Genomic DNA, 56,219 nt, shown 5'->3' on the forward strand with positions numbered 1-56,219 from the left:
ATTCGACGGGTAGGTTGGCCGCACAGCGCAACACCATCAGGGCGAGTGCGCTGTAGGTCGTGTACGGGATGACCAGAAGGTTGACGCGTGCGTCGCCCCCGATGAAGGTAATTACGTGCTGGCGTTTTCGTTCCCATCCCGACCAGTTCAAGTCGGGTGGTCGTTGCAGTGATGGCCAGTTGACGTTGATGGAGTCGATGTCTCCCAGCAAGGGAGTCAGAACGGCGACCAGCTCGGGCAGTTCGATGGTGATGCGGTCCGCGCGTGGCCACCACGCGCCGTCGATGACGCGGCCGAGTTCACGAGCCACCGACAGCCGGACCGGATTGGCTCGGCGTCGGCGTTCGAACAATTCGGTCATCCATGGACCTGGCGGTCACGGCCAGGCAGATTGGCAACAACCACGGGCGGTTCCCTTCACGTCGGCGTCGTTCGCCACGGCGAGCGCGGGGCGGACGGAGGAATCGCATTGCCCGTGGGTGGCACACGCACCGGTCGTGGCGGACCACCGCTGACAACGAAACGGCTCGCAATCCACGCTACGCCAACGGTGACCGCACGGAGCGCCCCGGGGTGGTCGGACGGCACGGTTCAGCTCTCCCGGTGGGCCCTGGTGGGGCGCATCCCAGCTGGGCGGACGTGCCTGGCCCCGTCGGTGCACTACAGTGGCGAGAGCCTGACCGTGGCGCTGTCCGGGTGAGCGGAAGGCCGACACGGTGAGGATGAGCGTAATGGCGATACAGGACTGGGGCGACGCACCAGAGATCCATCCTTCGAAGATCCAGGTCGGCGACATCATCGGCACGCTGCGTCCTACGCAACTGCGTTACACCGTGAAGATGATCAGCGGGCCGCAGACGGCTCCCCGGCGCTGGACCTTCTTCGGCCGCGACGACAACGGCACGCAGCACACGAGCACTTTCGGCGAGGACGAATTGGTTCGCAGGTACGCCAAGGCGTCGTGATCAGCGCCTACTGCGCGGCGATGGCGCGGCGCAGCTGGCGAACGTGCAGCCACTCGATCACCGGCATCCCCGCGGTGACGGCGCCGGCGACCCCGTACGCGACCCAGGACGCGCCGTCGTGGCCCACGGCCATCAAGTAGGTCGCTGTCGCCACGGCGACGAGCGCCGCGCCCATCGCGCCCATCAATAGCACGGTGCCGCGCAACCACGCGCGATCGACCGCCTCACCCGACCATTCGGATTCGTCCGCCTGAGCCGGTGCCTGGACCCTCGGTTGCCGCGCCCGTTCGGCCGCGGTGCGCGGCACCTGGGACATGAGCCGCACCGGTGGCCGGTTGGGCGCCGTCATCCCCCGGGCGGCCGGCTCGGTCTGGGCCATCCGGCGGGCCCGCAACAGCATCGGGATCGCCCCGGCGATGATCAGCGCGGACACGATGATCACGGCATACAACACCCAGGAGGTGGTATGCGTGCTGCTGGCCGCTTTGTGAAAACCCCGCCCCAAGTCCGCCAGCGCGACGGCCGCGGCCACGCTCACGCCCAGCAACACCAGCCAGATGGCGGCGCACGCGCCGATCAGTATGCGATCGATGACATCGGGCGAAATGGTGTCGTCGCCCGCCAGACGGCGGTACGCCGAATACCTGCTGACCATCAGCAGCTCGTCTGCGGCAAGTCGTTGGTATTCGACGAAAGGACCGTTCCGTCGCTTGTCGTGATCGAGCAGTTGAGCCGGCTGACCCGGAAAAGGCTGGACGCCTCGACGGAGCCCACATCGGACTGCGAGATCGGCGTGACGGTCATCGACCACGGGATGTACACGTTGTGTTGGGTGCGCCGACGCCCGGACGCGTCAACGTAGGTCACCGAGATGATGTCACCGGGGGCCTTGGTGCCGGTCACCGAATAGGTCACCTGTCGCGGCCCGGTCGGTGTCGTCGGTGGCGGCGGCGCTGCCGCCGTTGACGTGCCCGGGGGCGGCGCCGGAGCGGGTGCCGGCGGTGGCGGCGGCGGGGCAGGCGTCACCGTCACGGTCTGTGTCTCCGTTGCTGTCGGGGGCGGCGGTTCGGTCGTGGGTGGTGGCGGAGGAGGCGGCGGGGGCGGTTTGGTGGTCGTTATCTCGTCTTGCATCGGCGGCGTCGACGGGACGGTGGTGGTGTTGGGGTTGGCCAGCTTGCTGGTGTCGGTGCCCGCGAACAGCAGCGACACCGACACCACCAGCGCGATCGCGGCAACGATGGCGGCGACCCCGACGATCCACGGCCAGCGCGGAGCACCGTGTTCGTCCTCGGCGTCGGCCGACTCGTCGAAGGTGTCGTAGTCGTAGAGCCTGAGATCGGCCGGCAAGTAGGGGCCGCTCATGAAATGTTCCGACTCCGGCGCCGAATAGGCCCGCGAGTAGGCGTCGGTCTGGCCCGTCTGGTCAGCCGCCGGTTCGGCGCCGTCGTCGAAGGGTTCGAGCTCGTCGTCGGGTCCGGGTTCGCCCCCGGGTTCGGGGGCGTCCGCGGTCGCGCTATCGGAATCCGGTTGGTGGGGAGCCTCGTTCACGGAATCGGGTTCCTCAGGTTCCCATTCCGGGGGTTTCGGCCCGCTCATCTCTGCCTGCCCTGTCCGACTGCCTCACCAGCGCGCGGGGCCCCGGGGCCATATCGTTGCGCGCGCGCTTGAGAAATTGTCATTTGCCTGGGCAAAACATTACCGAACCGACAGGGGCAAAGAAGTGTTGGCGAACCGGCCGCAGATCACGTGATCTGATTGTGACCTTTAGGGGCGAATCAGTGCTTCTCGGGACCGACGTAGTACTCGAAGATCAGTCCCGCAACCGACGCAAGGACGAACGTCACGCCCGCGGCGATCAGCCAGTTCAGCCACAGCGCGATACCGACCGCGGTCACCGAGGCCGACAGCGCGACCAGGATCGGCCACCAGCTGTGCGGGCTGAAGAAGCCCAATTCGCCTGCTCCGTCGCTGATCTCGGCGCCCTCGTAGTCCTCGGGCCGAGTATCGATGCGGCGCGCCACGAACCGGAAGAAGGTGGCCACGATCAACGCCAGTCCGCCGGTCAGTGCCAGCGCGGTCGTGCCCGCCCATTCCTCACCGCCGGTGGCGAAAAGTGCTGTCAGCACCGCATAAAGCACCGAAACCACAATGAAAAACCCGGCGACGACTTCGAAAAGCCTGGCTTCAATATGCATTTGGTGTCCTAACCTACTGACTGCCGGCCAACTGGCCGCGGCGGGTGTCGAACGGATGGGTGGTCACCGCGAGCGGCGCCTGACCGATCGCCTGCAATGCCTGCGCGTTGCTCTTTCCATCGATCCGCTGCTGCAGGTAAGCCTTGAAGTCGTTGGGCGGCACCACCCGAACCTCGAAGTTCATCATCGAGTGATAGGTGCCGCAGAACTCGGCGCAGTGCCCGACGAAAGCCCCGGGCTTGCTGATGTCGTCGACCTGGAAGACGTTCACCGAGTTGTTCGCCTCAGGGTTGGGCATCACATCGCGCTTGAACAGGAATTCCGGCACCCAGAACGTGTGCACCACGTCCGCGGACGCCAACCGGAACTGGATGCGCTTGCCGGTGGGCAACACCAGCACCGGGATTTCGTCGCTGCTTCCCAGGATTTCGACCTTGTCGAAGTTCAGGTACGTCCGGTCCGAGGTGTTGAGCCCGCGGACCGGGCCGACGAGTTCCTCGCCGTGGGCGTCCTTGCCTTCGGGCCTGGAGACCATCGCGTTCTTGCGCGCCTGGTCGGCACCGTCGTAGGTCAGCGTGCCGTCCTTGAAATCGACGCGCTGGTAGCCGAACTTCCAGTTCCACTGGAACGCCGTGACGTCGACCACCACCTCGGGGTCCTTGTCGACGTGCAGCATCTTCTCCTGCACCACCACGGTGAAGTAGAACAACACCGAGATGATCAGGAACGGTGTCACCGTCAGCACCAGCTCCAGCGGCATGTTGTAGCCGAACTGGCGAGGCAGCTCGGTGTCGGTGGCCTTCTTCCGGTGAAAGGCGGACGCCCAGAAGATCAGGCCCCACACGATGACCCCGACCACCAGCGAGGCGATCGTCGCTCCGACCCACAGCTCGCGGTTGAGCTGCGCCTGCGGGGTGATGCCCTTGGGCCAGCCCAGGCCCAGCACGTCCGACCAGCCGCATCCGCTCAGGGTCAGCGCCAGCACGCCGAACGTCGCGGCCAGCGCCAGCGGCCGCCGACGACGAGACAGACCCTGCCGAACGCCTCCGGAACGGCTGCCAAAAAGGCCCTGAAACCTGCCCTGCGACAAACGTTGCGAACGGACCTGCTCGCGAGGTGTCACGTCGGCGCCTCCTGCTCGGATATCGAATACTACGCAGCGTAGACCACGCCGCTGACCCGAGCGACGAAACCCCGGCCCGTCACGGGTGTGCGGCACCGCAATCGGCGGCCGAGTGCGGCATACTGGGGCGCCGTGTGTGGTCTGCTGGCGTTTGTCGCTGCCCCGGACAGTGCCGACGCCGCCCGGGCCGACGATGCCATCGCGCGCGCGTCGCATCTGATGCGCCATCGCGGGCCCGACGAGCCGGGCACGTGGACCGACCCGGGCGCCGACGGATCTGTCGTATTCGGCTTCAACCGGCTGTCGATCATCGACATCGCGCATTCGCACCAGCCCCTGCGGTGGGGCCCGCCGGAGGCGCCCGACCGCTACGTGCTGGTGTTCAACGGGGAGATCTACAACTATCTCGAGCTGCGTGACGAGCTGGCCACCGCGCACGGCGCGGTCTTCGCCACCGACGGTGACGGCGAGGCCATCGTCGCCGGCTACCACTACTGGGGCGCCGACGTGCTCACCCGGCTGCGGGGCATGTTCGCCTTTGCCCTGTGGGACACCGCGACACTCGAATTGTTCTGCGCCCGAGACCCTTTCGGCATCAAGCCGCTGTTCATGGCCACCGGCACCGGCGGCACGGCGGTCGCCAGCGAGAAGAAATGCCTGCTGGACCTGTCCGAGTTGGTCGGATTCGACACCCGGATCGATCAGCGGGCCGTGCAGCACTACACCGTCCTGCAGTACGTGCCCGAGCCGGAGACGCTGCACCGGGGCGTGCGCCGGCTCGAATCGGGCTGCTACGCGCGCATCCGGCCCGGGCGGCGGCCGGAGGTCACCCGCTACTTCGTGCCACGTTTCGCCGCCACGCCGATCACCCGCGACAGCGAACAGGCCCGCTACGACGAGATCACCGCGGTGCTCGAGGACTCGGTGGCCAAGCACATGCGCGCCGACGTCACCGTCGGGGCGTTTCTGTCCGGGGGCATCGACTCCACCGCCATCGCGGCGCTGGCCATCCGGCACAACCCCAAGCTGATCACGTTCACCACCGGTTTCGAGCGGGAGGGGTTCTCCGAGATCGACGTCGCGGTGGCCTCCGCCGAGGCGATCGGCGCCCGCCACATCGCCAAGGTGGTCCACCCGGACGAGTTCGTCGCCGCCCTGCCCGAAATCGTCTGGTACCTCGACGAGCCGGTGGCCGACCCCGCGCTGGTGCCGCTGTTCTTCGTCGCCCGGGAGGCCCGCAAGCACGTCAAGGTGGTGCTCTCCGGGGAGGGCGCCGACGAGCTGTTCGGCGGCTACACGATCTACCGGGAACCGTTGTCGCTCAAGCCGTTCGACTACCTGCCGCGTCCGCTGCGGCGCTCGATGGGCAAGGTGTCCAAGCCGCTGCCTGAGGGGATGCGCGGCAAGAGCCTGCTGCACCGCGGCTCGCTGACGCTCGAGGAGCGCTACTACGGCAACGCCCGCAGCTTCTCCGACGCCCAGCTGCGCGACGTGCTGCCCGGCTTCCGCGAGCAATGGACCCACACCGACGTCACCGCCTCGGTGTACGCCGAGTCGGCCGGCTGGGACCCGGTGGCCCGCATGCAGCACATCGACTTGTTCACCTGGCTGCGCGGCGACATCCTGGTCAAGGCGGACAAGATGACGATGGCCAATTCGCTGGAGCTGCGGGTGCCGTTCCTGGATCCCGAGGTGTTCGCCGTCGCCTCGCGGCTGCCGGTCGAGGCCAAGATCACCCGCACCACCACCAAGTACGCGCTGCGACGGGCCCTGGAGCCGATCGTTCCGGCGCACGTGCTGCACCGGCCCAAGCTCGGGTTCCCGGTGCCGATCCGGCACTGGTTGCGCGCGGGCGCATTGCTGGACTGGGCCTACGGGTTGGTGGCGTCCTCACAAGGGGGGCAGGCCGGTCACCTCGTCGACCTGGCCGCCGTCCGGCGGATGCTCGACGAGCACCGCAACGGCGCCAGCGATCACAGCCGCCGGCTTTGGACGCTGCTGATCTTCATGCTCTGGCACGCGATCTTCGTCGAACACAGCGTGGTCCCGCAGATCAGCGAGCCGCACTACCCCGTGCAGCTCTAGTGCGAGCTCGCCGAGCGTAACGGCACTGCGAAATTTCGAGCCGGATATCGCAGTGTGGTTACGCTCGCGGGTTACCGGGCACTCAGGCCAGCACGCTGGCGATCTCGTTGGCCGCGTCGTCGCCGTAGGCGCCGGCCAGCCGGCTCACCGCGGTCTCGCGGTTCCAGTCCCACTCCTGGGTCCCGGTCGATTCCAGCACCAGCACGGCGACCAGCGAGCCCAGCTGCGCGGAGCGCTCCAGGCTCAGGCCGGCGCTGCGCCCGGTGAGGAAGCCGGCCCGGAACGCATCGCCGACGCCGGTGGGGTCGGTCTGGCTGGTCTCGGGCACGACGCCGACGTGCGTCGTCGTCCCGTCGGGCTCGACGATGTCCACGCCCTTGGGGCCCAGTGTGGTCACCCGCAGGCCGACCTTGCCCTGCACGTCGGCCTCCGACCAGCCGGTCTTGTTGAGCAGCAGCTCCCACTCGTAGTCGTTGGTGAACAGGTAGGCGGCACCGTCGACCAGCTTGTCGATCTCCCCGCCGGACAGGCGGGGCAGCTGCTGGGACGGGTCGGCGGCGAAGGGCAGACCGAGTTTGCGGCACTCCTCGGTGTGCACCACCATCGCGTCGGGGTCGTTGGCTCCGATGATCACCAGGTCCGGCTCACCGATGGACGACACCACGTCGGCGAGCTTGATGTTGCGGGCCTCGGACATGGCGCCCGGGTAGAACGACGCGATCTGGGCCATGTCGACGTCGGTGGTGCAGGTGAAACGCGCGGTGTGCGCCGTCTTGGAGATCAACACGTTGTCGCAGTTGACGCCGTGCGACTGCAGCCACTGTCGGTAGCCGTCGAAGTCATTGCCGGCCGCGCCCACCAGTGCCACGTCACCGCCGAGCACGCCGATGGCGTAGGCGATGTTTCCCGCCACGCCGCCGCGGTGAATCACCAGGTCGTCGACCAGAAAACTGAGCGATACCTTCTGCAAGTGCTCAGCCAGCAGGTGCTCGGAAAATTTGCCCGGGAACCGCATCAAGTTGTCGGTCGCAATCGAACCGGTCACCGCGATCGTCACGAATGTCTCCGCCCTTCTTTAGTAAGGTTAGCTAGCTTACGCACGCGTCCGAACCGTCGCTGTGTCCACGGTCGGCGCGAAGCGGTGCGCTAGCCTCCCTAGGGAACTCGCTCAAGTCGCCGGGACCACGATGCTCGGTCGGGGTATCCCGCACGCAGTCCCGTCTACCACCGTAGGAGAACCACGATGGCAGGTCCGCACTCGCCGAACCACACTGTCGGCGGCGGACCCAGCGGACCCGAGCCCCCAGCCGAATCTCAGCCACTCGATTTCCCCGACGGCCCCCGCGCAGGCGGCGCGGCTCCCGCCAATTATGCCGGGCAGCCACCCCTGCCGATGCCCTACCCGCAGCGACGATCCAAGCGGCGGCTGATCATCGGCATCCTGTTGGCCGTCGCCGTGGTGGCCGCGCTGACCGTGGCGATCGTCTACGGCGTTCGCACCAACGGGGCCAACACCGGGGCCACATTCTCCGAAGGGGCCGCGAAGACGGCCATCCAGGGGTACCTGGACGCACTTGACCATCGCGACATCCAGGAGATCGAACGCAACGCGCTGTGCGGCATGTACGACGCCGTCCGCGACAAACGGTCCGACCAGGCGCTGGCCAAGCTGAGCAGCGACGCGTTCCGCAAGCAGTTTTCCGAGGTCGAGGTGACCTCGATCGACAAGATCGTGTACCTGTCGCAGTACCAGGCCCAGGCGCTGTTCACCATGCGGGCATCGCCCGCGGCCGGGGGCCCGTTGCGCGGCGAACTGCAGGGCATCGCCCAGCTGCTGTTTCAGCGGGGCCAGATCATGGTCTGCTCGTACGTGCTCCGCACCGGGGGCTCGTACTGAGCGCGATCCGCTCGCGCGGTTACCCGGTCAGTTGAACGAGTCGCCGCAGGCGCACGAACCGCTGGCGTTGGGGTTGTCGATCGTGAAGCCCTGCTTCTCGATGGTGTCGACGAAATCGATGGACGCGCCTTCCACGTAGGGCGCGCTCATCCGGTCCACCGTCAACCTCACGCCGCCGAAGTCGGCGGTCAGGTCGCCGTCCAGCGCCCGGTCGTCGAAGAAGAGGTTGTAGCGCAGGCCCGCGCACCCGCCCGGCTGGACCGCGATACGCAACGCCAGGTCGTCCCGTCCCTCCTGGTCGAGCAGGGATTTTGCCTTGTTGGCGGCGGCCTCGGTCAGGATCACGCCGTGGGTCTTGACGTTCGACTCGTTTTGCACCGTCATTGCTTCTCCTACATGCCTCATTGTTGGGTGGGTCCGTTCAGGTTCGAGCCCGCTGTCATCGCGTTAGGCGGCCCGATCCGCCCGGAGGAAGCCCACTGCATCAACGGTACCTTGCGGGACCGCTATTCCCGAGTCGCGCCGCCACCACCGATGCCAGACCCATGAGCTGATTGGCCGCATCGGCCTGCGCCAGCCGCACCGATCCGGCGTGATCGGCGATGGACAGGGCGGACATGATGCCCGCCGAGCGCACCGTGGCGTTGTCCAGAACGACCTGGCCGGCCAGCACGATCACCGGCACTGACCGCGGCCGGGCCGCGTCCGCGAGAAAGCCCACCACCTTGCCGTGCAGCGACTGCTCGTCGAACCGGCCCTCTCCGGTGACGATCAGCTCCGCCACGTCCAGATCGTCGGCCAGGCGGGTGTGATGGGCGATGATGGCCGCGCCCGACTCGCACCGGCCGCCCAGAGCCAGCAGCCCTGCGCCGATGCCGCCGGCCGCAGCCGCGCCCGGTTCGGCGCTCACGTCGCGTCCCGCGACCGCTTCCAGGATCAGCGCCCACGCCTGGAGGCGCACTTCCAGCGCCGCGACGGTGACCGTGTCCGCCCCCTTCTGCGGCCCGAACACTCTGGCCGCGCCCCACGGTCCGAGCAGGGGGTATTCGGTGTCGGAGGCGGCGACGAGCTCCACGTTGGCCAGTTGGCGGCGGGCGGAATCCAGGCCGCCAAGCTCGGCGATCATGCCCTGCCCGCCGTCGGTGCACGCGCTGCCGCCCAGCCCGACCACGATCCGCGTGGCCCCCGCCCGCAGCGCCTCGGCGATCAGCTGCCCCACTCCCCTGCTGTGAGCCGCCATCGCGGTCTCCGGGGTGGGTGGACCGCCCAGCAGGGCCAGTCCGCACGCCTGCGCGCATTCCAGGTAGGCGGTCGTCGTGGCGGGGTCGAACACCCATTCGGCCTCGACCATGGTGGACAACGGCCCGGACACCCGGAGCCGCCGCATCTTGCCCCCCAGCCGGCTGGCGAGCACCTCGACGAAGCCGGGGCCGCCGTCGGACTGCGGAGCGACGATGAACCGATCGCCCGGGCGGCTGCGGGTCCACCCGGTCGCGATGGCCGCCGCTGCCTCCACGGCCGTCATGCTGTCGCCGTAGCAATCCGGAGCCACCAGCACGAGCATGGCGGGCAGCTGCAGACGGCCGGGAGCGAGGCCCAAGGCAGCAACGTCCGAGGCCATCGACCCGTCGTCCATCACCGGTAGCCGTTCATCACTGGTAAGAGTAGGGCCAAGTGAGGTGCTGACGCAGGTCTAATAGCAAGGCATTCCAAGCCAATTCCGGGACGAGCCATTCGCGAAGTAACCTGGCCTCTGTGAAGTTGATGGGCCGTAAGAAGGGCCAGGACGAGGACGTTGCCGAGGGCGCGGCCGCGCTCGATGCCGCCGACGCCCCCGAGACGACGTCTCGCGGGTCGCGTGGGACGAGCCCCAAGGGCCGGCCCACGCCCAAGCGCGACAAAGCGCGGGGCACCGCCCGCAAGGGGCCGGTCGCGCCCGCACCGATGACCGCGTCGGAGGCGCGGGCCCGCCGCAAATCGCTGGCAGGCCCCAAGCTCAGCCGCGAGGAGCGCAAGGCCGACCGGGCCGCCAGCCGCGCCAGGATGTCGAATCGCCGGGAGCACATGATGGCCGGCGACGAGGCATACCTGTTGCCGCGTGACCAGGGCCCGATCCGGCGCTACGTGCGCGACGTGGTGGATTCCCGGCGCAACCTGCTGGGCCTGTTCATGCCGGCGACGCTGTTCTTGATGTTCGCCATGTTCACCACCCCGCAGCTGCAGCTTTACGTCTCTCCGGCGATGCTGCTGCTGATGGGCGTGATGATGGTCGACGGGCTCCTGCTGGGCCGCAAGGTGAGCAAGCTGGTGGACGCGAAGTTCCCTGACAACACCGAAAGCCGGTGGAAGCTGGGCCTGTACGCCGCCAGCCGGGCGTCGCAGATGCGACGGTTGCGGACGCCGCGGCCCCAAGTCCAGCGCGGCAGCGATGTCAAGTAGACGCCGCCGGAAAGCCGCCTGAGCGCGGTGCGCACGCTGGTGCTCGGCGGGATCCGGTCGGGCAAATCCCGGTGGGCCGAGGACGCCATCGCCGGGGCGCTGCCGGCCGGCCAACCGGTTTGCTACCTGGCCCCCGGGCCGACCGGTGAGGACGACGCGGCCTGGGCGGACCGGGTCGCCGAGCACCGCGGCCGTCGACCCGGGCATTGGTCGACAGTCGAAACCGACGACATCCCAGGCCAATTGCGCGGGTCGCCGGACACCCCCACGCTCGTCGATGACCTGGGCGCCTGGCTGACCGGCACGCTCGATCACCACGGGTGGGCCGGCGGGTCGGTAACGACGCCGATCGATGAGTTGCTCGCCGCGGTCAGCGCCTTCAAATCCACGCTGGTGCTGGTCAGCCCGGAGGTCGGGTTGGCCGTCGTCCCGGCCACCGCGTCCGGGCGCCGGTTCGCCGACGAACTGGGCAGCCTCAATCAGCGCGTCGCCGAACTCTGCGACCGGGTGGTGCTGGTGGTGGCCGGGCAGGCGGTACCGATCAAGCCGTCGGTGGACTGATGGAATTCGCCCCGGTATCGCCGCCTGATGCGGGCGTCGCCGCGGCCGCCCGCGCCCGCCAGGACACGCTGACCAAGCCAAGGGGCGCGCTGGGCCGCCTCGAGGACCTGTCGGTGTGGATCGCGTCGTGTCAAGGGCATTGCCCGCCAAGGCAATTCGAGCGCGCCCGGGTGGTGGTGTTCGCCGGTGACCACGGTGTCGCCAAATCGGGGGTGTCGGCGTACCCACCGGAGGTGACCGCTCAGATGGTCGCCAACTTCGATGCCGGCGGGGCGGCGATCAACGTCCTGGCCGACATCGCCGGCGCGACGGTGCGTGTGGCGGACCTCGCGGTGGCGGGCGATGCGCTGACCGACCGGATCGGCGCCCACAAGGTGCGGCGCGGCAGCGGTGATATCACCGTCGAGGACGCGCTGACCGACGACGAGACCGTCGCCGCGATCGCCGCGGGCCGGGCCATCGCCGACGAGGAGGTCGACGCAGGCGCCGACCTGCTCATCGCCGGGGACATGGGGATCGGGAACACCACGCCGGCCGCGGTGCTGGTGGCGGCGCTGACGAACGCCGAACCCGTCGCGGTGGTGGGCTTCGGCACCGGCATCGACGACGCCGGATGGGCGCGCAAGACGGCCGCGGTGCGCGATGCCCTGTTCCGGACACGGCTCGTGCTGCCCGACCCGGTCGCGCTGCTGCGCCGCGGCGGCGGCGCCGACCTGGCCGCGATGGCGGGCTTCTGCGCGCAGGCCGCGGTGCGGCGCACCCCGTTGCTGCTCGACGGGATGGCGGTGACGGCCGCCGCGTTGGTTGCCGAGCGACTGGCTCCAGGCGCCCGGTTGTGGTGGCAGGCCGGTCATCGGTCCACAGAGCCCGGTCATGCCCTGGCGCTGGCCGAGCTTGGCCTGGAGCCGATTCTCGATCTGCGGATGCGGCTGGGTGAGGGAAGCGGCGCCGCGCTGGCGCTGCCGGTGCTGCGCGCCGCCGTGGCCACGCTGACGTCGATGGCCACGTTCACACAGGCCGGGGTGTCCGACCAGGCTGCTCCCCCGCTGTGATGCGTTCGCTGGCAACGGCTTTCGCGTTCGGTACGGTGCTGCCCGTCCCACGTTCGCAGGGCGCCCCGATGGGCCGCGGGGCCATGACGGCGCTGCCGGTGGTGGGCGCCGTCTTGGGCGTACTGGCGGCCGCGGTGACGTGGGGCGGGGTGTGGGCCTTCGGCCCGTCCAGTCCGCTATCCGGCCTGCTCACGGTCGCGGCGCTGCTGCTGGCCAGCCGCGGCCTGCACGTCGACGGTGTCGCCGATACGGCCGACGGGCTGGGCTGTTACGGGCCGCCGGAGCGCGCCCTGGCGGTGATGCGCGACGGGTCGACCGGGCCGTTCGGCGCGGCGGCCGTCGTCTTGGTGATCGCGCTGCAGGGGCTGGCCTTCGCGGCGCTCGGGGCGGCGGGCAGGCCGGGGCTCGTCGGCATCGCCGTGGCGATCTTCGCCGGCCGGGTCGCCGCGGTGCTGGCCTGTCGCCGGTCGGTGCCGGCGGCCGAGGGCAGCACCCTGGGCGCCCGGGTCGCCGGCAGCCAGCCGGTGATCGTGGTGGCGGCCTGGGTCGCGGTGCTGCTCGCCGTCTCGCTTGCGGGCGGACCGCGGCCGTGGCAGGGGCCGGTCGCGGTGCTGGCGGGTCTGTGCTGCGGCGCGGTGTTGGTGCGGCACTGCGTTCGCCGATTCGGCGGCATCACGGGTGACGTGCTGGGTGCCGCCATCGAGCTGACCACGACGGTGGGCGCCGTGGTGCTCGCCGGACTGGTGCGGTTCTAGCCGCGAGCGTGAAGCTGGCTTCACGCTCGGGTGCGAATGTGAAGCCAGCTTTACATTCGACCGCGCGCTTAGCCCAGCCGGGCCATCCAGCCGTGGGTGTCGGCGAAGGTCCCCCGCTGGATCCCGGTCAACGTGTCGCGCAGCGCCATTGTCACTTCACCGGGCTGCCCGTCGGCGACGGTGAAGTCGGTATCGCCGTACTTCACTTGCGAGACCGGGGTGATGACGGCGGCGGTGCCGCAGGCGAACACCTCGGTGATCTCGCCGGCGGCGGCCTTCTTCTGCCATTCGTCGATGTCGATCTTGCGTTCCTCGACGGAGAATCCGGCGTCAATTGCCAACTGCAGCAACGAATCCCGGGTGATCCCCGGCAGCAGCGAACCGGATAGCTCGGGGGTGACCAACCGCGCCGACCCGCCGCTGCCGAACACGAAGAAGATGTTCATGCCGCCCATCTCTTCGACGAAGCGCCGTTCGACGGCGTCCAGCCACACCACCTGGTCGCACTCGTGCGCGGCAGCCTCGGCCTGCGCCAGCAGGGAGGCGGCGTAGTTGCCACCGAACTTGGCCGCGCCGGTGCCACCCGGGCTCGCCCGCACGTATTCCGTCGACACCCACACGGTGACGGGGCTGATGCCGCCCTTGAAGTACGCCCCGGCCGGTGACGCGATCAGCAGGTAGCGGTACCGCTTGGACGGCCGCACGCCCAACCCGGGCTCAGTGGCGATGATGAACGGCCGCAGATACAGCGCCTCTTCGCCCCCGGCGGCGGGGACCCAGGGCTTGTCGACGGCGACCAGCTGGCACAGCGAGCCCATGAACAGTTCGTAGGGCAGTTCGGGCATGGCGAGCCGCCGCGCCGACGACCGCAGCCGCGCGGCGTTGGCCTCGGCGCGAAACGACACGACCGAGCCGTCCGCCCAGCGGTATGCCTTGAGCCCTTCGAAGATCTCCTGCGCGTAGTGCAGCACGATCGCCGACGGGTCCAGCTCGATCGGGCCGTACGGGATGACGCACGCGTTGTGCCAACCCCGTTCGTCGTCGTAGTCGATCGACACCATGTGGTCGGTGAAGTATTTGCCGAAACCGGGCTCGGCCAGGATGGATTCACGTTCGGCGTCGGAAGCGGGGTTGGCCGAGCGTGAAACCGTGAACTCAAGGGAGCCGCTGGTCATGGGGCCGATTGTATATCCGCCTGCGACCGGGCTTTTCACCTGAACCGGCGGCACTAACGGGTTTTCGGTTCGACGAAGGGCGGCCGCACGACTTCACACTCGGCGGCGCGCCCGCGGATGTCGACGGTGACGTGCTGGCCGTCCTCGACCCCGGCGTCGGCGTCGATCAGCGCCAGCCCGATGCCGACTTGCAGAGTCGGGGAGAAAGTTCCCGACGTGGTGACCCCGACCGGCGTCTCGCCGGCAAGCACCGTCAGACCGGGGCGCAGCACACCGCGGCCGACCATCCGCAGGCCGCGCAGCAGCCGCCGCGGTCCCGACGCCTTCTCCGCCAGCAGCGCGTCCCGGCCGAAGAACGCGTCCTTCTTCCAGCCGATCGCCCAGCCGCATCGGGCCTGCAGCGGCGAAATGTCCAGGGCCAGTTCATGCCCGTGCAGCGGGTAGCCCATCTCGGTGCGCAGCGTGTCGCGCGCGCCCAGGCCGGCGGGCTCGCCGCCCGCAGCGCCGACCGCCGCGGCCAGCGCGTCGAACACCACGCCCGAGGATTCCCACGGCGGCAGCAGTTCGTAGCCGTGTTCCCCGGTGTATCCGGTCCGGCACACCCGCACCGGCACCCCCGCATAGGTGGCGTCGGCGTAGCCCATGTAATCCATGTCGGTCGGCAGGCCCAGGCCGCCGAGCACGTCCGCCGAACGCGGGCCCTGCACCGCCAGCACCGCGTAGGAGCGATGCTCGTTGGTGATCGTCAGGCCGGCCCCCAAACCGGCCTCAGCGGCCGCCTGCAGCACCTCGACCACCGCGGCGGTGTTGGCCGCATTGGGCACCAGAAAGATCTCGTCGTCGTCGACGTAGTAGGCGATCAAGTCGTCGACGACGCCGCCGGATTCGGTGCAGCACAACGTGTATTGCGCCTTGCCCGGCCCGATGCGGCTCAAGTCGTTGGTCAGGGTCGAGTTGACGAATTCGGCCGCGCCCGGTCCGCGGATCAACGCCTTGCCGAGGTGGCTGACGTCGAACAGGCCGACCGCGTTGCGGGTGGCGTTGTGCTCGCTGACGGTGCCGGCGTACGACACCGGCATCAGCCAGCCGCCGAACTCAGCGAAACTGGCCCCCAACTCGCGGTGGCGGTCTTCCAACGGGCCATGCTGTAGGTCATCGGTCACGACGGTTCACCCTAATCGCGGGTGCTGGCACACTTGGGTGGGTGGTCGATTCCCCGGACTTCGAAGCGCTTGAGGCTGCCGGAATCGCTGATCCGCGCGCGCGAGCCGACCTGATCAAGTACCTGGACGACCTCGGCTTCACCGTCGACGAAATGGTGGAAGCCGAACAGCGCGGACGGCTGTTCGGGCTTGCCGGGGACGTCCTGCAATGGTCGGGGCGCCCGATCCACACGATGGCGACCGCGGCAGACCAACTCGGCTTGTCGCCCGAGGAAGTCACCCACGCGTGGGGCTTGCTCGGCCTGACGGTCGCCGGCCCCGACGTTCCGGCGCTGAGCCAGGCCGACGTCGATGCGCTGGCGACCTGGGTCGCCTTGAAGGCGGTGGTGGGTGAGGACGGCGCGTTCGGACTGCTGCGGGTGCTCGGTGCCGCGATGGCCCGGCTCGCGGAGGCCGAGTCGACGGCGATCCGGGCCGGGACGCCGGACATCCAGATGACCTACACCAACGACGAGCTCGCCACGGCGCAGGCGTACCGCGCGGTCGCGGAGTTTGTCCCCCGGATTTCAGCGCTGATCGACGTCGTTCACCGCCACCATCTGACCGGCGCCCGAACCCACTTCGAAGGGGTCCTTCGCGACACCTCGGCAACCGTGGTGTGCGGCATCGGTTTTGCGGATCTGTCCGGCTTCACCGTGCTCACCCGTGCGCTGACTCCGGCGCAGCTTTCGGACTTGCTCAACGAGTTCGCGGGGACCGTCGCAGACGTGGTGCATCGCGATGGCGGCCGGGTGGTGAAGTTCATCGGTGACGAGGTGATGTGGGTGAGCGCGTCGCCCGAACGCCTCGCCAAGGCGGCGCTCGATCTCGTCGACCATCCGCGGGCGCGCGAGGAGGGGCTGCAGGTCCGTGCCGGCCTCGCGTACGGCACCGTCCTGGCGATCAACGGGGACTACTTCGGCAGTCCGGTCAACCTGGCGGCGCGTCTGGTCGGGGCCGCGGCCCCGTGCCAGATCCTGGCCGATTCGGCCCTGCACGAGCAATTGCCGGACTGGCCGGCGACGGCCCGTGGCCCCTTTGACCTCAAGGGTTTTGACGCGCCCACCATCGCCTTCGAGCTGCACGGTGGGGACGCCGCCGACCTCAGCGCGGGCTCCGCCAATTAGGGTAAATGCCCGTGCCCACCGAATTGAGCTATGAAAGCCCCTCCGTAAACGTCGCCACATCGCTGCCGAAACGCGGGGCGGGCTCTTCGGTATTGATCGTGCCGGTCGTCTCGACCGGCGACGAGGACCGGCCGGGGGCGGCCGTTGCCTCCGGCGAGTCACTGCTGCCGGCGGATGCGGTCGCCGAAATCGAATCCGGCCTGCGCGCCCTGGACGCCACCGGCGGCAGTGAGCAGGTCCACCGCCTGGTGGTGCCGTCGCTGCCGGTGTCCAGTGTGCTGACGATCGGCCTGGGTAAACCGCGACCGGAGTGGTCCGCCGATACGATCCGTCGCGCCGCGGGTGTGGCGGCGCGATCGGTGGGCACCGCCGAGGCGGTGATCACCACGCTGGCCGGGTTGCCGGGCGCCGACGTCTGCTCGGCGACCGTCGAGGGACTGATCCTGGGCAGCTACCGGTTCACCGAATTCCGCAGCGGCAAGACCGCGCCGAAAGACAAAGGGCTGCGCAAGATCACCGTGCTGTCCGCTTCGAAGGACGCCAAAGCGGCCAGCGCGCACGGCGCGGCCGTGGCGACCGCGGTGGCCACCGCTCGCGACTTCGTCAACACGCCGCCGAGTCACTTGTTTCCGGCCGAATTCGCCAAGCGCGCAAGGGCTTTGGCCGAATCCGTGGGCCTCGAGGTGGAGGTGCTCGACGAAAAGGCGTTACAGAAGGCCGGCTACGGTGGCGTGATCGGCGTCGGCCAGGGCTCGTCGCGGCCGCCGCGGCTGGTGCGGCTGACCCACCGGGGTTCGAAGCTGGCCAAGAAGTCGAAGCAGGCAAAGCGGGTGGCGCTGGTCGGCAAGGGCATCACGTTCGACACCGGCGGTATCTCGATCAAGCCGGCGGCGTCGATGCACCACATGACCTCGGACATGGGCGGCGCGGCCGCGGTCATCGCCACGGTGACGCTGGCCGCGCAGCTGCGGTTGCCGATCGACGTGATCGCCACCGTGCCGATGGCCGAGAACATGCCGTCGGGTACGGCGCAGCGTCCGGGCGACGTGCTGACGCAGTATGGCGGAATCACCGTCGAGGTGCAGAACACCGACGCCGAGGGCCGGCTCATCCTGGCCGACGCCATCGTGCGGGCGTGCGAGGACAACCCGGACTACCTGATCGAGACGTCCACGTTGACCGGCGCGCAGACGGTAGCGTTGGGCGCCCGGATCCCCGGGGTGATGGGCAGCGACGAGTTCCGCGACCGGGTCGCCGCGATCTCGCAGCGGGTGGGCGAGAACGGCTGGCCGATGCCGCTGCCCGACGAACTCAAGGACGACCTGAAGTCCACGGTGGCCGACCTGTCGAACATCAGCGGCCAGCGCTTCGCCGGCATGCTGGTGGCCGGGGTGTTCCTGCGCGAGTTCGTCGCCGACGGCGTGGGTTGGGCACACATCGACGTGGCCGGCCCGGCGTACAACACCAGCGGCCCGTGGGGCTACACGCCTAAGGGCGCCACCGGTGTGCCGACCCGCACCATGTTCGCGGTGCTCGAGGACATAGCCGAGAACGGCTAGCCCGCCTCCCGGCGCGCACAGCCCACCGAGCGTCACGCCAGTGTGTCGCCCGCCAGGGCGGCACCCTCAGCGCGGCGTCGGAGCCTCACTTCGTCAGCAACGAGAAGACGGCTCGCTTCACCTTGCGGCGCGGCCAGCCGCTCACCCGGGTCGACTTGGGGTTTACCGGCCACCTGCAGCGGCTAATCTCCCACCGGTCGAAAACCCGGACGGCGAAAGGCGAGATCGTGACGGTACGACGGTTGATCCTCGGTGTGGGTGCGGTACTTTTGCTGGCCGGTGTGATCGGGCTATTGGCGCCGGTGTCGATTTCCGACGGCAACGGCCACTCCATCGGGTGCGGGAACGCCGTCGCCACGGATCTGTCAGCGGCCAGAAGCGCGAACAACAGCAGCGTGGCGAACATCCCGATTCTCAATCAGGTCGTTCCGCACACCGACTATGTGGCGCAGTGCCAGTCGTCGGTGGGCAGCAGGCGCATGTGGTCGATCCCGCTGGCGGTCGTCGGACTTATCGCGATCGGCGGGACGTTGCTGACGGGCCGCCAGGGCGCGGCGCGGGCGGGTACCTAGGTCCGGGTCAGATCACCCGCATCCGCGCGGCGTTACGCAGGCCTTGCGGCGCCAGACGCGAAAGGCCATACAGCGCATAGGCTTCCGGTGCGACCGGGCGAATCGGCTTCTTCTTCTTGACCGACGACAGGATCGCGTTGGCGACCTTGTCGGGGCCGTAGTGTCGCAGCGCGAACATCTTGCCCAGCTGGCCGCGGCGTCCGTCGACCTGTTCGCCCTTTCCCGCGGGCGCGTCGAACCGGGTGGTGTTGATGATGTTGGTGTCGATGACGCCGGGGCAGATCGTGGTCAGCCCCACGCCGGCGGTGTCGAGTTCGGCGCGCAGGCAGTCGGAGAACATGTAGGTCGCCGCCTTGGACGTGCAGTAGGCGTTCAGCGACTGCAGCGGGGCGTAGGCGGCCATCGACGACACGTTGACGATGTATCCGCCGGTGCCGCGCTCCACCAGCCGCCGCGCGAATGACCGGCACCCGTTGACCACGCCACCGAGGTTGACGTCGAGCACCCGGTCGAACTGCTCGGCCGGGGTGTCCAGGAATCCCCCGGCCTGCCCGATGCCGGCGTTGTTGACCACGATGTCGGGCACCCCGTGCTGGCCGCTGACGCGCTCGGCGAACACCTCCACGGCCTGGGCGTCGGACACGTCGAGCACGTAGGCGTGCGCGACGCCGCCGCGGGTGGCGATCTCGGCGGCCGTGGCCTTGACGGCCGCTTCGTCGATGTCGCTGATGACCAGCTCGGCGCCCTCCCGCGCGAACGCGAACGCCGTCTCGCGGCCGATTCCGCTGCCGGCGCCGGTGACCGACACCAGGGTGTCGCCGAAAGACCCGCGGGGACGTCCGACCTGCGCGCGCAGCAGCGCGCGGCTGGGCGGCTTGCCCTCGGCCAGATCGGCGAAATCGTGCACCGCCGCGGCCATCACCTGCGGGTGGGACATCGGCGAGAAGTGACCGGCCTTGATGTCGCGCCGCCACAGCCGGGGCACGAAGCGGGGCGTGTGGTCGTAGCCGTACGGCCGCACGTACTTGTCCTTGGTGTTGACGATCAACTGCACCGGCACGTCGACGACGTGGATGCCTTCCCTACGACCGGAGAACGAGCGAAAGTAGTTGGCGGGATAGGTCTTCACCGAACGGGCGGCGTCGCGGGCCAGGTGGGGCGAGTGGTGGATCTGCTCGTCCGGAATCTTGTCGACCGCGTTGCGCCGAAGCGCCGGGATCGACAGCGTCAGCCGAAGGAACAGCGGCGCGAGCACCGGGATCGAGAAGAGCAGCATGTAGGTGAATCGCAGCACCTGGCTGATCGCCCGGGCGAAGGTGCGTGGGCGCCAGGGCCGCCGCAGACCGCTGAAGATGTAGTCGACCAATTGGTCCTGGCTCGGACCGGACACCGACGTGAACGTGGCGACCCGATCGCCGGCACCGGGCCGCTTCAGGTAGTGCCACACGCCCACCGAGCCCCAGTCGTGGGCAAGTACCTGCACGGGCCGGCCGGGGCTGAGCTCGCCGGTCACCGCGGCAAAATCGTCGGCGAAGCGGTCCATGGTGTACGCCGACACCGGCTTGGGCACCGAGGACTCACCGACGCCCCGGTTGTCGTACCGAAGGATGCGGAACCGGTCGGCCAGCAGCGGCACGACACCGTCCCACAGCACGTGCGAGTCGGGGAAGCCGTGCACCAGCACTACGGTGGGGCCCTCGGGGTTGCCCTCTTCGTAGACCGCGATTCGCGCGCCGTCGGCGCTGTCGACGAAATGCTGGATTAGCTGTTGTGTTGATGCCGGCATCGGGACCTCCCCGCTTGAACTGCAGTGGCCACACCGTAGCAAGGGTGTTCGGGCCGTCCCGGCAACCGCTGCGCGGTCCGCCCTGAATGTGTGCCGGCGCCGACGCAGTGACAGGATAGTTTTGGATAGCTACCTCGAACGGCTAGCGAGATGTTCGACCCACCCCGACCCACAAGCGATCGAGGAGTCAGAAACGATGGCCTTCTCCGTCCAGATGCCGGCACTCGGTGAGAGCGTCACCGAGGGGACGGTCACCCGCTGGCTCAAGCAGGAAGGCGACACGGTCGAACTCGACGAACCCCTCGTCGAGGTGTCCACCGACAAGGTCGACACCGAAATCCCGTCGCCCGCGGCCGGTGTGCTGACCAAGATCGTCGCCCAGGAGGACGACACCGTCGAGGTGGGCGGCGAACTGGCCGTCATCGGCGACTCGGCGGAGGGCGGCGGTTCGGAGGCGGCCCCGCAGGCGCCCAGCCAGCCGGAGCCGCAGGCCGAAACCGCCCCGCAGGCCGAACCGGAGCCCGAGCCCCAAGCGGCGGCACCGGCCCAGCCGGAGCCCGAGCCCCAGCCCGAGCCCGCCCGGCAGAGTTCCGGTGGCGGCGACGCGACCCCGGTGTTGATGCCCGAGCTCGGCGAGTCCGTGGCCGAGGGCACGGTGACCCGCTGGCTGAAGAAGGTCGGCGACTCGGTCGGAGTTGACGAGGCGCTGGTGGAGGTGTCGACCGACAAGGTGGACACCGAGATTCCGTCACCGGTGGCCGGCGTCCTGGTCAGCATCACCGCCGAGGAGGATGCCACCGTGCCGGTCGGCGGCGAGCTGGCGCGGATCGGCAGCGGTTCCGAGGCCGCGTCCGCTCCCACGCCCCCGCCGGCCCCCAAGCCGGAACCCAAGCCCGAGCCCAAGCCCGAACCCAGGGCCGAGGCCAAGCTCGAACCGCAGCCGGTCTCGCAGCCCGAGCCGACACCGGCTCCGAAAGCCCAACCGGCGCAGGCGCGACCGGCGGCCGAGCCCAGCGGCTCGGGCCCGAACGGCGCGCCGTACGTGACGCCGCTGGTGCGCAAACTCGCCACCGAGAACGACATCGATCTGGCCGAGATCACCGGCACCGGGGTCGGTGGCCGCATCCGCAAGCAAGACGTGCTCGCCGCGGCGGAGGAGAAGCAACGGCAGAAGCAGGCCCAGAAAGCGCCCGCGGCGCCGCAGGCACCCGCGGCCGCGCCGGCCGTGGACGGCAAGGCGGCTCCGGCGGCCACGCCGGCGCCGGCGCTGGCACACCTGCGCGGCACCACGCAGAAGGCCAGCCGGATCCGCCAGATCACCGCGAACAAAACTCGGGAATCCCTGCAGGCCACGGCCCAGCTAACCCAGACGCACGAGGTCGACATGACCAGGATCGTCGGGTTGCGGGCCAGGGCGAAGTCCGCCTTCGCCGAACGCGAGGGGGTGAACCTGACCTTCCTGCCATTCATCGCCAGGGCGGTGATCGACGCGCTGAAGATCCACGCCAACATCAACGCCAGCTACAACGAGGACACCAAGGAGATCACCTACTACGACGCCGAACATCTCGGCTTCGCCGTCGACACCGAGCAGGGGCTGCTCTCCCCCGTGATCCACAACGCCGGCGACCTGTCGCTGGCCGGACTGGCCCGGGCGATCGCCGACATCGCCGCGCGTGCCCGGTCGGGCGACCTCAAACCCGACGAGCTGTCCGGCGGCACCTTCACCATCACCAACATCGGCAGCCAGGGCGCGTTGTTCGACACCCCCATCCTGGTTCCGCCGCAGGCCGCCATGCTGGGCACCGGGGCGATCGTGAAGCGGCCCCGGGTGATCGTCGACGAATTCGGCAACGAGTCCATCGGCGTCCGCTCCATCTGTTATCTCCCGCTGACCTATGACCATCGGCTCATCGACGGCGCTGATGCCGGACGCTTCCTCACCACGATCAAGCACCGGCTCGAAGAGGGAGCGTTCGAGGCCGACTTGGGTCTTTAGGAGGGCTGGCGAACCGTGGGCAAACCCGTCATCGCCATAGCGGGTTCGTCCGGCCTGATCGGATCCGCCCTGACCGCGGCGCTGCGTGCGGCCGACCACCGGGTGTTACGCATCGTCCGCCGGGCACCGTCGAATTCCGACGAATTGCACTGGCACCCCGAGAGCGGCGAATTCGACGTCGACGCGATCAGCGACGTCGACGCCGTCGTCAACCTGTGCGGTGTCAACATCGGCCAGCGACGCTGGTCGGGCGCCTTCAAGCAGAGCCTGCGGGACAGCCGCATCGCTCCCACCGAAGTCCTGGCGCACGCCGTCGCCGAGGCCGGTGTGGCGACCCTGATCAACGCCAGCGCCGTGGGCTACTACGGGAACACCAGAGACCGCGTGGTCGACGAAAACGACCGTGCGGGAAGGGGTTTCCTGGCCCAGCTGTGCGAAGACTGGGAAGCCGCCACGCTGCCGGCCCAATACGGTGGCGCGCGGGTGGTGCTGGCCCGCACGGGGCTGGTGTTCGCGCCCGCGGGCGGTGCGTTGGGGCGGTTGCGGCCGTTGTTCCGGACGGGCCTCGGCGCCCGGCTGGGCAGTGGCCGTCAATACATGTCCTGGATCACCCTGGAAGACGAGGTGCGGGCGCTGCTGTTCGCGATCTCCAATACCGGGCTGTCCGGCCCGGTGAACATGACCGGGCCCGCGCCGGTCACCAACGCCGAATTCACCACCGCGTTCGGCCGCGCGGTCAACCGTCCGACCCCGTTGATGCTGCCGGGCTTCGCGGTGCGGGCCGCGCTGGGAGAGTTCGCCGACGAGGGTGTGCTCATCGGCCAGCGCGCCATCCCGTCCGCGCTGGAGCGGGCCGGTTTCCAGTTCCACCACAACACCATTGGCGAGGCGCTCGGCTACGCCACCGCCGGGCGCGACCACGACTAGCGGTAGTCCGGCCTGCGGCGTGGTTGCCCGGCGAGTAGCGTCGCGAACGTGATGGAATCCATCCGGTCCAGCCGGGCCGCGATCGAGGTCCGCCAGCTCGGAACCGTCGAATACCGCGCCGCGTGGCAGCTGCAGCGCGAGCTGGCCGACGCCAGGGTCGCCGGCGGCCGCGACACACTCCTCCTGCTGGAGCACCCGCCGGTCTACACCGCGGGGCGGCGCACCGAGCCGCACGAACGACCGGTGAACGGCACCCCCGTCGTCGACACCGACCGTGGCGGCAAGATCACCTGGCATGGCCCGGGGCAACTGGTCGGGTATCCGATCATCGGCCTGGGTGAGCCGCTCGACGTGGTGAATTACGTTCGCCGCCTCGAGGAGGCGCTGATCAAGGTGTGCGGTGAGTTGGGCTTGGAGACGTGCCGGGTGCACGGCCGGTCCGGGGTGTGGGTGCCGGGCGGCAGGTCCTCCCAGGGCAAGCCCGACCGTAAGGTTGCCGCCATCGGCGTTCGGGTCTCTCGCGCGACAACCCTGCATGGGTTCGCACTGAACTGCGACTGCGACCTCGATGCGTTCACCACGATCGTGCCGTGTGGCATCAGCGACGCCGGCGTGACGTCGCTGTCGGCCGAGCTGGGGCGTCCGGTGGTGGTCGAGGATGTCCGCGCGGCCGTCGCCGGCGCCGTCTGCGACGCCCTCGACGGCGCCCTGCCGGTCCGGGAACACCCCGGTACGCGCGTAGCATCGGCCATGTGACTGCCGCACCCGAAGGACGCAAACTCCTGCGCCTCGAGGTCCGCAACGCGCAAACTCCGATCGAACGCAAGCCGCCGTGGATCAAGGTCCGGGCCCGGATGGGACCCGAGTACACCCAGTTGAAGGGCCTGGTCCGCCGCGAGGGGCTGCACACGGTCTGCGAAGAAGCCGGCTGCCCCAACATCTTCGAGTGCTGGGAGGACCGGGAAGCCACCTTCCTGATCGGTGGTGACCAGTGCACCCGGCGCTGCGACTTCTGCCAGATCGACACCGGGAAGCCCGCCGCCCTGGACCGCGACGAGCCGAGACGCGTCGCCGACAGCGTGCGGACCATGGGACTGCGTTACGCCACCATCACCGGGGTGGCCCGCGATGACCTGCCCGACGGCGGGGCCTGGTTGTACGCCGAGACGGTGCGCGCCATCAAAGAGCTCAACCCTTCAACCGGCGTGGAGCTCTTGATCCCCGACTTCAACGGGGAGCCCGCGCGGCTTGCCGAGGTGTTCGAAGCACGCCCGGAAGTGTTGGCGCACAACGTCGAAACCGTGCCCCGCATCTTCAAGCGGATCCGACCCGCCTTCAGCTACCAGCGCAGCCTGGACGTCATCACCGCGGCGCGCGACTTCGGGTTGGTCACCAAGAGCAACCTGATCCTCGGGCTGGGCGAAACCCCCGACGAGGTGCGCACCGCGCTGGCCGATCTGCGGGGCGCCGGCTGCGACATCGTCACCATCACCCAATACCTACGTCCGTCGACGCGTCACCACCCGGTCGAGCGCTGGGTGCGGCCAGAGGAGTTCGTCGAGTTCGCCCGGCACGCCGAGGGGCTGGGCTACTCCGGGGTGCTGGCCGGCCCGCTGGTGCGGTCGTCCTACCGGGCGGGCCGGCTCTACGAGCAAGCCGCGCGGACGCGCGCCTGAAGATGCCGCGCGCCGTAGGCCCGATTGTTCCGCGGCGCCGGTACGTATTCTTTGACTATGGCTAAACCCCGCAACGCCGCTGAGAACAAGGCCGCCCGAGCGCAGGCGCAGGCCGCGCGCAAGGCCGCCGCGAAGGAGCGCCGCGCCCAGTTGTGGCAGGCGTTCAACCTTCAGCGACGTGAGGACAAGCGCCTGCTGCCCTACATGATCGGCGCCTTCGTGCTGATCGTGGCCGTCTCGGTGGCGGTCGGCGTCTGGGCCGGCGGGCTGACGATGATCACGTTGATCCCGCTGGGCGTGGTACTGGGCGGGCTGGTGGCCTTCATCGTCTTCGGCCGCCGCGCCCAGAAGAGTGTCTACAGCAAGGCCGAGGGCCAAACCGGGGCGGCCGCATGGGCTTTGGACAACCTGCGCGGCAAGTGGCGGGTGACGCCGGGGGTGGCCGCCACGGGCCACCTCGACGCGGTGCACCGGGTCATCGGCCGGCCTGGCGTCATCTTGGTCGGCGAAGGGTCGTCGGCGCGGGTCCGGCCGCTGCTGGCCCAGGAGAAGAAGCGCACCGCGCGGCTGATCGGCGATGTGCCCATCTACGACTTCGTCGTCGGCAACGGCGAGGACGAGGTGCCGCTGTCCAAGTTGGAGCGCCACCTCAACCGCCTGCCGGCCAACATCACCGCCAAACAGATGGACACGCTGGAGTCCCGGTTGGCCGCGCTGGGGACGCGGGCCGGCGCCGCCGTCCTGCCGAAGGGACCGCTGCCCAACGCCGGCAAGATGCGCGGCGTGCAGCGCACCGTCCGCCGCAAGTAGCCGCGGCGATCGCAGGCGCAGCCGGGCGCTGGGGGTACCGCCCGCTTGCGGGGGACGGGTCGCCGCCGTCGGCTTCAGCGCCGCACGACCGCCGTCGCCGTCAGCCGATCCTGCAGGCCGCGACCATCCCAGTCGGTGAACAACGCGGGGACGACGGTGCCGACGAGCACACCCCGGACCACCGCGCGGACGATGCCGACCGACGCCCGCCCGCCGACGGTCACCACCTGCAGACCCAACACCAACTGCCCGGGCGTGAAGCCGAACAGCCGTACCGAGACCACGCCGAGCACGAACCAGATGGCCAGCACCGCCGTCGCCAACGTGTGTTCGGAGAAGAGGCCGAGGCGTAGGGCCAGCGCCGCCAGACCGTAGGAGATCAGCCAGTCGATCATCAGGGCGCCCAGCCGGCGTCCCATCGGGGCCAGGGATCCTGGCCCGCTTTCCGGCAGTCCCAGCCTTTCGCCCGGGTATGCGGATCGCGATTCCGGCGTCATCGGCCGAGACCAGAGTTCAGGTCCCCGATTTGCATGGCCCGGGACGGCAAGCGAACGCTGCGCTCCGGCGCCGGACCAGATACGATCTTGCGATCCATGGCCCCACAATAGAACCCGCTGCCGATGCCGCCTCTTTTGTGGATGACATGGGTCGCGTAACGTGCGCGCAACACGGGGTTGACTGCCAGGCAACATCTGCTCCATAGCGTCAGGCCGCGGATCTCACCAAGTAAAGGAGCATTTCTGTGACGGAAACGACGCCCGACGACGTCTTCAAACTCGTCAAGGACGAGAACGTCGAGTTTGTCGACGTCCGGTTCTGTGACTTGCCAGGCATCATGCAGCACTTCACGATTCCGGTTTCGTTTTTCGATGAGAGCGTCTTCGAGGACGGGCTGGCCTTCGACGGCTCGTCGATTCGCGGATTCCAGTCCATCCACGAATCCGACATGCTGCTCCTGCCCGACCCCGCGACGGCGCGGATCGACCTGTTCACCGCACACAAGACGCTGAACCTGAACTTCTTCGTGCACGACCCGTTCACCCTCGAGCCCTACTCGCGTGACCCGCGCAACATCGCCCGCAAGGCGGAGAACTACCTGATCAGCACCGGCGTCGCCGACACCGCCTACTTCGGCGCCGAGGCCGAGTTCTACATCTTCGACTCGGTGAGCTTCGACTCGCGCACCAACGGCTCCTTCTACGAGGTCGACGCGATCTCCGGCTGGTGGAACACCGGCGAGCCGACCGAGAACGACGGCACCCCCAACCGCGGCTACAAGGTGCGCCCCAAGGGTGGGTACTTCCCGGTCGCACCCGTCGACCACTACGTCGACCTGCGCGCCGACATGCTGTCGAATCTCATCAAATCCGGCTTCAGCCTGGAGAAGGGCCACCACGAGGTGGGCTCCGGCGGGCAGGCCGAGATCAACTACAAGTTCAACACGCTGCTGCACGCCGCCGACGACATGCAGCTGTACAAGTACATCGTCAAGAACACGGCGTGGCAGAACGGCAAGACCGTCACGTTCATGCCCAAGCCGCTGTTCGGCGACAACGGCTCCGGCATGCACACCCACCAGTCGCTGTGGAAGGACGGCAGCCCGCTGATGTACGACGAGACCGGCTACGCCGGCCTGTCGGACACCGCCCGCCATTACATCGGCGGCCTGTTGCACCACGCCCCGTCGCTGCTGGCCTTCACCAACCCGACCGTGAACTCCTACAAGCGACTCGTCCCGGGTTACGAGGCGCCGATCAACCTGGTCTACAGCCAGCGCAACCGTTCGGCCTGTGTCCGCATCCCGATCACCGGCAGCAACCCGAAGGCCAAGCGGCTCGAGTTCCGTTGCCCCGACTCGTCGGGCAACCCGTACCTGGCGTTCTCGGCGATGCTGATGGCCGGGCTGGACGGCATCAAGAACAAGATCGAGCCGCAGGCCCCGGTCGACAAGGACCTGTACGAGTTGCCGCCGGAGGAGGCCGCCAACATCCCGCAGGCGCCCACCCAGCTGTCCGCGGTGATCGACCGGCTGGAAGAGGACCACGAATACCTCACTGAGGGAGGCGTTTTCACGTCCGACCTGATCGAGACGTGGATCAGCTTCAAGCGCGAGAACGAGATCCTGCCGGTGCAGATCCGGCCGCACCCGTACGAGTTCGCGCTCTACTACGACGTGTAAGTCGCCAAACGAAACCACCCGCGTGGCAGCCGCCGCGCGGGTGGTTTCGTTATTGCCGACGGCCAGGCCGGTGCTATCGGTCGTGGAGGATGAAACAGCCTGGCAGCGCATGGGTCTCGTACATCCGTCTAGCCGGGGGCACGGTGTTCGTCGAAGCCGAAAGTTAAGATGGAAAGTCTTGCGGCCGCAACGCATGGGGGGCTAGCTTCTAGCCCATGATGATGGTTTCCGCAGGAACAATGGTCGGTGGCGGTGCTGGCGGGGGCCGCTTTGGCGGCGGTGCCGGTGGCGGCCGCTTCGGTGGCGGTGCCGGCGGGGGCCGCGTAAGCGGAGGCGGTGCCGGTGGCGGCCGCTTCGGCGGCGGTGCCGGCGGGGGCCGCTAACCGATCACACGATCGGGCTGGGCGGCTCGTCGGGATCGGCTGGGCCGGCCAGGTCGAGTTGCATCCACGCGACGTCGTGCCAGCGGCCGTGTTTCCATTCGACGCGCCGATGGAGGCCGGCGTCCTGGAACCCGAGTGATCGGTGAAAACCGATGCTGGCCTCGTTCGGTTGGGTGATGCCGGCGAAAGCTCTCCGGTAGCCGCGCTCCGCGAGCCGCCCCAACAGTCGGGTATAGAGCTGGCGACCGCCGCCGGTGCGGTGATACTCGAGGCCGACATAGATTCCGGTCTCGACCGACCACTGGAAGCTGGGCAGGCGCCTCAGCGCATGGCCGTAGGCGAAACCCACAACCTGACCCTCGCGTTCGAGGACGAGCCATTCGTGCGCATCGGCGATGCGGGTGGCCATCTCCCCTACGCTCGGGACTTCGATCTCCCAACTGATGGTGGTGTCCTCGACATACGGCCGATAGATCGACAGGCATGCCGCGGCATCCTGTGCGGACGCCGGGCGCACCCGGCCGATGTTCCCAGGCATGCCCGGCATTCTTCCAGGCTTACAAAGGGTTTCGTTGGCCCGCGCTCACATACGCCGAAACATAAACTACGGCGAAGCTCTGCGGCGTGTCTTCGCCGTAGGTTATGTGTCGCGGCGAGAAGGCGCGGAAGGCGAGCACTAGCCGTCGAGCGCCAGGTCCTTGCGGAAGCGCTGCATGCCGTCGATCTTGTCGGCCAACGAAGCGTCCGGACCGGCGTAGAACATCCACGGCATGGTGATGATGCCCGTGATGCCGGCGTCGGCGGCGCGTTGGTAGTCGGCGGTGGTGAAGGCGTCGGTCAGCGGCGTCAGGACTGTGAAATCGTCCATCGACAAACCATTTTCGGCGCGCAACTCGCGCAGCCGGCCCACGGCCTCGATGGCACGTTCGGTCTTGATCAGATCGCCGATCCAGCCGTCGTTGCGGGCGGCGCGGCGCAGCGCAATGTCGCTGAGCCCGCCGACGTACACGGGTATCGGCGGCGGCGTCGGCTCCATTTCCAGTCGCGGGGTCTGATAGAACGTGCCCTCGAACTCCGTCCAGCCTGGCCGCCACAGCGCCCGCATCAAGTCGATGATCTCGTCGGTCCGTTTCCCGCGGGCCTCGAACCGCTCGCCCATCAATGCGAATTCCTCACGGCACCAGCCGACGCCGATGCCGAGCTCCACCCGGCCCGACGCCAGGACCGCCGCCGTGCCAATGGCTTTGGCGGCCGAATAGGGATTGCGCATCGCGGGGATATAGACGGTGTTGACGAACCGTAGCCGCGTGGTGACCTGAGCCAAAGCGCCGATGAGGACCCACGGATCGGGCCAGTCGGTGAAGGGCTGCCAGCGCCGCCGCCCGTCCTTGGTGTACGGGTACGGGGTGTCCAGTGTCTCCAGGTTGACGACGTGGTCGGGAATCCCGATGCCGTCGTAGCCGAGTTCGTCGGCGGCCTTGGCGAGCTCGATGATCTCCCGGGTGTTCAGGAAGGCGCTGCTGATGTAGAACTTCATTCGGCTTCCCGCGCCCACGCCGGCTCGATGAAGACGCCCTCGGCCTCAACGGTGACCCCGGCGGCGTCCGAAATCGTCCCGCGCGCAAACACTTTGCGGCCCTCCTTGCGGTCGACCCATGCCTCGCAACGAAGCGGGCCCAGCGGGGTGCCGCGCAGGTACTTCACGGTGATGGTTCCGGTGAAACGCGCCTTGGACAGCCCCTCGCTGGCCGCCTCGCCGAGCATGTGGTCGAGCACCAGGGCGCTGACGCCACCGTGCACCAGTTTGGGCGGGCCCTCGTACGCCGACCCGAGGACGAACTCGCTCCAGCAGCGGCCGCCGCCGTCGTGGTGGACGACGATCGGCGGCGCGATCGGGTTGCACACACCGATCGCGGCGTTGCCCAGCGGCAGAGGCCGGCCGTTGACGCGGTAACTCACCCCGACCGGCCGGGTCCGTTGCCGCAACGACTCGGTCACGGCCTCGATCGCGGATCGCGCCTGGGCGACGACCTCGTCGTCGACCTCGGTGCGGATGGTGGCGTCGACGAGTTCGCGCACGGCGTCGGCCAACGGCGCGTAGAGGGCTGTCACTCGATCAGCCTCCGCCGCGTCGAGCACCTCGAATATGGCGTCCAACGCGCCGGCCTCCTGACTCAACTGCCAAACACCTTCCGAACCACGGCTTTTGCCCGCCGCGTCACCCGTAGATAGTTGTCCAAGAACTCCCCGCCGTCGTCGGTCGGCCAGCCCGCCGCCACCGCGACCGCGTTGAGCTGGCGTCCCGGCCCCGGCAGCTGATCGGTCGGCTTGCCGCGGACCAGCACCAGCGCGTTGCGGGCCCGGGTGGCGGTCAGCCACGCCTGCCGCAGCAGATCTACCTCATCGGCGGGCACCAGCTTGGCCGCAGCGATCGCATCAAGGCATTCCAGTGTCGAGGTGTTGTGCAGGGCGGGAATCTCATGCGCGTGCCGCAGTTGCATCAGCTGCACGGTCCATTCGATGTCGGCCAGGCCCCCGCGGCCCAGCTTGGTGTGGGTGTTGGGGTCCGCGCCGCGGGGCAACCGTTCGGACTCGACGCGGGCCTTGATGCGGCGAATCTCCCGCACCATCTCGGCGGACACCCCGTCGGGCGGATAACGTGTCTTGTCGGCCATCAACAAGAACCGCTCGCCCAGGTCCGCGTCGCCGGCAACCGCGTGCGCGCGCAACAGGGCCTGAATCTCCCACGGCTGCGCCCACTGCTCGTAATAGGCGGCGTAGGCACCCAGCGTGCGCACCAGCGGACCACTGCGGCCCTCCGGGCGCAGGTTGGCGTCGACCTCCAGCGGCGGGTCCACGCTGGGAGTGCCCAGCAGCGTCCGCACCTGCTCGGCGACGGTCGTCGACCACCGGATCGCCGAAGACTCCTCGACGCCGTGGGCCGGCTCGCACACGAACATCACGTCGGCATCGGACCCGTAGCCCAGCTCGGCGCCGCCCAGCCTGCCCATGCCGATCACCGCGATGGCCGCCGGCGCCTTGCCGTCCTTGGGGAGGCTGGCACGGATCATCACGTCCAGCGCCGCCTGCAGCACAGCCACCCACACCGAGGTGAGCCCCCGGCACACCTCGGTGACCTCGAAGAAGCCGAGCAGATCGGCCGAGCCGATGCGGGCCAGCTCGCGGCGGCGCAGGGTGCGGGCGGCCGCAATCGCGCGCATCGCGTCGGGATGGCGGCTGGCTGAGGCGATCAGTGCCCGGGCCACCGTGGCGGAGTCCGTCTCGAGCAGCTTGGGGCCGGCCGCACCGTCGCTGTAGTCCTCGATCACCCGGGGCGCGCGCATCAGCAGGTCCGGCACGTAGGCGGAGGTGCCCAGCACGTGCATCAGCCGCTTGGCCACCGCGGGCTTGTCGCGCAGCGTGGCCAGATACCACGTCTCCCCGGCCAGCGCCTCAGACAGGCGGCGGTAGGCCAACAGCCCGCCGTCGGGATCGGGGGCGTACGACATCCAGTTCAGCAGCCGGGGCAACAGCACCGACTGCACGCGACCACGCCGGCCGCTCTGGTTGACCAACGCCGACATGTGCGCCAACGCCGTCTGCGGCCCCTCGTAGCCGAGCGCGGCCAGCTGCCGTTCTGCGGCCTCCGCCGTCATGCCGTGCCCGATCTCCAGGCCGGCCGGGCCGATCGACTCCAGCAGCGGCTGGTAGAAGAGCTTGGCGTGCAGCTGCGACACCCTCAGGTTCTGGTGCCGCAGCTCCTCGCGCAGCACGCCCGCTGCGTCGTTCCGTCCGTCGGGCCGGATATGCGCGGCGCGCGCCAGCCAGCGCACCGCCTCCTCATCGTCGGGCTCCGGCAACAGGTGGGTGCGCTTGAGCCGCTGCAGCTGTAGCCGGTGCTCGAGCAGCCGGAGGAACTCGTAGGAGGCGGTCAGGTTCGCCGCGTCCTCGCGCCCGATGTAACCGCCCCGACCCAACGCGTCCAGCGCGTCCACCGTGGACGCCACGTGCAGCGACTCGTCGCTGCGGCCGTGCACCAGCTGCAGCAGCTGCACCGCGAACTCCACGTCCCGCAGCCCGCCGCTGCCGAGTTTGATCTCGCGGCCACGCACGTCGGCGGGCACCAGCTGCTCGACCCGGCGGCGCATGGCCTGCACCTCGACGACGAAATCCTCGCGCTCGCAGGCGACCCACACCATCGGCATCAACGCGGTCAGGTAACGCTCGGCGAGCTCCTGATCACCCACGGTCGCGCGGGCTTTCAGCAACGCCTGGAACTCCCAGGTCTTCGCCCAGCGCTGGTAGTAGGCGATGTGCGATTCGACGGTGCGCACCAGCTCACCGCTGCGGCCCTCCGGGCGCAGCCCGGCGTCGACCTGGAAGAAGGCCTCCGATGCGACCCGCATCATCTCGCCGGCCAGCCGGGTGGCGAGTGCGTCGGCGCGCTCACTCACGAAGATGACGTCGACGTCGCTGACGTAGTTCAGTTCGCGGGCACCGCATTTGCCCATCGCGATGACCGCCAGCCGCGGCGGCGTGCGGTCGCCGCACACGCTGGCCTCGGCCACCCGCATCGCGGCGGCCAGCGCGGCGTCCGCCAAGTCCGACAGGTGAGCGCCCACCAACGTGAACGGCAGCACCGGTTCGTCTTCCACCGTCGCGGCCAGATCGAGCGCGGCCAGTACCAGCAGCCGGTCGCGGTACAAGTTCTGTAGGCGGGACACTACCGAACCGGGCGCGTCCAACGCCTCGTCGACACATTCGGTGAACGCCGCGCGCAGCTCGTCGTGTGTGGGTAGCTTGGCCTTGCCGCGCAACAGTTTCCACGACTCGGGATGGACGGCCAGGTGATCCCCGAGGGTCAGCGACGAGCCGAGCACGGCGAACAACCGCCCGCGCAAGGGGCGTTCGGTGAGCAGCGCGGCGTTGAGCTCGTCCCAGCCGGTGTCGGGGTTCTCCGCCAGCCGGATCAGGGCGCGCAACGCGGCATCGGGGTCGGGTGCGCGCGACAGCGACCACAGCAGGTCGACGTGGGCTTGGTCGTCGTGGTCGTACCAACCCAGCTGCGCCAGGCGATCGCCCGCCGGAGGATCGACCAACCCAAGCCGGCCCACGCTGGGCAGCCGGGGGCGCTGCGTCGCGGGTTTGGTCACGCCCACGACGGTATCGCAACCCCCCTGCGTTGCAGGGGCAAGGCGGGCGCCCTGTTGACGCCGACGCCGGCTACAGCGACAGGTAGGTGCTCAGCTCGTACTGCGTGACATGGCTGCGGTAGTTGGCCCACTCCGTGCGCTTGTTGCGCAGGAAGAAGTCAAAAACGTGCTCTCCCAAGGTTTCCGCAACCAGTTCGGAGGCCTCCATGGCCTTGAGCGCGCTGTCGAGGCTCGTCGGCAGCTCGCGATACCCCATCGCGATCCGCTCCTCGGGGGTCAGGTCCCACACGTTGTCTTCGGCCTGCGGCCCCAGCACGTAGCCCTTCTCCACCCCGCGCAGCCCGGCGGCCAGCAACACGGCGAAAGTCAGGTAGGGGTTGCAGGCCGAGTCGGGGCTGCGCACCTCGATGCGCCGCGACGACGTCTTGTGCGGGGTGTACATCGGCACCCGCACCAGCGCCGACCGGTTGGCCGCACCCCACGACGCGGCCGTGGGTGCCTCACCGCCGACCACCAGCCGCTTGTAGGAGTTGACCCATTGATTGGTGACCGCGCTGATCTCGGAGGCGTGCTCGAGGATCCCGGCGATGAACGACTTGCCCACGTCGGACAGCTGCAGCGGGTCGTCGGGGCTGTGGAAAGCGTTGACGTCACCCTCGAACAGGCTCATGTGGGTGTGCATCGCCGAGCCGGGGTGTTGCCCGAACGGCTTGGGCATGAAGGACGCACGGGCGCCGTTCTCGATCGCGACCTCCTTGATGACGTAGCGGAACGTCATCACGTTGTCGGCCATCGACAGCGCGTCGGCGAAGCGCAGGTCGATCTCCTGCTGGCCGGGCGCGCCCTCGTGGTGGCTGAACTCCACCGAGATGCCCATGAACTCCAGCGCCTCGATCGCGTGGCGGCGGAAGTTCGAAGCGGAGTCGTGCACCGCTTGGTCGAAGTAGCCGGCGTTGTCGACCGGGACGGGCACCGACCCGTCGTCCGGACCCGGCTTCAACAGGAAGAATTCGATTTCGGGGTGGACGTAGCAGGAGAACCCGAGGTCGTTGGCCTTCTGCAGCTGGCGGCGCAGCACGTGCCGCGGGTCCGCCCAGGACGGCGAGCCGTCAGGCATGGTGATGTCGCAGAACATCCGCGCCGAGTGGTGGTGGCCGCCGGAAGCCCACGGCAGCACCTGGAACGTCGACGGGTCGGGGTTGGCCACGGTGTCGGATTCCGAGACCCGCGAGAAGCCCTCGATCGAGGATCCGTCGAAGCCGATGCCCTCTTCGAAGGCGCCTTCGAGTTCGGCCGGGGCGATGGCGACTGATTTGAGGAATCCGAGCACATCGGTGAACCACAACCGAACGAAGCGGATATCCCGTTCCTCCAGCGTGCGGAGGACGAATTCCTTCTGACGATCCATAACCGAAACAGTAGGCAACAGCTGTTAATTCTGTGTTACCGACGCGCGATCGGAAAAATTGCGAACATTGCAAACAGGCTGCTCAGTGCGGTCAGGACTTGCACCGGTAGGACGGGGGCGGCAACGTGCCCGCGACGAGATAACGCATGACGGCGGCGTCCACACACTGGTCCCCGTTGAACACCGCGGTGTGCTGCGTCCCGTCGTAGGTGATCAGCGGGCCGCCCAGCTGGCGGGCCAGATTGACCCCGGCCTGGTACGGGGTGGCCGGATCGTGCGTGGTGGAGACCACGATGACCTTGCCCGGCGCCGCGGGCGACGCGGCGTGCGGCGTCGACGTCGCCGGGACCGGCCACAGCGCACACAGATCGCGGGGGGCGCTTCCGGTGAACTGCCCGTAGCTGAGGAACGGGGCCGCCTGGCGGATGCGCTGATCGGCGGAGACCCAGCTCGCCGAATCTTTCGGGCTGGGCGCGTCGACGCACCGGATCGCGTTGAAGGCGTCCTGATCGTTGGTGTAGTGCCCGCCCCGGCCACGGCCCTCGTAGTCGTCGGCGAGCAGCAGCAGGTCGCCCGCGTCGGTGCCGCGCTGCAGCCCGAGGAGGCCGCTGGTCAGATACTTCCAGTGCGCCGGGGTGTAAAGCGCGTTGATGGTGCCGGTAGTCGCGTCGGCGTAGCCCAGGCCGCGCGGGTCCGACGTGCGGCCCGGCTTGGCGACCAACGGGTCGACCAGCGCGTGGTAGCGGTTGATGAATTGGGCGGGGTCGGTGCCCAGCGGGCAACCCGGCGAGCGGGCGCAGTCGGCGGCGTAGTCGTTGAAAGCGGTTTGGAATCCCGCCATCTGCTGGACGTTCTCGTCGACCGGGCCGACAATCGGGTCGATCGCCCCGTCCAGCACCATCGTCCGGACGTGGGCACCGAACTTCTCCAGGTACGCGGTGCCCAGCTCGGTGCCGTAGCTGTAGCCGAGGTAGTTGATCTGGTCGTCGCCCAGCGCCTGGCGGACCATGTCCATGTCGCGGGCCACGGACGCCGTGCCGACGTTGGCCAGAAACCCGGTCCCCATCCGGGTCAGGCACTGCTGGGCCACCTGCTGGTAGAGCTGTTCGATGTGCGCCACGCCCGCCGGGCTGTAGTCGACCATCGGCTCACGCCGGTAGGCGTCGAACTCGGCATCCGAGCGGCAGCGCAGTGCCGGGGTCGAGTGGCCCACCCCCCGCGGGTCGAAGCCGACCAGGTCGAAGTTCTGTCTGATGGGGGTGCCTTCCAGATCCGATGCCATCCCGGCCACCATGTCGACCGCGGATCCGCCGGGACCGCCCGGATTGACCAGCAGCGCGCCGATCCGTTGGCCGGTGGCCGGCACGCGGATCACCGCCAGCTTCGCCTGCCCCCCTCCCGGGTTGTCGTAGTCGACCGGGACGGAGACGGTGGTGCACTGCGCGGTGGGGACATCGTTTGTGTCCGTGGCGAATTGACCGCAACTCCCCCACGTCTGCGGCGTCGCGACCGACGGCCTCGGGGCCGGGGTCTGCCCCGCGCCGGGTTCCGGGGTGGCGCCGGCCACCGGCGGTCCCACCGCCGATTGCCCGACCAACAGCCCGAATGACAGCAGCGCCGAGCTCAACGGTCCCAGGCGCGACATGGCTGTCATCGTGTCAGCTTCGGGTACCCGAAGCGGCGCGAAACGGTTACGCCTTGGTCTCGTCTGCGGCCCTCACCGAGCGTGCACCCAACGCGAAAGATCGGCCAAAGTCTCGCCGTCAGTGCACGTTCGGCGCTAACACTTCGCGCCGCTGGGCGGCGTGGCGCCGCCGACCAGATACGCCGTGACGTAGTTGTCGATGCAACCGTCGCCCTGGAACACCACCGTGTGCTGGGTTCCGTCGTAGGTGAGCAGCGAACTGCGCAGCTGGTTGGCCAGATCGACCCCGGCCTTGTAGGGGGTCGCCGGATCGTGGGTGGTCGACACCACCACAGTCGGCGCCAGGCCGGGCGCGGAGATGGTGTGCGGCTTGCTGGTTGGCGGAACGGGCCAGAACGCGCAGGTGCCCAGGGGGGCGTCGCCGGTGAACTTGCCGTAGCTCATGAACGGCGCGATCTCCCGCGAGCGGAGGTCTTCGTCAATCACCTTGGCCCGGTCGGTGATCGCCGGCTGATCGACGCAGTTGATCGCCACCCGCGCGTCGGTGGCGTTGGTGTAGTGACCGTGCGCGTCGCGGCGCATGTACATGTCGGCCAGGGCGAGCAGGGTGTCGCCGCGGTGGTCGACCAGTTCGGTCAGCCCGTCGGTGAGGTGACGCCACAACGTCGGCGAGTACAGCGCCATGATCGTGCCGACGATGGCATCGCTATAACTCAGTCCCCGTGGGTCGTTGGTGGGGACCGGCCTGCCGACCATCGTGTTGTTGGGGTCGACCATCGGGTCGATCAGGCTGTGGTAGACGTCGACCGCCTTGGCCGGGTCGGTGCCCAGCGGGCAGGTCGGTTGCTTCGCGCACTGAGTGGCGAAGTCGTTGAACGCATCCTGAAAACCCTTCGCCTGGCGCAGGTCTGCTTCGATGGGGTCGGCGTTGGGGTCGACGGCGCCGTCGAGGATCATCGCCCGCACCTTGTCGGGGTAGGCCTCGGCGTAGGCGGAGCCGATCCGAGTGCCGTAGGAATAGCCGAGGTAGGTCAGCTTGTCGTCGCCCAGCGCCGCGCGGATCGCGTCCAGGTCCCTGGCGACGTTGACCGTCCCGACGTTGGCCAGAAAGTTCTTGCCCATCTTGCCGACGCAGCGTCCGACGAACTCCTTGGTTTCGTCCTCGATGTGGGCCACGCCGGCCGGGCTGTAGTCCACGTTCGGTTCCGTGCGCAGCCGGTCGTTGTCGGCATCGGAGTTGCACCAGACGGACGGCCGCGACGATCCCACCCCACGGGGGTCGAAGCCCACCAGGTCGAACCGTTCCCGGACACGCTTCGGCAGCGACTGAACGACCCCCAGGGCGGCTTCGATACCGGATTCGCCGGGCCCACCGGGGTTGATCACCAACGAACCGATCTTGTCCCCGGTCGCGGGGAAGCGAATCATCGCCAGCGTCGCCACGTCGCCGTCGAGGTGGTCGTAGTCGACCGGCACCGCCAGCTTGCCGCACAGCGCCCCGGCGGGAATCTTGACCTTCGGGTTCGCCGTCCGGCAAGGTGTCCACTCCACCGCCTGTCCGAGCTTCGGCTCGGCCAGGACGGCGCGTCCGCCGACTACGCGCACACAGCCCGCGAGAAGGAGCGCCACGACAGCGACCGTTGTCCAAACCAGCAGCGTGCGCGCGACCTTGTCACCGCGAGACAGACCCATGCCAACATATGCTGCCAGAGGAAAGCTGAGATCCTCGTGAGCGGCACCACCGGCCGGCTACGGGTGGCCGGCGGTGATGCCGAGCATGGTATGTCTCACATCACACGGACGGTGCAACTGCGCAAGAGAGATGGCAGAATGGCACCGTCAGACGAACCCGGGGACCGTATCCGGCCACGAGGATCGAACCGACCACCACTAGGGACAACGATGTCTGAGCAGAATGTTTATGGTGCAGGCACCTCTGAGCACGCACAGCCGCTCACCAAAATCCGCACCCACCACCTGCAGAAGATGAAGGCCGAAGGGCACAAGTGGGCCATGCTCACGGCCTACGACTATTCGACCGCCCGCATTTTCGACGAGGCCGGCATTCCGGTCTTGCTGGTGGGCGACTCGGCCGCCAATGTCGTGTACGGCTACGACACCACGGTGCCGGTCTCGATCGACGAGATGATTCCGTTGGTCCGCGGCGTGGTCCGCGGTGCCCGTCACGCCCTGGTCGTCGCGGACCTGCCGTTCGGCAGCTACGAGGCGGGCCCGGCCGCGGCCCTGGCATCGGCCACCCGGTTCATGAAGGAGGGCGGCGCACACGCCGTCAAGCTCGAGGGCGGCGAGCGGGTTGCCGAGCAGATCGCCTGCCTGACCGCGGCGGGCATCCCCGTGATGGCGCACATCGGGTTCACGCCGCAGAGCGTGAACAGTTTGGGCGGCTTCCGGGTGCAGGGCCGCGGTGACGGAGCGGAACAGACCGTCGCCGACGCGATCGCCGTCGCCGAAGCCGGAGCGTTCTCCGTCGTCATGGAGATGGTGCCGGCCGAACTGGCCACCCAGATCACCGGCAAGCTGACCATCCCGACCATCGGGATCGGAGCCGGCCCAAACTGCGACGGCCAGGTCCTGGTCTGGCAGGACATGGCCGGTGTCAGCAGCGGCAAGGCCGCCCGCTTCGTCAAGCGGTTCGCCGACATCGGCGGGGAATTGCGCCGGGCCGCAATGCAATATGCGCAGGAGGTTGCCGAGGGGGCCTTCCCCGCGGACGAGCACTGCTTCTGACCTCCGCGGCCCGGCCGACTCCTGCCTCGGATCGCCCAAAAGCGAAACTTGTTGTGTGGCAGGCGGGTACGATTGCTCTTAGATAGAGTCTCGACTCCGAGAGCAAGGGTGAACACATCGACCGGGGGATTCCTGGTGACTTCGTGCACCGTCGAACGGTGCTGAAGATACCGCTGTTACTGGCAGGAGGCACTGCACTGGCCCGAGCACCTCGCGCGGCCGCCCAACCCGCGCCTGGCACCTCGCCACAGGCAAGCCGCTGGTCTCCTGAGCGCGCCAATCGGTGGTATCAGGCGCAGGGCTGGCCGGTCGGGGCGAACTACATCACGTCGAACGCGATCAACCAGCTGGAGATGTTTCAGCCCGAGACGTTCGACCCGCGACGCATCGACACCGAACTGGGCTGGGCCCGGGCCAACGGACTCAACGCGGTGCGGGTCTTCCTGCACGATCTGCTGTGGGCGCAGGACTATCGGGGATTCCAAGCCCGCCTCGCCCAGTTCGTCGACATCGCGGCCCGCAACGACATCAAGCCACTGTTCGTCCTGTTCGACTCCTGTTGGGATCCGCGCCCGGAAGCCGGGCCGCAGCGCGCGCCGACGCCCGGCGTGCACAACTCCGGCTGGGTGCAAAGCCCCGGTGCGCAACGCCTCGGTGACCGCGGCTACATCCAGACCCTGCGCGGCTACGTCACCGCAGTGCTGACCCAATTCCGCACCGACGACCGCGTTTTGGGCTGGGACCTGTGGAACGAGCCCGACAATCCGTCGAAGTACTACCGCTCCGTCGAGCGGGACGACAAGCTGGACCTGGTCGCCGACCTGCTCCCACAGGTGTTCGGCTGGGCGCGTTCGGTCGATCCGTGTCAACCGTTGACGAGCGGTGTCTGGGACGGCGAGTGGGCCGACCCCGGACGGCGCAGCGTGATCAGCGGCATTCAGCTGGACAACTCCGACGTGATCACGTTCCACTCCTATGCCGGGCCGGCGGAGTTCGAGAGTCGCATCGCCGAGCTCGGACCCCAAGGGCGCCCGATCCTGTGCACCGAATACATGGCCCGGCCGTTGGGCAGCACCGTCCAGGGTGTGCTGCCTATTGCGAAGCGCTACAACGTCGGCGCGTTCAACTGGGGGCTGGTCGCCGGGAAAACCCAGACATTCTTTCCCTGGGACTCATGGGAGCACCCGTACCCCACCATGCCCGCTGAGTGGTTCCACGACCTGCTCGCGCCGGACGGACGGCCGTTCCGTGATCCCGAGATTCAGACGATCCGCGAGCTGGGTGGCCTGGCCATGCATCTCCGCGAAGAGCCGCCGCCCGGCTGAGCTACTGACACCGACGCTGGAAATCGGTCAGCGGTTGGCGGATGCCCTCCAGATCGGCGTGCGTCTGTGGGTTGGCATCCATGTACTGCTTGAGCTGATCCCGGGCATCGCTGCGGGACTGGCCCTTCAGACTGGTGAAGTAGGCGTTCACGTCCGGATGGGTGAACAGGTACGCCGACGTCGCCGCGGCAACACCCGCCGATACCTGGGCGAGGTCGGCCGCCGTGCAATTGGGCGCCGACGAAGGCGCCGGGTCCGGCTCCGGCACATCCGTTCCCCAATCCGCACCGGCCGAGCCGGCGCCCGTGAAAAGCATTGCCACACTGGCCGCGCCGGCCGCGATTCCGCCGGCAATTGCTCGACTTGTGCCGCGGGCAAAAGACACCATGGAACGCTCCTTCATCTCCGCATCCGAAAAGACGAGCGATTACCCGTACCGCAAACCATAAGCGGTTTTCGGGCAACGCATGCGCCATTCCGGCGGGGAACAATTGCGTGGCCGCCGCCGACAAATCCGACCGCCACCGGCAGCGGCGTCGATATACTCCAATTCTCTGTCCGCCCACCGCGATGGGTCGAAGCGTTCACGGTGGCAGGAAGGAGTTCTTCAGATGAATGCGCGCCGCTGGATCGCGTTGGCGTTGGCGGGAATGGCCTCGGTTCCCGGAATCCTTGTTGTCACCCGCTCCGCCGACCGGGCGGAGGCGACCGTTTGCGTGGGCGGGGGCCGGCGCATCTCGGTGAGCGGATGCACCGACATCGGCGACACCATCGCCCGCTACGTCCCGCCGCCGGCCGCCTATGCGCCGCTGCCGGAAGACAGCACGCCTCCTCCCCCGCCGTAGCGCCGGGGCCGGGAACGGCCACGCCGGACAGCGGCCATCGCCGCCATTCGCGTAACCGCGGTGTGGCAGGCTATGGGAGCCCAGCACCACCCGTTCACGACGTTCAAGGCCGCGGCGACGCGCCCTCAACGGAGCCGAAAATGCCTGCAAAAGCGCCGCAGACCTCGCGCCATCGCGAGGTGGAGCGCAAGTTTGACGTTGGCGAGTCCACCGTGTCCCCTTCGTTCGAAGGCATTGCCGCGGTGGCGCACGTCGACAAGTCGCCGACTCAGACACTGGACGCGACGTACTTCGACACTCCGGCACAGGACCTGGCCCGCAACAAGATCACGCTGCGCCGCCGTACCGGGGGCTCCGACGCGGGGTGGCACCTGAAGCTGCCGGCCGGGCCCGAAGTCCGCACCGAGGTCCGGGCACCGCTGGACGCGTCCGGCCCCGACACCGTGCCGGAGGAGTTGGTGGAAGTCGTGCTGGCGATCGTCCGCGACCGCCCCCTCGAACCGGTCGCGCGCATCACCACCCAGCGCGAAAGCCAGGTGTTGTACGCCGCTGACGGAACGCCGCTGGCGGAGTTCAGCAACGACCACGTCACCGCATGGTCGGCCCGTGCTTCCGAGGACGCCGATTTGGAGCCCACCCAACAAGAGTGGCGCGAGTGGGAACTCGAACTCATCGAAACCAGCGGGGCGTCCAACGGGGCCCCGGACACCGACCTGTTGAACCGGTTGGGTAACCGGCTGCTGGACGCCGGCGCCGCACCCGCCGGTCATGCCTCCAAGCTGGCGCGGGTGCTCGGCACCACGCCGCAGCCCAACGGCCCGCAGGCCGACGAACACCCGCTGCAGCGCGCGGTGGTCGAGCAGATTGGCGAACTCTTGGTGTGGGATCGCGCCGTGCGGGCCGATGCCTTCGATTCCATTCACCAGATGCGGGTCACCACCCGCAAGCTACGCAGCCTGCTGCGCGACTACCAGGAATCGTTCGGATTACCGGACGACGGGTGGGTTCTCGACGAACTGCGCGAGCTGGCCGGTATCCTTGGCATCGCGCGCGACGCCGAGGTCCTGGCGGAGCGTTACGAGCGTGAATTAGACGGGCTGACACAGGATTTGGTGCGCGGTCCGGTGCACGAGCGTCTGGTCGGGGGCGCCCAGCGCCGCTACCAGACCGGGCTGCGCCGGTCGCTGATCGCCATGCGGTCGCAGCGCTACTTCCGGCTGCTCGACGCCCTCGATGCGATAGCGGCGCAACCACCCGGCATCGCCGCGGGCGAAGACCACGCACCGGTCACCATCGAAGCCGCCTACAAGAAGGTCCGCAAGGCCGCCAAAGCTGCCGCCCAGGTTGACCGCGACCACCCAGATGACGAACACCAGCGCGACGACGCGATCCACCGGATCCGCAAGCGGGCCAAGCGACTTCGCTACACCGCGGCGGCCACCGGCGCGGACAAGGTGTCCGAGCAGGCGAAGGCCGTCCAGTCGCTGCTCGGTGACCACCAGGACAGCGTGGTCAGCCGCGAACACCTGCGCCACGAATCCGAGGCCGCGTATGCCGCCGGCGAGGACACCTTCACCTACGGCCTGCTGTACCAGCAGGAGGCCGACTTGGCCGAGCGGTGCACTCAGCAGCTCGACGACGCGTTGCGCAGACTCGCCAAGGCGGTGCACAAGGCCGGGCACTGAGCGGGGCGGACGAGTTGGCCTGTAAGCCGGATTCTGTTCCGCACACCTCCGGCGCGGCCGGAGATGCGCAGCGGCGACCATCCATCTGGACACTCCGTTGCCGGGTGCCTCAAGCGGCCTACCCGCAGGCTCGGGCGAGCAGCCCTCGAACGCCTGCGCGGCCGCACTTGCGGTGCGGCCTACTTGGCCTTGCTTCGGGTGGGGTTTGCCTAGCCATCCCGGTCACCCGGAATGCTGGTGCGCTCTTACCGCACCGTTTCACCCTTACCACCGCGAGGGTGGCGGTTGTTTTCTGTGGCACTTTCCCGCGAGTCACCTCGGATTGCCGTTAGCAATCACCCTGCTCTGTGAAGTCCGGACTTTCCTCGAACCGCCTTGCGACGGTCCGCGGCCGCCCGGCCAACTCGTCCGCGACGATCCACGGTACTACCTGCGCGATCCCAGGGCCAGCAACTATCGCTGGACGGGGCCCGGGGCGGCCCTATCGTGGACCTCGCAGACAGGCATACGGAAGGACGCAGATGTCCCGGTGGAAGAAGCGCGTCGACTCCGGCGACTGGGACGACATCGCCGCCACGCTCGACGAGTACGGCGGGGCGCTGCTGCCCGGGCTCATCACCACCAGCGAAGCGGCCCGGCTCCGCAAGCTCTACAGCGACGACGGCCTGTTCCGCTCGACCATCGACATGGCGCCCAGGCGCTACGGCGCCGGACAGTATCGCTACTTCCACGCGCCCTATCCCGAACCGATCGAAGAGCTCAAACAAGCGCTGTATCCCCGGCTGTTGCCGATAGCCCGCGACTGGTGGGGCAAGTTGGGCCGCGCTGCGCCCTGGCCGGACAGTCTCGACGATTGGCTGGCAACCTGCCACGCGGCCGGCCAGACCAGGTCCACCGCGCTGATGCTCAAGTACGGCGCGGGCGACTGGAACGCGCTGCATCGAGACCTGTACGGGGATTTGGTCTTTCCGCTACAGGTGGTGATCAACCTGAGCCAACCCGACACCGACTACACCGGCGGCGAATTCCTGCTCGTCGAACAGCGGGCGCGCGCACAATCCCGTGGCACCGCAACGCAATTGCCACAGGGGCACGGGTTCGTGTTCACCACGCGGGAGCGGCCGGTCACCTCGAGCCGGGGCTGGTCCGCGGGACCGGTTCGCCACGGTGTGTCGGTCGTGCGCTCCGGCGAACGCTATGCCATGGGACTGATCTTTCACGACGCCGCCTGAGGGTTATCCGGCCCGCCGCACGTCGATTGGGCGACCGCTTAGCATTGACCATTGCCCAGCGGGGATGTTGGTGCCAGTCTGACCAGATGACAGAAACCGAAGGGTTCGTCGACCAGACGGTGACGGGTCTCGCGGAGCCGCAACCGATGTACAAGGCGTTGCGCGAATCGAGCCCGGTGTTCCGGTCGCCCCAGGCGGTCGTTCTCAGCCGCCTGGCCGACATCGAGATGGCACTCAAGCACACCGAATTGTTCTCGTCGAACATGGACGCGGTCGATCTGGGCAACGTGCGGCCCCTGATCCCCCTGCAGATCGACCCGCCCGAGCACGCGAAGTACCGCCGCATCCTGGACCCGCTGTTCACCCCGCGGGAGATGGCGCGGCGCGAACCCCGCGTCACCGAGCTGGTGAACGAGATGATCGACCGATTCGCCGATCGGGGCGAATGCGACTTCCACGCCGAATTCGCTGTGCCCCTGCCGTGCACCGTCTTCCTGCAATTGCTCGGGTTGCCGCTGGAGGACCTCGACAGGTTTCTGGAATGGAAGGACGGCGTGATCCGCCCGGAGGGCGACTCCGGCTTCGACCGCCGCCACGAAAGTTCCGCAGGGGTGGCGCAGCAGATCTACGACTACTTCGACCGCGCCATCGACGACCACATCGCCAGCCCCCGCGACGACGTGCTGTCGGCGATGATTGCCGCCGACATCGCCGGACAACCGCTGTCGCGCGAAGAGCTCCTCGACATCTGCTTCCTGTTCCTGATCGCCGGCCTGGATACGGTCACCGACTCGCTCGACTGCTTCTTCGTGTACCTGGCGCGCCACCCCGACCATCGTCATCAGCTGGTCGAGCAGCCCGACGTGCTGCCCAGCGCCATCGAGGAGTTGTTGCGCTGGGAGACACCGGTCCCCGGCGTCGCTCGAGTCGCCATCCAAGACGTCGAGGTGGGCGGGTGTCCCATCAGCAAGGGCGAACGGGTCAGCCCGTTACTGGGCGCGGCCAACACCGACCCGGCCGAGTTCGCCGATCCGGAGCTGGTGGACTTCACCCGCAACCCGAACCGGCACCGCGCATTTGGCGGCGGCCCGCACCGCTGCCTCGGCTCCCACCTCGCCCGCATGGAGCTGCGGGTGGCGTTGCGCGAATTCCACCGGCGCATACCGGATTACGAGATCAAGCCCGGCACCCAGCTGAGCTACACCGCCGCGCTGCGGTCGGTGGAGTCGCTGCCGCTGGTCTTTTCGGCGTCTTAGCGCTACTACGACGACCTATAGCCGGATCGGACGGTTCCCTTACGTGCAGCGCTGACCTTCCCGCACGAGGGCGGCGTTGTTCGCGGTTACGACGCTGCTCAGACCTTGACGGCCTGAGAGGCTCGGTGCTCTTCACCGGGCCTCTTTGGCATCCTGTTTCCTTCGCCTCCTCGCTCGGGAGTCGAGAAGTGTCGTAGCGGAACTTCGTCACTATCGCGCATTGAGCCTGAAATGAGGTACTCGGGTCGCGGTAACGGTGCCGGAAGGAAGTCGCGGCGGTAGGCGTCAAGTCGGTCGGCAAGCAATAGATAGTCGAAGATGTGTCGACTGAGAAACGACAGGTCGGACTTACTGAGCTGGTTAGCCTTGAACAAGGGGTAGACGAACTCAAACGCTCTGAAATAGCCCTGGCTTTCGATGTCGTTCACAAGGCAGATGACATCCGACGCGACGAATGCTGACAGGTCGAGAATATCTCGATTTACCTGGCGGGCGCGGTCCATGTGATAGTGAATCGCATCCAACATTGGGGCGTGCGCAGTAGGGCTGGCCGACGCAATCAGCATATTGGTAGGCGTTTCTGGTCCAATCTTGCTACACGTCTCTTGAACGTTCGCCAACGTATTCTCTCGATGGCTATCGAAGCCGGCCGCTTGGTGCAGCGTGCCCATGAGGCTAATCGCCTCGCCAACGACGCGTGCGATCAGCGGTTCCAGGTTCTTATAGATGTTTCGGCGATCTCGCCGCAACGGCAGCCGGACTACTAGCAGGTAAAAGATGAACGCTTCCACGTAGCCGTTGGCGAGGTGGAAAAGAACACTGCCGAGTCGCTCACCACCTGGGAAGACTTCGGGAATGTTGGCGAGCAACACATGCTGAGCAATGCAGTAGGACAGGGCAACGCACGCCAGCGCCCAGAGCGATCGGTTGAGCCTGCGTTCGAATGGGCTGAGATAGCTGAACTGAGTTGCTCGTTGCCAGCGGCGTTTGAGTCCATCACTCATGTGGTGATTATTGCCCAGATACGCCCCCACGGGCCGAACTTTCGCTGGCTTCCTCTCGACGGCGACTGAGTGAGTGGTTGGCGTAGATGGATTCGGTGTTGGCCGGAGGCACGCCTACGCCATGTCCCCCGTACCCCACTAATTCATCGACATCCGAACCTGACTCAAGCGGGCCTGGCAGACTGTGCCCATGGCACAGATAACCTTGAATGGAAACCCGATCAACACTGTGGGCGAGCTGCCTGCCATCGGATCTGAAGCCCCGGCCTTCAACTTGATCGGCTCCGACCTGTGGGTGATCAGTACCGAGCAGTTTCGCGGCAAGCCCTTGGTGCTGAACATTTTCCCGTCCGTCGATATCGCGATTTGCGCGACGACCGTGCGGACCTTCAACGAGCGCGCCGCGGGAACCGGTGTGTCCGTGGTGTGCGTGTCAAAAGACCTGCCGTTCGCATTTCAACGATTCTGCAGCGCCGAAGGCATCGACAACGTCAAGACAGCTTCGGCGTTCCGTGACAGCTTCGGCGAGGACTACGGCGTCACGATCGCCGACGGTCCGATGGCGGGGCTCCTTGCCCGGGCCGTCGTGGTGGTTAGCGCCGACGGCAATGTCGCATACACGGAATTGGTGCCAGAAATCGAGCAGGAGCCTAACTACGACACTGCGCTGGCCGTGCTGAGCTGAGCGGTTCTGAGCGGGCGCCGCCCGGCGGGTACCCGCGCAAACGGCCGCCAATAGACCGGGCCATCTCCGGGACAACCTCGTGCGCCATTCGCGAACTAAGCTTAGGATGCGTCTGCCGTGACCCGCGCCGGCGACGATGCAGAGGCGGGGCGATGAGAAGGAGCGGCGCTAATGACTGAGGTCGTCGTCGACGCCGACCGTTGCACTGGGCACGGGCGCTGCTACACCCTGGCGCCCGACGTCTTCGACGCCGACGAGGTGGGCCACTCCGTCGTGCTCGTCGCCGAGGTCTCCGGTGAACTCGAGGCGCAAGCCGTCACCGCCGAGAAAAACTGCCCCGAAGGCGCAATCTCTCTATCCCGTTGAAGCAGACCAGGATCACCCGGGCATCGCACGGATGCCGGTGCGAGGATTCGCCTGCACCGCAAAGTGTTAGCCGTCAACAACTCCGGACGCGAGTACAGTAGCTCCGGTGGCCGTCGCGCCGTCGAACGAACGGATGATCGCCGGGGTCGCCGCCGCGGCCGTCGCGCTCGGGGTGGCCCAGCTGGTGGGCATCCCGTTCGGTGCGCGGGCCGATGCACGTGCCGCGATCGGCTCAGCGGTCGTCGACCTGACACCGGGCCCCGTCAAAGAGTGGGCGATTCAGACCCTGGGCTCTCTGGACAAACTCTTCGTAGCCGTAGCGGTGCTGGTGGTGATCGCTGCGATCGCTGCAATCGCCGGAACCCTCGAGACTCAGCGCCGCCCGGTCGGCAGCGCCGCGATCGCCGCGGCGGGCGCGCTCGGATGCGTCGCGGTGCTGTCGCGGCAGGGCGCGACAGCACTCGACACGATCCCCACCGTCGCAGGCACGGCCTGCGGCGTGGCGGCCCTACGCTGGCTCACCCGTCGGTTCTGGCGCAGCCCGACAGACCGCAAAGATGGAGCCGATCACGACGAACCGGATGCCGGCAGGCGCAGGTTGGTCGCGCTCGGACTGCTCGGATTCGGAGTAGTGAGCGGCGTGGCCGGTGCGGTCATCACGCGGCTGGTGCATTCGGTGGCCGCCGACCGCAACAGCTTCACGCTTCCCCGACCGCGCACATTGGCGCCCCCAATACCAGCCGATGTGCAACCGAAGGGCGTTGCGCTACCGAGCTTTGTCACCCCCAGCGCCGACTTCTACCGGGTGGACACCGCGCTCACTGTTCCCCAACTCAGCCACGGCGACTGGCGGCTGCGCATCCACGGCATGGTGGAGCGCGAAGCTACTTACAGCTTCGCCGACCTCGCCGGTTTTGACGTGGTCGAGAAGGTGGCGACGCTAACCTGCGTATCGAATCCCGTTGGTGGCGATCTCATTTCGACCGGAGTCTGGACCGGCTACCGGGTGGCCGATCTGCTGGCGGCGGCCGGCGTGCACCCGGACGCCGACATGTTGCTCTCGACGTCGATCGACGGGTTCACCGCCGGCACGCCGGTGGATGCGCTCACCGATGGCCGCGACGCGCTCCTGGCGGTCGCCCTCAACGGTCAGCCCCTGCCGATCGAGCATGGCTACCCGGCCCGGTTGGTCGTGCCCGGGCTCTATGGGTACGTGTCGGCCACCAAGTGGGTCGTCGAGATCGAGCTGACCCGCTTCGACAAAGCAGAGGCGTACTGGACGCGGCAGGGCTGGGCACCGCGTGCACCCATCAAGACCGAGTCGCGGATCGACGTGCCGAAAGGTGGTCAGCAGGTGCCGATGGGCCCCGTGGTGTTCGGCGGTGTCGCGTGGGCGCAGAATCGTGGCGTGCGGGCCGTGGAAGTCCGCATCGACGGCGGCGGGTGGCAGCCCGCCGAACAGGGCGCGAGCTATTCCAACGAGACCTGGCGGCTGTGGAGCTTTCCCTGGCAGGCGAACAGCCCTGGGAAGCACACCATCACCGTGCGCGCCACCGACAACACCGGAGCCACTCAGACCGCGGATCGGGTCCCTCCCGTCCCCGACGGCGCCACCGGCTGGCACACGGTGGACTTCACCGTGGCGGGGGCGTGAGGCACTCTTCCTCGCTATTTCGAAGAGAGTTTCCGCCAGCTGACCACCGCGATCACGATGCCGATCACCACCGTGATGGGACCAATGACGGACCAGGTCGTGGTGTTGCTCATCGGGCTACCACCAAGCACTCCGAATCCCTGAAGCGCCCAGATCAAACCGAACAACGCCAGGATCAACCCGAAGGCGAGGGTAGCGACGAATGTCCTTCTCATACGGGGATGCTACGCGGCCGGAGAGGGCCGGAGAAGGTCTACGCCAATTCACTGCGAAGTGCCCACACTCATCTGCGTGCGAGCGCATGCCACGCCATGTCGACGATGGCCTCGCAATAGTCGTTGTCGACGGGAACGTCGGAGTACAGGGCACGAATGTTGAGCGGCGCCAGCACTATTTGAACCGCAGCCAGGGTGTTGACGCCCTCGCGCAATTCGCCCCGTTCCCTGGCCCGGTCCACGACCGCGCGCATGGCGGCGAAATGTGCTCGCCAGAACCTCAATCGGGTGACTTCGTCGTGCCCGCCGCGGCGGTCCATCACCAGCGCGCGCAGTAGGGTGCGGCCGACCTCGGTGTTGATCCGATTGGTCACATTGCGGGCCAAGGCCCGTAGGTCTCCGCGCAATGAGCCGGTGTCGGTTCCCGAACTCACTTTCTCGACATCAGAAAGCACCGCATCGACGATGAGTTGGCGCCGATCTCCCCAGTGCCGGTACACCATCGCCGCGTCGAGGCGGTGACGCTCGGCCAAGGCCTCGACGCTGAACCGCTCGACACCCCAACGGGACAACTCGTCGAGCACCGCCGGCATCACCCGCGCCCGGATGTCCGCGGGAACGGATTCGTGGGTCGGCTCAGACGGCTGCATCGACGTCTCCTTGCACCAGCTAGAGGTATCCGGTTTGGTTCACCAGGCGCACGGAAGACGCCCCGTCGGAATAGAATTCGGCGATGCTCAGCGACGCCAGGTCGAGGTGCAACCGGTAGAGGATGCCCGGCCCGGCCTCCAGCGCGAGCCGCAGCAGCATCTTGATCGGCGTCACGTGGGACACCACCAGCACCGTCGTGCCCTGATGCGCGGCGATGATTCGTTCGCGGGCCTTGACGACCCGGTCGAGTACGTCGTCGAAGCTTTCACCGCCCGGCGGGGTGGCGCCGGTGTCACGAAGCCAGCGGCCGTGCAGCTCCGGGTCGCGCTCGGCGGCCTCACCGAACGTCAGCCCCTCCCAGGCGCCGAAATCGGTTTCGATCAAGTCGTCGTCGACGGTCACGTCCAGGCCGAGCGCCTTGGCGGCCCTGGCCGCGGTGTCGTAGGCCCGCTGCAGCGGCGAGGCGAACACCGCCGAAATCCCGCCGCGTTGTGCCAGATAGCGCGCCGCGGCGTCGGCCTGCCGGCGACCCACTTCGGTGAGCGCCGGGTTGCCGCGGCCCGAATAGCGGCGCTGGGCCGACAGCTCGGTCTGTCCGTGTCGCAGCAACAGCAGCCTGGTCGGTGTCCCGCGCGCTCCGGTCCAGCCGGGTGCCTGCGGGGATTGCGCCGCGGCGGTTGTCGCGGGCTCCGCCGCGGGCTGCTCGGGTTCTCCCGCCGGGTCGCTGGCGGCGGCGGCGTCCATCGCCTCGTTGGCCAACCGATCGGCATACGAGTTGCGGTCCCGTGGAATCCACGTGTAGCTGATCCGCTCGAACCGCGCCGCCAGCTTTCGGGCCTGGGTGTGCAGTTCGATCAGGTCGGGGTGCTTGACCTTCCACCGCCCCGACATCTGCTCCACCAACAGTTTGGAATCCAGGAAGACCGCGGCCTCGGTGGCGCCGACCCGCAGGGCATCATCCAAACCGGCCAGCAGCCCCCGGTATTCGGCCACGTTGTTGGTGGCGTGGTCGATGGCCTGCTTAGTTTCCGCCAGCGCCGTCGAGCGGTCCGCGGTCCACACCACGGCGCCGTATCCGGCCGGGCCGGGGTTGCCGCGCGACCCGCCGTCGGCCTCGATCACGACTTTCACTGGTCGAACCCCTTGACCCGCAACAGGATCGCGCCACACTCCGGGCATCGCACCACGTCGTCTTCGGCGGCGGTGGAGATGCGGGACATTTCGCCGCGGTCGATCTCGAGGCGGCAGGCACCGCACCGGCGCCCCAGCAACGGCCCGGCGCCCGGCCCTCCCCCGGCGCGCTGCCGTTCGTAAAGCGCGGACAGGTCGGGGTCCAGTCCGGCGCTCAGCGTGTCGCGGCGCGAGGAATGCGCCTGCCGGGTTTCGCTGATTTCGGCGAGTGCGGCGTCGAGAGCCTGCCGGGCGCCGTCCAATTCGGCCTGCAACGCCTCGACCTTGCCCTGCGCCTCATCCAGCTGGGACTGCAACTCCTCGCGTCGCTCCATCACATCCAACAACGAATCTTCCAGACTGGCCTGGCGCCGCGTCAGCGTCTCCAGCTCGTGCTGCAGATCCGACAGCTGCTTCGCGTCGGCGGTACCGGACTGCAGCAACGACCTGTCACGGTCTTCGCGCTGCCGGACCGCCTCGATTTCGGACTCGAATCGTGCCACCTGAACGTCGATGTCCTCCAACGCGATTCGGATGGCGCCCACCCGGTCACCGGCGGCGTTCAGCTCCTCCTGCAGCCGCTCGTGGGTCTGTTGCTCCGCCAGATGGCTGGCCCGGTGCGTGATCCGGGACAGCTCGGCATCCAGCTTCGACAGCTCGAGCAACGAACGCTGCTGGGCGATTTCGGCCTTCATCACTGGTCACTCCCGGTCTCTTCGCCGCACTGCCCCATGTTCCAGGGGTCGGTGCGAATGGTGCATACCCGCACCGACAGGGCCCCACCAAAACGGGATCGCAGCAGGTCGGCGGCCTGGTCGCACCAGGGGAATTCACTCGCCCAGTGGGCCACGTCAATCAGTGCCACACCGGAGGCCCGGCGATGCTCGTCGGCCGGATGGTGCCGCAGGTCGGCCGTGACGTAGGCCTGCACGCCCGCGCCGGCCGCGGTCGCGAGCAGCGAGTCCCCGGCGCCGCCGCAGACGGCGACTCGGGACACCGGCATGTCGGGGTCGCCCGCCGCGCGGACGCCCCACGCCGTGCGCGGCAGGGCGCCGTCGACGCGGGACACGAAGTCGCGCAGCGGTTCGGGCCGGGCCAAGGTGCCGATGCGGCCCAGCCCGGCGTCACCGGGCGGGGGCAGCAACGCGAAGACATCGAAGGCGGGCTCCTCGTAGGGATGGGCGGCGCGCATCGCCGCCAGCACGGCGGCCCGGATCCGCGCGGGCGCCACGACCTCGAACCGGTCTTCGGCCACCCGCTCGACGGTTCCGACGCTGCCCACCGCGGGAGACGCCCCGTCGTGCGGCAGGAACTGCCCGATGCCGCTGACGCTCCAGCTGCAGTGTGAATAGTCGCCGATGTGCCCGGCACCGGCCTCGAACACGGCCGCCTGCACCGCTTCCGCGTTCTCACGCGGCACGTAGATGACCCACTTGTCGAGGTCGGGCGCGCCCGTTCGCGGCTCCAGGGGCGCTTCGACGGTGAGGCCGAGGGCCTGAGCCAGCGCGTCGGACACGCCCGGTGAGGCCGAGTCGGCGTTGGTGTGCGCGGTGAACAACGAACGCCCCGTGCGGATCAACCGGTGCACCAGCGCGCCCTTGGGGGTGCTGGCGGCCACCGTGTCGACTCCGCGCAGCAGCAACGGGTGATGGGCCAGCAGCAGGCCGCCCTGGGGAACTTCGTCGACGACCGCCGGCGTCGCGTCGACCGCAACGGTCACCGACTCGAGCGCATCGTCGGGGTCGCCGCACACCAGCCCCACCGAGTCCCACGATTCGGCCAGCCGCGGCGGGTAGGCCTCGTCCAGCACGCCGATCACGTCGGCCAGCCGCACGCTCACCGGTGCACCTCCGAAATGGCTTGGATCAGCAGCGGCCACTCCCGGCGCACCGCGGCCCGCAGGTAGCGCTCGTCCAAGCCGACGAACGTATCACAGCGACGGATGGCAATCTCCCTGTCCCACAATGTCTTTCGAATCCGGGCGGCGTCCGGGGTGCGGAACAGCACGAACGGGGCCCGGCCGTCGACCACGTCGGCGCCCACCGACGTCAAACCGGCCACCATCTCGGCGCGCAACTCGGCCAGCCGCACTGTACCGGCCGCCGCTTCGGCGACGGCCTGCCTGCTGCAACACGCCGCGATGGCCGTCAGCTGCAGCGTCCCCACCGGCCAGTGGGCACGCTGGGCGGTCAACCGGGCCAGCACCTCCGGTGCCCCCAGGGCGTAGCCCACCCGCAATCCCGCGAGCGCCCACGTCTTGGTCAGGCTGCGCAGCACCAGCACGTCGGGCAGCGAGTCACCGGCCAGCGACTCCGGTTCGCCGGGGATCGAATCGGCGAACGCCTCGTCGACCACCAGGATGCGGCCGGGCCGACGCAACGCGAGGAGCTGCTCGCGGGTGTGCACCACCGCGGTGGGGTTGGTCGGGTTGCCCACCACGACGAGGTCGGCGTCGTCGGGAATGGTCACCCCTTCCAGGCTGAAGGGCGGCTCGAGCACGACGTGGTGCACGGGCACCCCGGCGGCGGTCAGCGCGTCGGCCGGCTCGGTGAACGAGGGCGCGACGATCGCCACCCGCGCCGGACGCAGGTTGCTCAACAACGCGAACCCCTCCGCCGCGCCGGCCAGCGGCAGCACCTCGTCGGGTCGCCGGCCGTGCCTTTCGGCGACCGCGTCCTGCGCCGACTGCACGTCCTGGGCGCTCGGGTAGCGCGCCAAATCCGGCAGCCGGGCGGCCAGACGCCGCACCAGCCACTCGGTCGGTTGCGCGTGACGGACGTTGACGGCGAAATCCAGCATCCCGGGTGCGACGGCCTGATCACCGTGATAGCGCACCGCAGGCGGGCTCAGGTTCAGACTCGCCATCCGAGAAACACTAGTGGGCCGCTTGGGCGCGTGGCAGCGACACCGTCACACCCGGCCGGGACCATCGAGGACAATGGTGAGGTGACAGGCACAACGTCCACCGATCGCCCTTCGCCGCGCCTGACAACGCAGCTGGTGATCTTCGACCTCGACGGCACGCTCACCGACTCTGCGGAGGGCATTGTGGCCAGCTTCCTGCACGCGCTCGACCACGTCGGCGTCGCGGTGCCCGACGGCGATCTGGTGGCGCAGATCGTGGGCCCGCCGATGGACGACACCTTCCGCACCATGCTGGGCGAGGACGCCGAGCAGGCGATCACCGCCTTCCGCGCCGAATATGGCAGCCGGGGCTGGGCGATGAACACGCTGTTCGACGGCATCGAGCCGCTGTTGGCCGACCTGAGCGCCGCCGGCGTCCGGCTGGCCGTGGCCACCTCGAAGCTGGAGCCGACGGCGCGGCGCATCCTCGCCCATTTCGGGCTCGACCAGCATTTCGAGGTCATCGCCGGGGCGAGCCCCGACGGGTCGCGGAAAACCAAGGTCGACGTGCTGGCGCACGCATTGGAGCAGCTGCAGCCGCTGCCCGAGCGAGTGCTCATGGTCGGCGACCGCAGCCACGACGTGCACGGCGCGGCCGCGCACGGCATCGACACCGTGGTGGTCGGCTGGGGCTACGGGCGGGCCGACTTCCCCGACGGCGCGACGGCCGCCGGGACCACGGTGGTGACGCACGCCGCGACCATCGACGAACTGCGGGCGGTGCTGGGTGTCTGACCGCGAGCCGCTACACGTCACGTTCGTCTGCACGGGGAACATCTGCCGGTCGGTGATGGCCGAGAAGATGTTCGCCGATCAGTTGCGCCGCCGCGGCCTGGCTGACGCGGTGCGCGTGACCAGCGCGGGCACCGGCAACTGGCATGTCGGCGAATGCGCCGACAACCGGGCGACCGACGTGCTGCGTGCCCACGGCTACTCCACCGACCACCGCGCCGCCCAGGTCGATGCCGACCATCTGGCGGCCGACCTGGTGGTGGCGCTGGGCCGCAACCATCTTCGGATGTTGCGCGAGCTGGGCGTCGACGAGGAGCGGGTGCGGATGTTGCGGTCCTTCGATCCGCGTTCGGGCGCTCACCCCCACGACGTCGACGACCCCTACTACGGCGACGCGCAGGACTTCGAGGACGTCTTCGCCGTCATCGAGGCCTCGTTGCCCGGCCTGCACGCCTGGGTCGACGATCGACTCGACCGGAACGGATCGCCTTGATGCCCAGTTTGAAGCGGGGGCTGGCGTTCTTGCTGCGACCGGGCTGGATAGCGCTGGCGCTGGTGGTCATCGCCTTCACCTACCTGTGCTTCACGGTGCTGGCGCCCTGGCAGCTGGGCAAGCACAACCGGACCTCGCGGGAGAACCGTCAGATCGAGTATTCCCTCAACACCGACCCGGTCCCACTCAAAACGCTGCTGCCGCAGCAGGATTCGTCGGCCCCGAACGCGCAGTGGCGCCGCGTGACGGCCACCGGGCATTACCTGCCCGACGTCCAGGTGCTGGCCCGGTTGCGGGTGATCGAGGGCAAACCGGCATTCGAGGTGCTGGCACCGTTCGTCGTCGGTGATGGACCCACCGTGCTCGTCGACCGGGGTTACGTGCGGCCCGAGCAAGGATCCCATGTCCCGCCGATCCCCCGCCCTCCCCAGGACACGGTCACCATCACCGCGCGGCTGCGCGATTCCGAGCCGGTCGCCCCGGGCAAGGACCCCTTCACCCAAGACGGTGTGCAGCAGGTGTATTCGATCAGCACCGAGCAGGTCGCGGCGCTGACCAAGGTCCCGCTGGCAAGCTCCTAT

Annotated in this window: 56 protein-coding genes and 1 other RNA gene (2 of these 57 cut by a window edge); 29 read left to right on the forward strand and 28 right to left on the reverse strand. The window is 68.4% G+C overall.

What is annotated here, in order from left to right; all coding sequences use genetic code 11:
* Positions 1–361, reverse strand: the 5' portion of a protein-coding gene (locus AWC17_RS11760) for a DUF5994 family protein (RefSeq protein ID WP_046185790.1). 101 nt of this gene lie to the left of the window's left edge; the window shows 361 of its 462 coding nt (coding positions 1–361); it begins with the start codon at positions 359–361; the stop codon falls past the left edge of the window.
* Positions 362–550: 189 nt separating this feature from the next.
* On the opposite strand from AWC17_RS11760, the gene AWC17_RS32660 reads away from it, so the two are divergent.
* Both AWC17_RS32660 and AWC17_RS11765 read left to right on the forward strand, forming a co-directional pair.
* Positions 551–700 carry a hypothetical protein gene (locus AWC17_RS32660; protein ID WP_156174191.1) on the forward strand — a complete coding sequence of 50 codons (150 nt, stop codon included), beginning with the start codon at positions 551–553 and terminating at the stop codon, positions 698–700.
* 31 nt (positions 701–731) lie between these two features.
* A complete protein-coding gene (locus AWC17_RS11765) occupies positions 732–965 on the forward strand; it encodes a hypothetical protein (RefSeq protein ID WP_046185791.1) in 234 nt (77 codons plus the stop codon).
* 7 nt (positions 966–972) lie between these two features.
* Here the strand turns inward: AWC17_RS11765 and AWC17_RS11770 are convergent, their stop codons facing one another.
* The 4 genes from AWC17_RS11770 to ctaC form a co-directional block, all read right to left on the reverse strand.
* On the reverse strand, positions 973–1,620 hold the full coding sequence (locus AWC17_RS11770) for a DUF2561 family protein (RefSeq protein ID WP_046185792.1): 648 nt from the start codon (positions 1,618–1,620) through the stop codon (positions 973–975).
* Positions 1,620–2,561, reverse strand: a complete 942-nt coding sequence (locus tag AWC17_RS11775) for an MmpS family transport accessory protein (RefSeq protein ID WP_085164666.1) — start codon at positions 2,559–2,561, stop codon at positions 1,620–1,622. Before AWC17_RS11775 ends, AWC17_RS11770 begins: the two co-directional genes overlap by 1 nt.
* A gap of 179 nt (positions 2,562–2,740) precedes the next feature.
* A complete protein-coding gene (locus AWC17_RS11780; protein WP_046185741.1) occupies positions 2,741–3,160 on the reverse strand; it encodes a cytochrome c oxidase subunit 4 in 420 nt (139 codons plus the stop codon).
* 13 nt (positions 3,161–3,173) lie between these two features.
* Positions 3,174–4,283 carry an aa3-type cytochrome oxidase subunit II gene (gene ctaC, locus AWC17_RS11785; protein WP_141224593.1) on the reverse strand — a complete coding sequence of 370 codons (1,110 nt, stop codon included), beginning with the start codon at positions 4,281–4,283 and terminating at the stop codon, positions 3,174–3,176.
* A gap of 132 nt (positions 4,284–4,415) precedes the next feature.
* On the opposite strand from ctaC, the gene asnB reads away from it, so the two are divergent.
* Entirely contained in the window at positions 4,416–6,368 is a 1,953-nt protein-coding gene (gene asnB, locus AWC17_RS11790) for an asparagine synthase (glutamine-hydrolyzing) (RefSeq protein WP_046185740.1), read from the forward strand.
* Positions 6,369–6,450: 82 nt separating this feature from the next.
* On the opposite strand, the gene AWC17_RS11795 is transcribed toward asnB, so the two are convergent.
* A complete protein-coding gene (locus tag AWC17_RS11795) occupies positions 6,451–7,425 on the reverse strand; it encodes a carbohydrate kinase family protein (protein ID WP_046185739.1) in 975 nt (324 codons plus the stop codon).
* 186 nt (positions 7,426–7,611) lie between these two features.
* Between AWC17_RS11795 and AWC17_RS11800 the strand changes: the two genes are divergently transcribed.
* Positions 7,612–8,265, forward strand: a complete 654-nt coding sequence (locus tag AWC17_RS11800; protein WP_046185738.1) for an Rv0361 family membrane protein — start codon at positions 7,612–7,614, stop codon at positions 8,263–8,265.
* A gap of 27 nt (positions 8,266–8,292) precedes the next feature.
* On the opposite strand, the gene AWC17_RS11805 is transcribed toward AWC17_RS11800, so the two are convergent.
* A complete protein-coding gene (locus AWC17_RS11805) occupies positions 8,293–8,649 on the reverse strand; it encodes a HesB/IscA family protein (protein ID WP_046185737.1) in 357 nt (118 codons plus the stop codon).
* 100 nt (positions 8,650–8,749) lie between these two features.
* Complete coding sequence (locus tag AWC17_RS11810) at positions 8,750–9,829, reverse strand: glycerate kinase family protein (RefSeq protein ID WP_046185743.1); 1,080 nt, start codon at positions 9,827–9,829, stop codon at positions 8,750–8,752.
* Between the two features lie 191 nt (positions 9,830–10,020).
* Here AWC17_RS11810 and AWC17_RS11815 point away from each other — a divergent pair, with 191 nt between their 5' ends.
* From AWC17_RS11815 to AWC17_RS11830, 4 genes are read left to right on the forward strand one after another with little or no spacing between them, the layout of a single operon-like run.
* Positions 10,021–10,704, forward strand: a complete 684-nt coding sequence (locus AWC17_RS11815; protein ID WP_085164668.1) for a DUF3043 domain-containing protein — start codon at positions 10,021–10,023, stop codon at positions 10,702–10,704.
* A 27-nt stretch (positions 10,705–10,731) separates the two neighbouring features.
* On the forward strand, positions 10,732–11,265 hold the full coding sequence (locus AWC17_RS11820) for a bifunctional adenosylcobinamide kinase/adenosylcobinamide-phosphate guanylyltransferase (RefSeq protein WP_085164670.1): 534 nt from the start codon (positions 10,732–10,734) through the stop codon (positions 11,263–11,265).
* Entirely contained in the window at positions 11,262–12,317 is a 1,056-nt protein-coding gene (gene cobT / locus AWC17_RS11825; RefSeq protein ID WP_167385575.1) for a nicotinate-nucleotide--dimethylbenzimidazole phosphoribosyltransferase, read from the forward strand. Before AWC17_RS11820 ends, cobT begins: the two co-directional genes overlap by 4 nt.
* Positions 12,314–13,072, forward strand: a complete 759-nt coding sequence (locus AWC17_RS11830; RefSeq protein ID WP_046187095.1) for an adenosylcobinamide-GDP ribazoletransferase — start codon at positions 12,314–12,316, stop codon at positions 13,070–13,072. The genes cobT and AWC17_RS11830 overlap by 4 nt, the downstream gene beginning before the upstream one ends.
* 68 nt (positions 13,073–13,140) lie before the next feature.
* Here AWC17_RS11830 and AWC17_RS11835 read toward each other — a convergent pair whose 3' ends face one another.
* On the reverse strand, positions 13,141–14,247 hold the full coding sequence (locus AWC17_RS11835) for a branched-chain amino acid aminotransferase (RefSeq protein WP_046187096.1): 1,107 nt from the start codon (positions 14,245–14,247) through the stop codon (positions 13,141–13,143).
* Positions 14,248–14,300: 53 nt separating this feature from the next.
* Positions 14,301–15,410, reverse strand: coding sequence for a glycine cleavage system aminomethyltransferase GcvT (gene gcvT, locus AWC17_RS11840; RefSeq protein ID WP_085164674.1), 1,110 nt, complete (start codon positions 15,408–15,410; stop codon positions 14,301–14,303).
* A gap of 41 nt (positions 15,411–15,451) precedes the next feature.
* Here gcvT and AWC17_RS11845 point away from each other — a divergent pair, with 41 nt between their 5' ends.
* The 3 genes from AWC17_RS11845 (at position 15,452) to AWC17_RS11855 (ending at position 18,707) form a co-directional block, all read left to right on the forward strand.
* Positions 15,452–16,576, forward strand: coding sequence for an adenylate/guanylate cyclase domain-containing protein (locus AWC17_RS11845; protein WP_046186629.1), 1,125 nt, complete (start codon positions 15,452–15,454; stop codon positions 16,574–16,576).
* Between the two features lie 11 nt (positions 16,577–16,587).
* Entirely contained in the window at positions 16,588–18,135 is a 1,548-nt protein-coding gene (locus tag AWC17_RS11850) for a leucyl aminopeptidase (protein WP_141224594.1), read from the forward strand.
* Positions 18,136–18,362: 227 nt separating this feature from the next.
* On the forward strand, positions 18,363–18,707 hold the full coding sequence (locus AWC17_RS11855; RefSeq protein ID WP_046186631.1) for a hypothetical protein: 345 nt from the start codon (positions 18,363–18,365) through the stop codon (positions 18,705–18,707).
* Positions 18,708–18,714: 7 nt separating this feature from the next.
* Here the strand turns inward: AWC17_RS11855 and AWC17_RS11860 are convergent, their stop codons facing one another.
* Positions 18,715–20,493, reverse strand: a complete 1,779-nt coding sequence (locus AWC17_RS11860) for an SDR family oxidoreductase (RefSeq protein ID WP_085164676.1) — start codon at positions 20,491–20,493, stop codon at positions 18,715–18,717.
* Positions 20,494–20,689: 196 nt separating this feature from the next.
* Between AWC17_RS11860 and sucB the strand changes: the two genes are divergently transcribed.
* From sucB to AWC17_RS11885, 5 genes are read left to right on the forward strand one after another with little or no spacing between them, the layout of a single operon-like run.
* Complete coding sequence (gene sucB / locus AWC17_RS11865) at positions 20,690–22,492, forward strand: 2-oxoglutarate dehydrogenase, E2 component, dihydrolipoamide succinyltransferase (protein WP_085164678.1); 1,803 nt, start codon at positions 20,690–20,692, stop codon at positions 22,490–22,492.
* A 15-nt stretch (positions 22,493–22,507) separates the two neighbouring features.
* Positions 22,508–23,419 (forward strand): TIGR01777 family oxidoreductase, encoded by a 912-nt coding sequence (locus AWC17_RS11870; protein WP_046186062.1) that lies wholly within the window; start codon positions 22,508–22,510, stop codon positions 23,417–23,419.
* A gap of 51 nt (positions 23,420–23,470) precedes the next feature.
* Complete coding sequence (lipB, locus tag AWC17_RS11875; protein WP_046186061.1) at positions 23,471–24,175, forward strand: lipoyl(octanoyl) transferase LipB; 705 nt, start codon at positions 23,471–23,473, stop codon at positions 24,173–24,175.
* Positions 24,172–25,095 (forward strand): lipoyl synthase, encoded by a 924-nt coding sequence (lipA, locus tag AWC17_RS11880; protein WP_046186060.1) that lies wholly within the window; start codon positions 24,172–24,174, stop codon positions 25,093–25,095. Before lipB ends, lipA begins: the two co-directional genes overlap by 4 nt.
* Before the next feature lie 57 nt (positions 25,096–25,152).
* Positions 25,153–25,905: a DUF4191 domain-containing protein gene (locus AWC17_RS11885; RefSeq protein WP_046186059.1), complete on the forward strand. Its 753-nt coding sequence runs from the start codon at positions 25,153–25,155 to the stop codon at positions 25,903–25,905.
* 74 nt (positions 25,906–25,979) lie between these two features.
* On the opposite strand, the gene AWC17_RS11890 is transcribed toward AWC17_RS11885, so the two are convergent.
* Positions 25,980–26,402, reverse strand: coding sequence for an RDD family protein (locus tag AWC17_RS11890; RefSeq protein ID WP_046186058.1), 423 nt, complete (start codon positions 26,400–26,402; stop codon positions 25,980–25,982).
* A gap of 245 nt (positions 26,403–26,647) precedes the next feature.
* Between AWC17_RS11890 and glnA the strand changes: the two genes are divergently transcribed.
* On the forward strand, positions 26,648–28,084 hold the full coding sequence (glnA, locus tag AWC17_RS11895) for a type I glutamate--ammonia ligase (RefSeq protein WP_046186057.1): 1,437 nt from the start codon (positions 26,648–26,650) through the stop codon (positions 28,082–28,084).
* 387 nt (positions 28,085–28,471) lie between these two features.
* Here the strand turns inward: glnA and AWC17_RS11905 are convergent, their stop codons facing one another.
* The 7 genes from AWC17_RS11905 to AWC17_RS11935 all read right to left on the reverse strand — a co-directional run bounded on the left by AWC17_RS11905 (position 28,472) and on the right by AWC17_RS11935 (position 38,365).
* The gene (locus tag AWC17_RS11905) at positions 28,472–29,005 is read right to left on the reverse strand and encodes a GNAT family N-acetyltransferase (protein ID WP_046183403.1); all 534 of its coding nucleotides are present in this window, start codon (positions 29,003–29,005) and stop codon (positions 28,472–28,474) included.
* Between the two features lie 138 nt (positions 29,006–29,143).
* The gene (locus AWC17_RS11910) at positions 29,144–30,004 is read right to left on the reverse strand and encodes a TIGR03619 family F420-dependent LLM class oxidoreductase (RefSeq protein WP_046183402.1); all 861 of its coding nucleotides are present in this window, start codon (positions 30,002–30,004) and stop codon (positions 29,144–29,146) included.
* Positions 30,001–30,645 (reverse strand): PaaI family thioesterase, encoded by a 645-nt coding sequence (locus tag AWC17_RS11915; protein WP_046183401.1) that lies wholly within the window; start codon positions 30,643–30,645, stop codon positions 30,001–30,003. Before AWC17_RS11915 ends, AWC17_RS11910 begins: the two co-directional genes overlap by 4 nt.
* Positions 30,642–33,626 (reverse strand): bifunctional [glutamine synthetase] adenylyltransferase/[glutamine synthetase]-adenylyl-L-tyrosine phosphorylase, encoded by a 2,985-nt coding sequence (locus AWC17_RS11920; protein WP_046183400.1) that lies wholly within the window; start codon positions 33,624–33,626, stop codon positions 30,642–30,644. Before AWC17_RS11920 ends, AWC17_RS11915 begins: the two co-directional genes overlap by 4 nt.
* Positions 33,627–33,690: 64 nt before the next feature.
* A complete protein-coding gene (locus AWC17_RS11925; protein WP_046183399.1) occupies positions 33,691–35,028 on the reverse strand; it encodes a glutamine synthetase family protein in 1,338 nt (445 codons plus the stop codon).
* 91 nt (positions 35,029–35,119) lie between these two features.
* On the reverse strand, positions 35,120–36,682 hold the full coding sequence (locus AWC17_RS11930) for an alpha/beta hydrolase (RefSeq protein ID WP_141224596.1): 1,563 nt from the start codon (positions 36,680–36,682) through the stop codon (positions 35,120–35,122).
* 126 nt (positions 36,683–36,808) lie between these two features.
* Positions 36,809–38,365, reverse strand: a complete 1,557-nt coding sequence (locus AWC17_RS11935) for an alpha/beta hydrolase (protein WP_046183397.1) — start codon at positions 38,363–38,365, stop codon at positions 36,809–36,811.
* A gap of 210 nt (positions 38,366–38,575) precedes the next feature.
* Here AWC17_RS11935 and panB point away from each other — a divergent pair, with 210 nt between their 5' ends.
* Both panB and AWC17_RS11945 read left to right on the forward strand, forming a co-directional pair.
* Positions 38,576–39,421 (forward strand): 3-methyl-2-oxobutanoate hydroxymethyltransferase, encoded by an 846-nt coding sequence (gene panB, locus AWC17_RS11940; RefSeq protein ID WP_046183396.1) that lies wholly within the window; start codon positions 38,576–38,578, stop codon positions 39,419–39,421.
* Positions 39,422–39,564: 143 nt separating this feature from the next.
* Positions 39,565–40,746, forward strand: a complete 1,182-nt coding sequence (locus AWC17_RS11945) for a glycoside hydrolase 5 family protein (protein ID WP_046183395.1) — start codon at positions 39,565–39,567, stop codon at positions 40,744–40,746.
* A 1-nt stretch (position 40,747) separates the two neighbouring features.
* On the opposite strand, the gene AWC17_RS11950 is transcribed toward AWC17_RS11945, so the two are convergent.
* On the reverse strand, positions 40,748–41,134 hold the full coding sequence (locus AWC17_RS11950; protein WP_046183406.1) for a heme-binding protein: 387 nt from the start codon (positions 41,132–41,134) through the stop codon (positions 40,748–40,750).
* Positions 41,135–41,357: 223 nt separating this feature from the next.
* On the opposite strand from AWC17_RS11950, the gene AWC17_RS11955 reads away from it, so the two are divergent.
* Together AWC17_RS11955 and AWC17_RS11960 are read left to right on the forward strand one after the other, a co-directional pair.
* Positions 41,358–41,591: a hypothetical protein gene (locus tag AWC17_RS11955; protein WP_046183394.1), complete on the forward strand. Its 234-nt coding sequence runs from the start codon at positions 41,358–41,360 to the stop codon at positions 41,589–41,591.
* 140 nt (positions 41,592–41,731) lie between these two features.
* On the forward strand, positions 41,732–43,276 hold the full coding sequence (locus AWC17_RS11960; RefSeq protein ID WP_046183393.1) for a CYTH and CHAD domain-containing protein: 1,545 nt from the start codon (positions 41,732–41,734) through the stop codon (positions 43,274–43,276).
* Positions 43,277–43,282: 6 nt separating this feature from the next.
* Here AWC17_RS11960 and rnpB read toward each other — a convergent pair.
* Positions 43,283–43,683, reverse strand: an RNA gene (gene rnpB, locus AWC17_RS11965) — RNase P RNA component class A.
* Positions 43,684–43,797: 114 nt separating this feature from the next.
* On the opposite strand from rnpB, the gene AWC17_RS11970 reads away from it, so the two are divergent.
* Both AWC17_RS11970 and AWC17_RS11975 read left to right on the forward strand, forming a co-directional pair.
* The gene (locus tag AWC17_RS11970) at positions 43,798–44,508 is read left to right on the forward strand and encodes a 2OG-Fe(II) oxygenase (protein WP_046183392.1); all 711 of its coding nucleotides are present in this window, start codon (positions 43,798–43,800) and stop codon (positions 44,506–44,508) included.
* 86 nt (positions 44,509–44,594) lie between these two features.
* A complete protein-coding gene (locus AWC17_RS11975) occupies positions 44,595–45,764 on the forward strand; it encodes a cytochrome P450 (protein ID WP_046183391.1) in 1,170 nt (389 codons plus the stop codon).
* A 98-nt stretch (positions 45,765–45,862) separates the two neighbouring features.
* On the opposite strand, the gene AWC17_RS11980 is transcribed toward AWC17_RS11975, so the two are convergent.
* On the reverse strand, positions 45,863–46,768 hold the full coding sequence (locus AWC17_RS11980) for a hypothetical protein (RefSeq protein WP_141224597.1): 906 nt from the start codon (positions 46,766–46,768) through the stop codon (positions 45,863–45,865).
* A 190-nt stretch (positions 46,769–46,958) separates the two neighbouring features.
* On the opposite strand from AWC17_RS11980, the gene tpx reads away from it, so the two are divergent.
* The 3 genes from tpx (at position 46,959) to AWC17_RS11995 (ending at position 49,473) form a co-directional block, all read left to right on the forward strand.
* Positions 46,959–47,453, forward strand: a complete 495-nt coding sequence (tpx, locus tag AWC17_RS11985; protein ID WP_046183405.1) for a thiol peroxidase — start codon at positions 46,959–46,961, stop codon at positions 47,451–47,453.
* Positions 47,454–47,624: 171 nt separating this feature from the next.
* Positions 47,625–47,819, forward strand: a complete 195-nt coding sequence (locus tag AWC17_RS11990) for a ferredoxin (protein ID WP_046183389.1) — start codon at positions 47,625–47,627, stop codon at positions 47,817–47,819.
* A 133-nt stretch (positions 47,820–47,952) separates the two neighbouring features.
* On the forward strand, positions 47,953–49,473 hold the full coding sequence (locus AWC17_RS11995; RefSeq protein ID WP_046183404.1) for a molybdopterin-dependent oxidoreductase: 1,521 nt from the start codon (positions 47,953–47,955) through the stop codon (positions 49,471–49,473).
* A gap of 14 nt (positions 49,474–49,487) precedes the next feature.
* On the opposite strand, the gene AWC17_RS12000 is transcribed toward AWC17_RS11995, so the two are convergent.
* The 6 genes from AWC17_RS12000 to cobC form a co-directional block, all read right to left on the reverse strand.
* Positions 49,488–49,688 (reverse strand): hypothetical protein, encoded by a 201-nt coding sequence (locus AWC17_RS12000; RefSeq protein WP_046183388.1) that lies wholly within the window; start codon positions 49,686–49,688, stop codon positions 49,488–49,490.
* Positions 49,689–49,756: 68 nt separating this feature from the next.
* Positions 49,757–50,338 carry a TetR-like C-terminal domain-containing protein gene (locus tag AWC17_RS12005; protein ID WP_046183387.1) on the reverse strand — a complete coding sequence of 194 codons (582 nt, stop codon included), beginning with the start codon at positions 50,336–50,338 and terminating at the stop codon, positions 49,757–49,759.
* Positions 50,339–50,357: 19 nt separating this feature from the next.
* Complete coding sequence (locus AWC17_RS12010; RefSeq protein WP_047323085.1) at positions 50,358–51,470, reverse strand: bifunctional RNase H/acid phosphatase; 1,113 nt, start codon at positions 51,468–51,470, stop codon at positions 50,358–50,360.
* Entirely contained in the window at positions 51,467–52,204 is a 738-nt protein-coding gene (locus tag AWC17_RS12015) for a zinc ribbon domain-containing protein (RefSeq protein ID WP_046186222.1), read from the reverse strand. The genes AWC17_RS12010 and AWC17_RS12015 overlap by 4 nt, the downstream gene beginning before the upstream one ends.
* Complete coding sequence (locus tag AWC17_RS12020) at positions 52,204–53,349, reverse strand: Nif3-like dinuclear metal center hexameric protein (protein WP_046186221.1); 1,146 nt, start codon at positions 53,347–53,349, stop codon at positions 52,204–52,206. The genes AWC17_RS12015 and AWC17_RS12020 overlap by 1 nt, the downstream gene beginning before the upstream one ends.
* On the reverse strand, positions 53,346–54,374 hold the full coding sequence (gene cobC / locus AWC17_RS12025) for an Rv2231c family histidinol phosphate aminotransferase CobC (protein WP_046186220.1): 1,029 nt from the start codon (positions 54,372–54,374) through the stop codon (positions 53,346–53,348). Before cobC ends, AWC17_RS12020 begins: the two co-directional genes overlap by 4 nt.
* Before the next feature lie 81 nt (positions 54,375–54,455).
* Between cobC and AWC17_RS12030 the strand changes: the two genes are divergently transcribed.
* The 3 genes in view from AWC17_RS12030 to AWC17_RS12040 are tightly spaced (each overlapping or abutting the next) and all read left to right on the forward strand, a layout consistent with a single transcriptional unit that may run on beyond the window.
* Entirely contained in the window at positions 54,456–55,148 is a 693-nt protein-coding gene (locus AWC17_RS12030; RefSeq protein ID WP_197083492.1) for an HAD family hydrolase, read from the forward strand.
* The gene (locus tag AWC17_RS12035) at positions 55,141–55,638 is read left to right on the forward strand and encodes a low molecular weight protein-tyrosine-phosphatase (protein WP_046186219.1); all 498 of its coding nucleotides are present in this window, start codon (positions 55,141–55,143) and stop codon (positions 55,636–55,638) included. The genes AWC17_RS12030 and AWC17_RS12035 overlap by 8 nt, the downstream gene beginning before the upstream one ends.
* Positions 55,638–56,219 carry the 5' portion of an SURF1 family cytochrome oxidase biogenesis protein gene (locus tag AWC17_RS12040; protein ID WP_046186218.1) on the forward strand. Its footprint extends 264 nt past the window's final position, so the window shows 582 of its 846 coding nt (coding positions 1–582); its start codon is at positions 55,638–55,640; its stop codon lies off the right edge, out of view. The genes AWC17_RS12035 and AWC17_RS12040 overlap by 1 nt, the downstream gene beginning before the upstream one ends.

This window comes from Mycobacterium nebraskense (genome assembly GCF_002102255.1).
GTDB lineage: Bacteria > Actinomycetota > Actinomycetes > Mycobacteriales > Mycobacteriaceae > Mycobacterium > Mycobacterium nebraskense.

Excerpts from the sequence above, each read along its gene's own strand:
- AWC17_RS11890 (WP_046186058.1), bottom strand. The coding sequence starts at position 26,402 with ATGACGCCGGAATCGCGATCCGCATACCCGGGCGAAAGGCTGGGACTG.
- AWC17_RS11905 (WP_046183403.1), bottom strand. The coding sequence starts at position 29,005 with ATGCCTGGGAACATCGGCCGGGTGCGCCCGGCGTCCGCACAGGATGCC.
- AWC17_RS11970 (WP_046183392.1), top strand. The coding sequence starts at position 43,798 with ATGTCCCGGTGGAAGAAGCGCGTCGACTCCGGCGACTGGGACGACATC.
- AWC17_RS12005 (WP_046183387.1), bottom strand. The coding sequence starts at position 50,338 with ATGCAGCCGTCTGAGCCGACCCACGAATCCGTTCCCGCGGACATCCGG.
- panB (WP_046183396.1), top strand. The coding sequence starts at position 38,576 with ATGTCTGAGCAGAATGTTTATGGTGCAGGCACCTCTGAGCACGCACAG.
- AWC17_RS11860 (WP_085164676.1), bottom strand. The coding sequence starts at position 20,493 with ATGCCGGCATCAACACAACAGCTAATCCAGCATTTCGTCGACAGCGCC.
- AWC17_RS11805 (WP_046185737.1), bottom strand. The coding sequence starts at position 8,649 with ATGACGGTGCAAAACGAGTCGAACGTCAAGACCCACGGCGTGATCCTG.
- sucB (WP_085164678.1), top strand. The coding sequence starts at position 20,690 with ATGGCCTTCTCCGTCCAGATGCCGGCACTCGGTGAGAGCGTCACCGAG.
- cobC (WP_046186220.1), bottom strand. The coding sequence starts at position 54,374 with ATGGCGAGTCTGAACCTGAGCCCGCCTGCGGTGCGCTATCACGGTGAT.
- AWC17_RS11930 (WP_141224596.1), bottom strand. The coding sequence starts at position 36,682 with ATGACAGCCATGTCGCGCCTGGGACCGTTGAGCTCGGCGCTGCTGTCA.
- AWC17_RS11980 (WP_141224597.1), bottom strand. The coding sequence starts at position 46,768 with ATGAGTGATGGACTCAAACGCCGCTGGCAACGAGCAACTCAGTTCAGC.
- AWC17_RS11835 (WP_046187096.1), bottom strand. The coding sequence starts at position 14,247 with ATGACCAGCGGCTCCCTTGAGTTCACGGTTTCACGCTCGGCCAACCCC.
- AWC17_RS11990 (WP_046183389.1), top strand. The coding sequence starts at position 47,625 with ATGACTGAGGTCGTCGTCGACGCCGACCGTTGCACTGGGCACGGGCGC.
- AWC17_RS11995 (WP_046183404.1), top strand. The coding sequence starts at position 47,953 with ATGATCGCCGGGGTCGCCGCCGCGGCCGTCGCGCTCGGGGTGGCCCAG.
- AWC17_RS11765 (WP_046185791.1), top strand. The coding sequence starts at position 732 with ATGGCGATACAGGACTGGGGCGACGCACCAGAGATCCATCCTTCGAAG.
- AWC17_RS11910 (WP_046183402.1), bottom strand. The coding sequence starts at position 30,004 with ATGAAGTTCTACATCAGCAGCGCCTTCCTGAACACCCGGGAGATCATC.
- AWC17_RS11780 (WP_046185741.1), bottom strand. The coding sequence starts at position 3,160 with ATGCATATTGAAGCCAGGCTTTTCGAAGTCGTCGCCGGGTTTTTCATT.
- AWC17_RS12015 (WP_046186222.1), bottom strand. The coding sequence starts at position 52,204 with ATGAAGGCCGAAATCGCCCAGCAGCGTTCGTTGCTCGAGCTGTCGAAG.
- AWC17_RS11950 (WP_046183406.1), bottom strand. The coding sequence starts at position 41,134 with ATGGTGTCTTTTGCCCGCGGCACAAGTCGAGCAATTGCCGGCGGAATC.
- AWC17_RS11935 (WP_046183397.1), bottom strand. The coding sequence starts at position 38,365 with ATGGGTCTGTCTCGCGGTGACAAGGTCGCGCGCACGCTGCTGGTTTGG.
- AWC17_RS11925 (WP_046183399.1), bottom strand. The coding sequence starts at position 35,028 with ATGGATCGTCAGAAGGAATTCGTCCTCCGCACGCTGGAGGAACGGGAT.
- lipB (WP_046186061.1), top strand. The coding sequence starts at position 23,471 with ATGGAATCCATCCGGTCCAGCCGGGCCGCGATCGAGGTCCGCCAGCTC.
- AWC17_RS11775 (WP_085164666.1), bottom strand. The coding sequence starts at position 2,561 with ATGAGCGGGCCGAAACCCCCGGAATGGGAACCTGAGGAACCCGATTCC.
- AWC17_RS11810 (WP_046185743.1), bottom strand. The coding sequence starts at position 9,829 with ATGCTCGTGCTGGTGGCTCCGGATTGCTACGGCGACAGCATGACGGCC.
- AWC17_RS11770 (WP_046185792.1), bottom strand. The coding sequence starts at position 1,620 with ATGGTCAGCAGGTATTCGGCGTACCGCCGTCTGGCGGGCGACGACACC.
- AWC17_RS11800 (WP_046185738.1), top strand. The coding sequence starts at position 7,612 with ATGGCAGGTCCGCACTCGCCGAACCACACTGTCGGCGGCGGACCCAGC.
- AWC17_RS12000 (WP_046183388.1), bottom strand. The coding sequence starts at position 49,688 with ATGAGAAGGACATTCGTCGCTACCCTCGCCTTCGGGTTGATCCTGGCG.
- AWC17_RS11955 (WP_046183394.1), top strand. The coding sequence starts at position 41,358 with ATGAATGCGCGCCGCTGGATCGCGTTGGCGTTGGCGGGAATGGCCTCG.
- tpx (WP_046183405.1), top strand. The coding sequence starts at position 46,959 with ATGGCACAGATAACCTTGAATGGAAACCCGATCAACACTGTGGGCGAG.
- AWC17_RS11885 (WP_046186059.1), top strand. The coding sequence starts at position 25,153 with ATGGCTAAACCCCGCAACGCCGCTGAGAACAAGGCCGCCCGAGCGCAG.
- AWC17_RS11960 (WP_046183393.1), top strand. The coding sequence starts at position 41,732 with ATGCCTGCAAAAGCGCCGCAGACCTCGCGCCATCGCGAGGTGGAGCGC.
- AWC17_RS11975 (WP_046183391.1), top strand. The coding sequence starts at position 44,595 with ATGACAGAAACCGAAGGGTTCGTCGACCAGACGGTGACGGGTCTCGCG.